The organism is Zoogloea sp., assembly GCF_041911615.1.
Taxonomy (GTDB): domain Bacteria; phylum Pseudomonadota; class Gammaproteobacteria; order Burkholderiales; family Rhodocyclaceae; genus Zoogloea.
Genome location: NZ_JAYROR010000125.1, coordinates 1 through 49,531 on the forward strand (window position 1 = coordinate 1; position 49,531 = coordinate 49,531).

50 protein-coding genes are annotated in these 49,531 nt (G+C 66.2%); 40 read left to right on the plus strand and 10 right to left on the minus strand.

Going from position 1 to position 49,531, the window contains the following annotated elements; all coding sequences use genetic code 11:
• The coding region (locus tag ACE3P2_RS16255) for a VCBS domain-containing protein (protein WP_374266350.1) at window positions 1-5,551 on the plus strand (5,551 nt) is incomplete at its 5' end.
• A gap of 153 nt (window positions 5,552-5,704) precedes the next feature.
• On the opposite strand, the gene ACE3P2_RS16260 is transcribed toward ACE3P2_RS16255, so the two are convergent.
• Together ACE3P2_RS16260 and ACE3P2_RS16265 are read right to left on the minus strand one after the other, a co-directional pair.
• Window positions 5,705-7,630: a LapD/MoxY N-terminal periplasmic domain-containing protein gene (locus ACE3P2_RS16260; RefSeq protein WP_374266352.1), complete on the minus strand. Its 1,926-nt coding sequence runs from the start codon at window positions 7,628-7,630 to the stop codon at window positions 5,705-5,707.
• 3 nt (window positions 7,631-7,633) lie between these two features.
• Window positions 7,634-8,257 carry a transglutaminase-like cysteine peptidase gene (locus tag ACE3P2_RS16265; RefSeq protein WP_374266354.1) on the minus strand — a complete coding sequence of 208 codons (624 nt, stop codon included), beginning with the start codon at window positions 8,255-8,257 and terminating at the stop codon, window positions 7,634-7,636.
• A 416-nt stretch (window positions 8,258-8,673) separates the two neighbouring features.
• Between ACE3P2_RS16265 and ACE3P2_RS16270 the strand changes: the two genes are divergently transcribed.
• Both ACE3P2_RS16270 and ACE3P2_RS16275 read left to right on the plus strand, forming a co-directional pair.
• Window positions 8,674-10,494: a TolC family outer membrane protein gene (locus ACE3P2_RS16270; RefSeq protein WP_374266356.1), complete on the plus strand. Its 1,821-nt coding sequence runs from the start codon at window positions 8,674-8,676 to the stop codon at window positions 10,492-10,494.
• Between the two features lie 227 nt (window positions 10,495-10,721).
• Window positions 10,722-11,756, plus strand: coding sequence for a GGDEF domain-containing protein (locus ACE3P2_RS16275; protein WP_374266358.1), 1,035 nt, complete (start codon window positions 10,722-10,724; stop codon window positions 11,754-11,756).
• A 99-nt stretch (window positions 11,757-11,855) separates the two neighbouring features.
• Here the strand turns inward: ACE3P2_RS16275 and ACE3P2_RS16280 are convergent, their stop codons facing one another.
• Complete coding sequence (locus ACE3P2_RS16280; RefSeq protein ID WP_374266360.1) at window positions 11,856-13,388, minus strand: TRAP transporter large permease subunit; 1,533 nt, start codon at window positions 13,386-13,388, stop codon at window positions 11,856-11,858.
• A complete protein-coding gene (locus ACE3P2_RS16285; RefSeq protein ID WP_374266362.1) occupies window positions 13,389-13,979 on the minus strand; it encodes a TRAP transporter small permease subunit in 591 nt (196 codons plus the stop codon).
• A 214-nt stretch (window positions 13,980-14,193) separates the two neighbouring features.
• Here ACE3P2_RS16285 and ACE3P2_RS16290 point away from each other — a divergent pair, with 214 nt between their 5' ends.
• From ACE3P2_RS16290 to ACE3P2_RS16325, 8 genes are all read left to right on the plus strand, one after another.
• Window positions 14,194-14,832, plus strand: coding sequence for a histidine phosphatase family protein (locus tag ACE3P2_RS16290; RefSeq protein ID WP_374266364.1), 639 nt, complete (start codon window positions 14,194-14,196; stop codon window positions 14,830-14,832).
• Between the two features lie 95 nt (window positions 14,833-14,927).
• Window positions 14,928-16,967, plus strand: a complete 2,040-nt coding sequence (locus ACE3P2_RS16295; protein ID WP_374266366.1) for a methyl-accepting chemotaxis protein — start codon at window positions 14,928-14,930, stop codon at window positions 16,965-16,967.
• Window positions 16,968-17,087: 120 nt separating this feature from the next.
• Window positions 17,088-18,338 (plus strand): serine hydroxymethyltransferase, encoded by a 1,251-nt coding sequence (gene glyA / locus ACE3P2_RS16300; protein ID WP_374266368.1) that lies wholly within the window; start codon window positions 17,088-17,090, stop codon window positions 18,336-18,338.
• A gap of 27 nt (window positions 18,339-18,365) precedes the next feature.
• Window positions 18,366-18,848, plus strand: a complete 483-nt coding sequence (nrdR, locus tag ACE3P2_RS16305) for a transcriptional regulator NrdR (protein WP_374266370.1) — start codon at window positions 18,366-18,368, stop codon at window positions 18,846-18,848.
• 10 nt (window positions 18,849-18,858) lie between these two features.
• Window positions 18,859-19,947: a bifunctional diaminohydroxyphosphoribosylaminopyrimidine deaminase/5-amino-6-(5-phosphoribosylamino)uracil reductase RibD gene (ribD, locus tag ACE3P2_RS16310; RefSeq protein WP_374266372.1), complete on the plus strand. Its 1,089-nt coding sequence runs from the start codon at window positions 18,859-18,861 to the stop codon at window positions 19,945-19,947.
• A gap of 108 nt (window positions 19,948-20,055) precedes the next feature.
• Window positions 20,056-21,018 carry a beta-propeller fold lactonase family protein gene (locus ACE3P2_RS16315; RefSeq protein ID WP_374266374.1) on the plus strand — a complete coding sequence of 321 codons (963 nt, stop codon included), beginning with the start codon at window positions 20,056-20,058 and terminating at the stop codon, window positions 21,016-21,018.
• Complete coding sequence (locus tag ACE3P2_RS16320) at window positions 21,018-21,761, plus strand: polysaccharide deacetylase family protein (RefSeq protein ID WP_374266376.1); 744 nt, start codon at window positions 21,018-21,020, stop codon at window positions 21,759-21,761. Before ACE3P2_RS16315 ends, ACE3P2_RS16320 begins: the two co-directional genes overlap by 1 nt.
• A complete protein-coding gene (locus ACE3P2_RS16325; protein ID WP_374266378.1) occupies window positions 21,758-22,738 on the plus strand; it encodes a sterol desaturase family protein in 981 nt (326 codons plus the stop codon). The genes ACE3P2_RS16320 and ACE3P2_RS16325 overlap by 4 nt, the downstream gene beginning before the upstream one ends.
• Here the strand turns inward: ACE3P2_RS16325 and ACE3P2_RS16330 are convergent.
• From ACE3P2_RS16330 to ACE3P2_RS16340, 3 genes are read right to left on the minus strand one after another with little or no spacing between them, the layout of a single operon-like run.
• Complete coding sequence (locus ACE3P2_RS16330; RefSeq protein WP_374266380.1) at window positions 22,730-23,491, minus strand: ThiF family adenylyltransferase; 762 nt, start codon at window positions 23,489-23,491, stop codon at window positions 22,730-22,732. The genes ACE3P2_RS16325 and ACE3P2_RS16330 overlap by 9 nt on opposite strands.
• A 47-nt stretch (window positions 23,492-23,538) precedes the next feature.
• Window positions 23,539-23,994, minus strand: coding sequence for a hypothetical protein (locus tag ACE3P2_RS16335; protein ID WP_374266382.1), 456 nt, complete (start codon window positions 23,992-23,994; stop codon window positions 23,539-23,541).
• A gap of 22 nt (window positions 23,995-24,016) precedes the next feature.
• Window positions 24,017-25,429, minus strand: coding sequence for a S41 family peptidase (locus ACE3P2_RS16340; RefSeq protein ID WP_374266384.1), 1,413 nt, complete (start codon window positions 25,427-25,429; stop codon window positions 24,017-24,019).
• A 217-nt stretch (window positions 25,430-25,646) separates the two neighbouring features.
• Here ACE3P2_RS16340 and ACE3P2_RS16345 point away from each other — a divergent pair, with 217 nt between their 5' ends.
• The 6 genes from ACE3P2_RS16345 to ACE3P2_RS16370 are packed head-to-tail and all read left to right on the plus strand — an operon-like array spanning window position 25,647 to window position 28,614.
• A complete protein-coding gene (locus ACE3P2_RS16345) occupies window positions 25,647-25,967 on the plus strand; it encodes an ArsR/SmtB family transcription factor (protein ID WP_374266386.1) in 321 nt (106 codons plus the stop codon).
• A gap of 31 nt (window positions 25,968-25,998) precedes the next feature.
• The gene (locus ACE3P2_RS16350) at window positions 25,999-26,406 is read left to right on the plus strand and encodes a rhodanese-like domain-containing protein (RefSeq protein WP_374266388.1); all 408 of its coding nucleotides are present in this window, start codon (window positions 25,999-26,001) and stop codon (window positions 26,404-26,406) included.
• On the plus strand, window positions 26,403-26,678 hold the full coding sequence (grxC, locus tag ACE3P2_RS16355; protein WP_374266390.1) for a glutaredoxin 3: 276 nt from the start codon (window positions 26,403-26,405) through the stop codon (window positions 26,676-26,678). The genes ACE3P2_RS16350 and grxC overlap by 4 nt, the downstream gene beginning before the upstream one ends.
• Before the next feature lie 40 nt (window positions 26,679-26,718).
• Entirely contained in the window at window positions 26,719-27,174 is a 456-nt protein-coding gene (gene secB / locus ACE3P2_RS16360) for a protein-export chaperone SecB (protein WP_374266392.1), read from the plus strand.
• A complete protein-coding gene (locus ACE3P2_RS16365) occupies window positions 27,174-27,629 on the plus strand; it encodes an SH3 domain-containing protein (RefSeq protein ID WP_374266394.1) in 456 nt (151 codons plus the stop codon). Before secB ends, ACE3P2_RS16365 begins: the two co-directional genes overlap by 1 nt.
• Before the next feature lie 4 nt (window positions 27,630-27,633).
• Entirely contained in the window at window positions 27,634-28,614 is a 981-nt protein-coding gene (locus ACE3P2_RS16370; RefSeq protein ID WP_374266396.1) for an NAD(P)H-dependent glycerol-3-phosphate dehydrogenase, read from the plus strand.
• Between the two features lie 31 nt (window positions 28,615-28,645).
• Here ACE3P2_RS16370 and ACE3P2_RS16375 read toward each other — a convergent pair whose 3' ends face one another.
• The gene (locus ACE3P2_RS16375; protein ID WP_374266398.1) at window positions 28,646-29,110 is read right to left on the minus strand and encodes a tRNA (cytidine(34)-2'-O)-methyltransferase; all 465 of its coding nucleotides are present in this window, start codon (window positions 29,108-29,110) and stop codon (window positions 28,646-28,648) included.
• A gap of 33 nt (window positions 29,111-29,143) precedes the next feature.
• Complete coding sequence (locus ACE3P2_RS16380) at window positions 29,144-29,821, minus strand: ComF family protein (RefSeq protein WP_374266400.1); 678 nt, start codon at window positions 29,819-29,821, stop codon at window positions 29,144-29,146.
• 119 nt (window positions 29,822-29,940) lie between these two features.
• On the opposite strand from ACE3P2_RS16380, the gene bioB reads away from it, so the two are divergent.
• The 23 genes from bioB to ACE3P2_RS16495 all read left to right on the plus strand — a co-directional run bounded on the left by bioB (window position 29,941) and on the right by ACE3P2_RS16495 (window position 49,285).
• On the plus strand, window positions 29,941-30,936 hold the full coding sequence (gene bioB, locus ACE3P2_RS16385; RefSeq protein ID WP_374266402.1) for a biotin synthase BioB: 996 nt from the start codon (window positions 29,941-29,943) through the stop codon (window positions 30,934-30,936).
• 21 nt (window positions 30,937-30,957) lie between these two features.
• Window positions 30,958-31,842 carry a methyltransferase domain-containing protein gene (locus ACE3P2_RS16390; RefSeq protein ID WP_374266404.1) on the plus strand — a complete coding sequence of 295 codons (885 nt, stop codon included), beginning with the start codon at window positions 30,958-30,960 and terminating at the stop codon, window positions 31,840-31,842.
• 3 nt (window positions 31,843-31,845) lie between these two features.
• The gene (locus ACE3P2_RS16395) at window positions 31,846-32,493 is read left to right on the plus strand and encodes a pyrimidine 5'-nucleotidase (protein ID WP_374266406.1); all 648 of its coding nucleotides are present in this window, start codon (window positions 31,846-31,848) and stop codon (window positions 32,491-32,493) included.
• Window positions 32,494-32,540: 47 nt separating this feature from the next.
• Complete coding sequence (locus tag ACE3P2_RS16400; protein WP_374266408.1) at window positions 32,541-33,617, plus strand: 3-deoxy-7-phosphoheptulonate synthase; 1,077 nt, start codon at window positions 32,541-32,543, stop codon at window positions 33,615-33,617.
• Window positions 33,617-34,447, plus strand: coding sequence for a phosphoserine phosphatase SerB (serB, locus tag ACE3P2_RS16405; protein ID WP_374266410.1), 831 nt, complete (start codon window positions 33,617-33,619; stop codon window positions 34,445-34,447). Before ACE3P2_RS16400 ends, serB begins: the two co-directional genes overlap by 1 nt.
• Window positions 34,448-34,792: 345 nt before the next feature.
• Window positions 34,793-35,233: a C40 family peptidase gene (locus ACE3P2_RS16410; protein ID WP_374266412.1), complete on the plus strand. Its 441-nt coding sequence runs from the start codon at window positions 34,793-34,795 to the stop codon at window positions 35,231-35,233.
• A 63-nt stretch (window positions 35,234-35,296) separates the two neighbouring features.
• Entirely contained in the window at window positions 35,297-36,001 is a 705-nt protein-coding gene (aat, locus tag ACE3P2_RS16415) for a leucyl/phenylalanyl-tRNA--protein transferase (RefSeq protein ID WP_374266414.1), read from the plus strand.
• A 6-nt stretch (window positions 36,002-36,007) separates the two neighbouring features.
• Entirely contained in the window at window positions 36,008-36,748 is a 741-nt protein-coding gene (locus ACE3P2_RS16420; protein WP_374266416.1) for an arginyltransferase, read from the plus strand.
• An 8-nt stretch (window positions 36,749-36,756) separates the two neighbouring features.
• Window positions 36,757-37,230: a hypothetical protein gene (locus ACE3P2_RS16425; protein WP_374266418.1), complete on the plus strand. Its 474-nt coding sequence runs from the start codon at window positions 36,757-36,759 to the stop codon at window positions 37,228-37,230.
• Between the two features lie 41 nt (window positions 37,231-37,271).
• Window positions 37,272-38,285: a quinone-dependent dihydroorotate dehydrogenase gene (locus ACE3P2_RS16430; RefSeq protein WP_374266420.1), complete on the plus strand. Its 1,014-nt coding sequence runs from the start codon at window positions 37,272-37,274 to the stop codon at window positions 38,283-38,285.
• 112 nt (window positions 38,286-38,397) lie between these two features.
• A complete protein-coding gene (rsxA, locus tag ACE3P2_RS16435) occupies window positions 38,398-38,982 on the plus strand; it encodes an electron transport complex subunit RsxA (RefSeq protein WP_374266422.1) in 585 nt (194 codons plus the stop codon).
• Between the two features lie 4 nt (window positions 38,983-38,986).
• Entirely contained in the window at window positions 38,987-39,538 is a 552-nt protein-coding gene (rsxB, locus tag ACE3P2_RS16440) for an electron transport complex subunit RsxB (protein ID WP_374266424.1), read from the plus strand.
• Window positions 39,539-39,550: 12 nt separating this feature from the next.
• Complete coding sequence (gene rsxC, locus ACE3P2_RS16445) at window positions 39,551-41,242, plus strand: electron transport complex subunit RsxC (protein ID WP_374266426.1); 1,692 nt, start codon at window positions 39,551-39,553, stop codon at window positions 41,240-41,242.
• Between the two features lie 30 nt (window positions 41,243-41,272).
• Window positions 41,273-42,295, plus strand: a complete 1,023-nt coding sequence (locus ACE3P2_RS16450; protein WP_374266428.1) for an RnfABCDGE type electron transport complex subunit D — start codon at window positions 41,273-41,275, stop codon at window positions 42,293-42,295.
• Window positions 42,296-42,299: 4 nt separating this feature from the next.
• A complete protein-coding gene (gene rsxG, locus ACE3P2_RS16455; RefSeq protein ID WP_374266430.1) occupies window positions 42,300-42,959 on the plus strand; it encodes an electron transport complex subunit RsxG in 660 nt (219 codons plus the stop codon).
• Window positions 42,960-42,974: 15 nt separating this feature from the next.
• Entirely contained in the window at window positions 42,975-43,655 is a 681-nt protein-coding gene (locus ACE3P2_RS16460; RefSeq protein ID WP_374266432.1) for an electron transport complex subunit E, read from the plus strand.
• An 8-nt stretch (window positions 43,656-43,663) separates the two neighbouring features.
• Window positions 43,664-44,305 carry an endonuclease III gene (gene nth / locus ACE3P2_RS16465; RefSeq protein ID WP_374266446.1) on the plus strand — a complete coding sequence of 214 codons (642 nt, stop codon included), beginning with the start codon at window positions 43,664-43,666 and terminating at the stop codon, window positions 44,303-44,305.
• A gap of 107 nt (window positions 44,306-44,412) precedes the next feature.
• On the plus strand, window positions 44,413-44,841 hold the full coding sequence (locus ACE3P2_RS16470; RefSeq protein ID WP_374266434.1) for a DUF1841 family protein: 429 nt from the start codon (window positions 44,413-44,415) through the stop codon (window positions 44,839-44,841).
• Window positions 44,842-45,097: 256 nt separating this feature from the next.
• Window positions 45,098-45,748 carry a PEP-CTERM sorting domain-containing protein gene (locus ACE3P2_RS16475; protein WP_374266436.1) on the plus strand — a complete coding sequence of 217 codons (651 nt, stop codon included), beginning with the start codon at window positions 45,098-45,100 and terminating at the stop codon, window positions 45,746-45,748.
• A 165-nt stretch (window positions 45,749-45,913) separates the two neighbouring features.
• The gene (locus ACE3P2_RS16480; RefSeq protein WP_374266438.1) at window positions 45,914-46,915 is read left to right on the plus strand and encodes a sulfate ABC transporter substrate-binding protein; all 1,002 of its coding nucleotides are present in this window, start codon (window positions 45,914-45,916) and stop codon (window positions 46,913-46,915) included.
• A gap of 20 nt (window positions 46,916-46,935) precedes the next feature.
• Window positions 46,936-47,604: an RBBP9/YdeN family alpha/beta hydrolase gene (locus tag ACE3P2_RS16485; RefSeq protein WP_374266440.1), complete on the plus strand. Its 669-nt coding sequence runs from the start codon at window positions 46,936-46,938 to the stop codon at window positions 47,602-47,604.
• A gap of 201 nt (window positions 47,605-47,805) precedes the next feature.
• The gene (locus ACE3P2_RS16490; protein WP_374266442.1) at window positions 47,806-48,657 is read left to right on the plus strand and encodes a methionine ABC transporter ATP-binding protein; all 852 of its coding nucleotides are present in this window, start codon (window positions 47,806-47,808) and stop codon (window positions 48,655-48,657) included.
• The gene (locus ACE3P2_RS16495; protein ID WP_374266444.1) at window positions 48,650-49,285 is read left to right on the plus strand and encodes a methionine ABC transporter permease; all 636 of its coding nucleotides are present in this window, start codon (window positions 48,650-48,652) and stop codon (window positions 49,283-49,285) included. The genes ACE3P2_RS16490 and ACE3P2_RS16495 overlap by 8 nt, the downstream gene beginning before the upstream one ends.
• Here ACE3P2_RS16495 and ACE3P2_RS16500 read toward each other — a convergent pair.
• Window positions 49,282-49,531, minus strand: a 250-nt coding sequence (locus tag ACE3P2_RS16500; protein WP_049194297.1) for a Tn3 family transposase, incomplete at its 5' end; no start/stop codon positions are given. The two genes, ACE3P2_RS16495 and ACE3P2_RS16500, sit on opposite strands and share 4 nt — an antisense overlap.

Sequence of the window (49,531 nt, forward strand, 5' to 3'; positions counted from 1 at the left end):
CGGGGCCTGGACTTACGCAATCGACAACGCCAACCCGGCCGTCCAGGCCCTCAAGGAAGGCGAGACGAAGACCGAGGTCTTCACCGTCAAGAGCGTCGATGGCACCTCGACCACCGTCACGATCTCCGTCGTCGGCACCAATGACGCGCCGACCGCCAAGGCCGACACCGCCGCCACCGACGAGGACAAGCCCGTCACCTTCACCGTGCTGGGCAACGACACCGATCCGGACGGCGATACGCTCACCGTCACGTCGGCCAGCGTCGATCCGGCCAAGGGCACCGTCGTGGTGAACCCCGATGGCACCCTGACCTTCACCCCGGCCGCCAACGTCAATGGCCCGGTCACGGTCACCTACACGGTGTCCGACGGCCACGGCGGCACCTCCACGGCGACCGCCACGGTGAACATCGCCCCGGTCAACGACGCCCCCGTCGCGGTGGCCGATGTGGACACCACCGACGAGGACACCGCGATCTCCCGCAGCGTGCCCGGCGTGCTGGCCAACGACACCGACGTGGACAGCCCGACGCTCACCGTCACCGGTGCCCACACCGGGACCAGTGGCGCCTTTGCGCCCATCGGCAGCGGCGGTCTCACGCTCGTCGGCGACTACGGCACCCTGCTGATCCGCCCCGACGGCAGCTACACCTACACCCCGGGCGTCGCGGCCCAGGCTCTCGGCGCCGGCGACACGGTGCATGACGTCTTCACCTACCAGACCAGCGACGGCAGCCTCAGCAGCGCCGCCACGCTCACCATCAACGTCACCGGCAACAACGATCCGGCCCTGATCAACGGCCCGCTCACCGGCACCGTCAAGGAAGACACCCCGGGACAACTCAGCGCGGGCGGCCGCCTGGTCGTCACCGACGTGGATAGCCCGGCCAGCTTCACGCCGGCCACCGTCGGCGGCACCTTCGGCAGCTTCAACATCGCCGCCGACGGCACCTGGACCTACGTGCTCAACAACAGCGCCGCCAATGTTCAGGCGCTGCCCGAGGGCGACACCCGCACCGAGACCTTCACCGTCAGCACCGCCGATGGCACCACCCGCGCCATCACCGTCACGATCATCGGCACCAACGAACTGCCGACGGTCTCGCCGGCGCTGGGTCGCGGCAGCGAAGACCCCGAGCTGCCGCTGCCGATCTTCCTCAACGGCACCGACTCCGACGGCAAGATCGTCAGCTTCACCATCAATGATCTGCCGAGCAATGGCACGCTCTACCTCGACGTCGCCAAGACGCAGCCCGTGAGCGCCGGCACCGTCATCACCGGCGCGCCCCCGGCCGTGGTGTACTTCAAGCCCGATCCCAACTGGAACGGCAGCACCGCCTTCCACTTCACCGCCACCGACAACGACGGCGGCGTCTCCAACGTCGGCACCGCGACCATCGGCGTCTCGGCCATCAACGACATGCCCGCCGCCGCCAACGACACTGGCGCCGTACTCGAAAGCGGTACCCTCGACGTCAGCAGCACCAACGGCCTGATCACCAGCGCCGCCAACCCGGCCGGTCGCGACACCGATGTGGATGGCGACGTCCTCAGCATCACCCAGATCCGCACCGGCCTCGAAAGCGGCAGCGGCACCGCAGGCAGCGTCGGCACCGCGCTTGCCGGCACCTACGGCACGCTGACCGTGCAGGCCGACGGCAGCTACATCTACGTCGCCGACAAGGCCGCCGCCCTGTCCGCCGGCGCCACCGCCACCGACGTGTTCACCTACACCGTCTCCGACGGCCACGGTGGCACCGACAAGGCCGAACTGCGCATCACCGTCACCGGCACCAACGACACCCCGGTCACCGTCGGCACCCTGCCCAACGTGAGCACCAGCGACGCGCTCACGCTCAGCATCGCCACCGCCGGCGGCTTCGCCGACGCCAACACCGGCGCGGGCGACGTGTTGCACTACAGCGCCATCAACCTGCCTGCGGGGCTCGTCATCGACCCGAACAGCGGCGTCATCAGCGGCACGCTGCACGCCGACGCCTCGGTGTCCGGCCCCTACACCGTGACCGTCACCGCCACCGACAGCTACGGCGCCAACGTCAGCCAGACCTTCCAGATCGCCGTTTCCAACCCGGCGCCCACTGCCGTCGCCGACACCCTGGCCGTCACCGAAAACCAGAGCGCCAGCGGCAACGTCCTCACCGGCGTCGGGCTCGGCGGCGACCGCGCCGACACCGATCCGGACAAGGACGCGCTGACCGTCACCGAGGTGCGCAACAGCCTCGCCACCACCACCGCAGCCGTCACGCCCGCCGGCACCTCGATCACCGGCGCCCACGGCACGCTCGTCATCCACAGCGACGGCAGCTACACCTACACCGCCACCGACGACAGCCTCGTCGCCGGCCAGCACGCCAGCGACGTCTTCAACTACACCGTCTCCGACGGCCAGGGCGGCACGGCGTCCACCACGCTCACCATCGACGTCACCGGCACCAACGACCAGCCGGTCATCAGCGGCCAGCTCACCGGCGCGGTGATCGAAGACACCGCCATCGTCACCAGCGGCAAGATCGACATCGTCGATGCCGATTTCAGCCAGTCCGGCTTCGTGCCCAAGACCATCGCCGGCACCTACGGCACCCTGGTCATCGAAAGCTCCGGCGCCTGGACCTACACCCTCAACAACGCCGCCGCCAACGTGCAGGGCCTCAAGCAAGGCCAGCAGGTCGTCGAGCACCTCGTCGTCAACACCACCGACGGCACGCCGCAAAACCTCGCGATCACCGTCACCGGAACCAACGACGCGCCGGTGGTCGGCACCGCCACCGCCAACGTCTCCGAAGAAGGCCTCCCCGGCGGCTCGCCCGACAGCGTCGGCACCAGCGACACCACCGATCTGGCCACCGCCAGCGGCACCCTCGCCCTGAGCGATGCCGACGGCAACGCCCTCACCGCCACCCTCACCGCCCCCACCACGGCCCTCACCTCGGGCGGCGTGGCGATCACCTGGAGCGGCAGCGGTACCGGCACGCTCGTCGGCAGCGCCGGCGGCGTCGAGATCCTGCGCGCCACCATCGCCAACGACGGCAGCTACAGCGTCAAGCTCTCCGGCCCGGTGGACCATGCCGACACCACCGCCGAGGACGTCCGCGTCCTGAAGCTCGGCGTCAATGTCAGCGACGGCATCACCACCACCGCCAGCACCCTCACCGTCAACATCGAGGACGACGCCCCGACCGCCAGCGCCGTGACGCAGAACATCGCCGTCGCGCCGATGGACACCAACCTGATGATCATGCTCGACGTCTCCGGCAGCATGATCACCGCCGACGGCGTGGGCGGCGCCACCCGCCTGCAGAGCGCGATTTCCGCGATCAACACCCTGCTCGACCGCTACGACGGCTTCGGCGAGGTGCGCGTGCGCCTGGTCACCTTCAGCAGCGTCGGCAACGCCATCGGCAACAGCTGGACCACCGTGGCGCAGGCCAAGGCACAGCTGGCCTCCCTGGCCGCCGGCGGCGGCACCGACTACGACGCCGCCATCGCCACCGGCGAAGCCGCCTTCGTCTCGCCGGGCAAGCTCGCCTCCGGCCAGAACATCGCCTACTTCCTGTCCGACGGCCAACCCAACACCGGCACCGAAATCGGCACCACCGACGAAAGCGGCTGGAAGAGCTACCTGCAGACCAACCAGATCACCAGCTTCGCGCTGGGCATGGGCACCGGGGCGGTCCAGTCCTACCTCGACCCGATCGCCTACAACGGTGTCACCAACACCAACCTCAACGGCCAGGTGATCAGCGACTTCAACCAACTCTCCAGCGCCCTGCAGGCGACGGTGCCGCAACCTGCCTCCGGCGACATTCTCTCCGGCGGCGTGCTCGGCGGCGCCAGCGCCTTTGGCGCCGACGGCGGCAACATCCAGTCGATCAAGGTGGACGGCGTCACCTACGCCTACAACCCGTCGGGCAGCGGCAGCGTGTCCGTCACCGGCGGCGGGGTCAGCCACGGCACCTACAACGCCGGCACCCACGTGCTGACCATCGCCACCAACGCCGGCGGCACGCTCGCCATCAACATGCAGACCGGCAGCTATACCTACACGCCCATCGCCACCGTCAGCAGCACCCTCCACGACGGCTTCGGCTACGTGCTGGTGGACAAGGACGGCGACACCGCCTCCTCGACGGTCGACTTCAACGTCAGCCGCGCGGCCGAGAACGTCATCAACCTGGCCAGCACCACCACCGGCATCGCAGCCGCCAACCTCGGCCTCACCGGCGAGTACTACGGCTACAACGACACGGTGCTGTCCTCCAACACCCGCACCCACGCCGACGACACCAAGTACGGCAACCTCGACCACGTCTCCGACATGGTCGGCATCATCGACGGGCGCAGCGGGACCACCATCGTCGGCACCTACAACGCCGCCACCGCGGCCGGCGCCGACGCCACCTTCAGCGCCGACAAGATCGACTACGGCTTCGGCTACACCTCCGGCAGCACCACCGTCGCCCCCGTCAACGGCAATCTCGGCAACAACCCCACGCTGGGCGCCAACCTCGCCATCAACTCCGGAGCGCTATACAACTTCCTGCGCGGCAACACGACTGGCGCCGACACCACCGAACTGCACACCACCACCGGCATCGGCAACACCACCGACTCCGGCATGCGCATGGTCGGCCTGGTGAACCTCGACGGCGGCACCTACGACATCCGGGTCACCGCCGACGACGGCTTCCGCCTCAACATCGCCGGCCAGACCGTCGCCATGTTCGACAACATCCAGTCGCCCACCGCCCGGGTGTACAGCGGCGTCAGCATCGGCGCCGGCCTTCAGCCGATCGAGATCCTGTACTGGGAACAGGGCGGCAACGCCCGTCTGCGCGTCGAGTTCAAGTTCAGCGGCGAATCCGACGCGGCTTACAAGACCCTCGGCACCGATGACTTCGCGCTGTTCTCCCCGACCAGCGCCCCGACCCTGAACAGCCTGCAGGACATCATCGAGGACCCGAACCAGAACGGCCACTGGCTGATCCGCACCGGCTCCGAACTGCACGGCGGCAGCGGCAACGACGTCGTCACGGGCAGCGATGGCCGCGACGCCATTTACGGCGGCGCCGGCAACGACGTCATCGACGGCGGCACCGGCAACGACCTCATCAGCGGTGGCGCCGGAAACGACACCCTCACCGGCGGGCTCGGTTCCGACACCTTCAAGTGGAGCCTCGGCGATGCCGGCACCACCGCCAAGCCGGCGGTGGACGCGATCACCGACTTCAGCAAGGCCAGCGCCGTCGGCGGCGGCGACGTCCTCGACCTGCGCGACCTGCTGCAGGGCGAGAGCCACAGCGGCACGGCCGTCGGCAACCTGGGCAACTACCTGCACTTCGAAAAATCCGGCGCGGACACCGTGGTGCACATCAGCACCAACGGCGGCTACACCGGCGGCAGTTTCGTCGCCGGCGCCACCGACCAGAAGATCGTCCTGCAGGGCGTCGACCTGACCAACAGCGGCGCGCTGACCAACGACACGCAGATCATTCAGGACCTGCTGACCAAGGGCAAACTCAGCGCCGACTAAACCGCCAACAGCCCCGTCGCCGATCCGGCACACCGGATCGGCGAGTGTGGGCACCGCGCCGACCGCAACGGCGGCGCAAACAAAAACGGCAACAGTGCATTCCGCACTGTTGCCGTTTTCGCATCCGACGCCCGTCAGGCGGGCGTCGCCACCTCAGCGGGTCGCGCGGCGGGACGCCTCCGGACCGGTCATGCCGCCCACGCCGAGCGCGGCCGCAGCGGCCCATTCATCGGCGCTGTGCACCTGCTCGGCATACACCACCACGTTCAGCCCCCGCGCCACGTCGACGATGGCCTTCACCAGCCGCTGGTGGCCCGGGTTCTCGTGCAAGCCGGCAACAAAGCTGCCGTCGAGCTTCAGGTACGCCAGGCGGATCGCGTAAAGCCGCGGCAAGGCCGCGAGCTGCCGGCCAAAGTGCTCGATGCCCAACTGGGCGCCGTGCCGCGCCAACACCTCGGCCAGCGCCTCGAGCCCGGCCAGGTTCGCATCCAGCCCGCGCTCGCTGACCTCGACGGCGATGCGCCCCGCGTCCTTGCCGGCCGTCGCCAGCAACACATCCAGGCTCTCGAGGAAACCCGGCTCGATCAAGGAACGCGGCGCCACGTTGATCGCCACCGGATCGGCGGAATCCGCCAGCCGTGCGATGCCCAGTCGCAGCGCCTCCAGGTCGCAGGCCGACGCCAGCCCCACCCGCACCGCCGCCGGCATGAACTGGCCGGCCGTCAGGACGCCGTCGCCGTCGCGGCTGGGCAGGCGCAGCATGAATTCCCGATGCGCCAGCGAACCGTCCCCGGCGAGCACCGGATAATCCACCAATGTGAATTCGTGGCGGGCCAGCGCGCCTTCGAGCAGCTCCCGCCAGGCCCCTTCGCCCGGCACCCGGATCGGCATCGCGCCCTCGCCATTGACCATCAGCGCGCCGGCCGCCTCGGCGCGCATCAACGCCGAATCCACCCGCGCCAGCACCACGCCGGGCTCCTCGTCGTGACGGTAGGCCACCACCGCGGCATGGGATTTCATCGCCGCGCCTTCGTCCAGGTGCAGATCGAGCGCAGCCACCGCGCTCTGTGCCCGTTCGAACACCCGCCGGGCCTCGTCCAGCCCCAGGCCCGGCAGCAGCACCGCGAACTCCGCGCCCCCCACCCGGGCCAGCGACACCTCGCCGCCCCCTTCGAGGCTGCCCTGCAAGGCCGTGCCGACCGCTGCCAGCCAGGCGTCGGTGCGTGCCCGGCCAAGCTTCTGATTCAAGGTCGCCAGATCGGCGATGCGCAACATCCCCAGGCTGCCGGTCGCAGGCACGTCCGCATCGGTCAGGGCACGGCGCAGCTCGCCGCTGAAGCACGCCCGATTGAGCAGGCCGGTGCCCGGATCGCGGCTGCCTTCGTCGCGCAGTGCGGCGATCCGGGCCGCCTGCTCGGCGAACATCGTGCGCACCCGTTCCGACATCAGGTTGAGTGCCCGCGCCATGCTGCGCAGCTCGATCACCTTCGGTTCGTCCAGCACCCGGAACTGCCCGGCACCGATCGCCTCGGCCTGCTCCGCCATCTCCTCCATCGGGCGGCGCACCCAGCGCAGCAGCGCCGACACCGCCATCGCCCAGAAAAGGCCGATCGCCAGCATCAGGCTGCCCAGTTGCAGCACACCGTGCCACAGGGCGCGATAGGCGTAGCCCTGGGCCGCCTCGACGGTCACCAGGCCGACCTGGCGCCAGCCGTCGCTCACCTGCGCCTGGCCGGGCCGCAACGCCATCGGCAACGCCTCCGGCACCCACGCCGGGACGCCCTCGGCCTGGTCGGGCTGGGTGCGCTCCACCACCACCCGACCGGTCGCGTCGGCAAAACGGATCGCCCGGTAATGGCCGCCGTCGAACAGCGCCGCCACCAGCAGCTCCATCGTCGCCGCATCCTTGTTCTGCTGCGACATCGATAAGGCCAGCGACACCGCGCCGTCGGTAGCCTGGGCCTGCAGTTGCTGTTCGAAGTAGCTGCGCGCGGTAAGCAGGCTCACCGCGAACGCGCCCACCAGCATCAGCCCCATCGCCACCACCACGCTCACCCACAACCGTCTTAACAGAGACATGATCTATTCCCTCAAACCTTCCGCACGCATCCGCAGCAGCAGCTCGCGCCAGCGGGACAGCCGGTCCACCGGCTGCGACGCCTGCACGGCCCCGCCCACGAAAACGCCCTGCATGTTGAAACTGAAAACCGGCGCCAGATCCGGCCGCGCCGTCGCCGGGCGGATCACCGTGATGAGATTGTCCAGTACCAGCGGCACCGCCTCGGGTGTCACGTAATAACTCAGCACCATGTGGGCCTGGGTCACCCCGCTCGCCGGCCCACCGATCTGGGCCCGCACGTAGGTCATCCGCAACCGCCCTTCCGCCACCCCCAGCTCACGCAGGGTGAAATACTTGGCGAAGACGAAATCCTCGCAATCGCCCGCGCCACGGCCGAGGGTCTCCACCGGCGTCGCCCAGTAATCGGCCTGCCCCCAGACTACCGCGTCGTCGGCAAAGCGGATGCGTCGGTTGAAATATTCATTCACCCGTTGCAGCTGTGCTTCTTCGGGGAGTTCGCGCCAGCCCGCCACCGCCCCACGCCAGTTATCCACCGCCTCTGCGGCGGCCATGCCGAATCGTTGCAGGGCGACCTGGCGCATGCGTTCCACATCGAAGCCGCCCCGGGCCAGCCCGATGCCGAGCACGATCGCTCCGGCGCCCGCCGCCAGTCGACGCGAAACGCGCATCGCCCGGGAACGGCAGTCAGGAAAGGCGCTGGAAAACGGCATGAACACAGTACCGGGCGAGGCGTTGCAAGAATGAAGGAAAATGACGGCAGGCGATGCCCCTGCCCGCCAAAGCGGGTTTCGCTACACGGGGCCAGCGGGATAAACGGCATCCGCCACAGAAAATTAAGTTTTCGGGTGAAAGGGCGTAAATTGTGAAAAATTTATTCTTACGCCCCATATTGGCCGGATAGCCCGCAAAAAAGACAAATACTGCGCAATCTTGTGTGTCGCCCCCCCGTAGAATCCACTCGCAATAGCCGGATCGAATCGCTGGCTGTCCCACAGAAGCCCTCATTCACCCGCACGGCATTTATCCAAAATACGAGACGACAATGTTCAAAGCAACAAAGCTCTCCGTCTGCCTGACGCTCGCCCTGACCACATTGGCGCCCGCCCATGCCGCCAAGCCGGGCTCGCTGCCTGACGCCATGGAGAAGGCCATCCTCCGCAACCCCGAAGTCCTGGCCCGACTGCACGACTACCAGGCCGCCGACGCCGAGCGCGACATTGCCCGCGGCGGTTATTTCCCCCGCGTCGACCTGCAGGGCTACACCGGCCGCGAGCGCCGCGACACCCCGACCACCGTCCCGACCAGCTACAACCGGCCGGGCTACCAGCTCCAGCTGCGCCAGCTCGTCTTCGACGGCTTCGCGACCCGCAACGACGTCAAGCGCCTCGGTTTCGCACGCGCCACCCGTTACTTCGAGCTGCTCAGCACCACCGACGACACCGCCTACGAGGCCGCTCGCGCCTACCTGGACGTGCTGCGCTACCGTGAGCTGTCGGGTCTGGCCCAGGAAAACTGGGCCATCCACAAGGAAACCGTCGACCAGATCGAACGTCGCGTCAAGGCCGGCGTCGGCCGCCGTGTCGACCTCGAGCAGGCGTTCGGGCGCCTCGCCCTCGCCCAGTCGAACTGGCTCACCGAGGGCTCCAACCTGCACGACGTGAGCCAGCGCTATCAGCGCGTGGTCGGCGAAGCGCCGGCGGATGTGCTCGACCCCCCCCCGGTGTTCAGCAACCAGCTGCCCGGCGAGCAGGATCTCCTGCGTCAGGCCATCACCGACAACCCGGGTTTCCGCGCTGCGGTCGCCAACATCCGCGCTTCCCGTGCCAACATCGACGTGCAGCGCGCCAACTACTCGCCCACCGTCGAAGTGCGCGCCAGCACCGGCATGGACAAGAATCTCCTGGGGGTCACCGGCGAGACCAACACCAATGCCGTCCAGGTTCTGATGAACTGGAACCTTTTCAAGGGCGGCGCCGACGACGCGCGCATCCGCCAGTCCCACGAGCAGCTCTACAACGCCACCGATCTGCGCGACAAGGCTTGCCGCGACATTCGCCAGCAGACCACCATTGCCTGGAACGACGTCAAGAAGCTGAAGGAACAGCTGATCTACCTCGAACAGCACCAGCTCTCCACCGAAAAGGCCCGCGACGCCTACCGTCAGCAGTTCGACATCGGCCAGCGCAGCCTGCTCGACGTGCTGAACACCGAGAACGAACTCTTCGAGGCCAAGCGCGCCAGCACCCGCGCCCGTTTCGACCTGATCCAGGCCGAGCTGCGCGTGCTCACCCAAGCCCATCGCATCCTGCCCGCCGTGAAGCTCACGCCGGTGGCCAAGAACGGCCCCGACGAAGCCAACGCCACCGAGCCCGGCGAAGACGAAACCGTGCAGTGCAGCACCGATCTGCCCATCGTTCCGCCCCTCGACACCGTCGGCGCCATGCAGGGCCGCCCCCAGCCGGCGGCGCTGCCGATGGCCAACGCGGTGGCGGCCGGGGCCGTCGCCCAGGCCGCCGCACCGGCACCGGCCACCCCTGCCCTCGAACCGTTGGTCAAGTCCTGGGCTGCCGCCTGGGCCGCCAAGGACCTGAAGGCCTACAAGGCCCACTACTCCGCGCAGTTCAAGCCCGACCAGGGCAGCATCGACAGCTGGATGGCGACCCGCGAGAAGCGCGTCACCAAACCCGGCACGATCAATGTCGAAGTGGACAAGCTCAGCGTGCGCAGCCTCTCACCCACGTCCGCCGAAGCCAGCTTCGTCCAGCATTACCGGTCGAAGGGCTACAACGACGCCATGAACAAGACGCTCCAGTTTCAGCAAGAAAACGGTCAGTGGAAGATCGTGCGCGAGTCCAACCGGTGAGTCGCAACCCGCCCCGGCCTACTTGAGGGCCGGTTGAGCACTTGAAACGCCCCGTCTGGCCGGGGCGTTTTTTTTGAGCAGCCCACCGCGACGGCATCCACCCCCAAGGTTTTGTGACATTATTTGACGGCTTCCCCTCATTCGCCTCGGATCGCTATGAAGTTTTCTCGGCGTCCGTCGTTAAAGCCCCGTTCGGCCGGTGACCGGACAGCCACAGGAGACCCAGATTGATCAGCGGTACAGTCGAGCAAGCTGCGGAACGCCTTCGCAAGGCGGTGCCCATCATGGTGAAGTACCAGATTCCGGTCACGCCGATCAATTATGCGCTCTGGTACACCTACGTCTCCAACGAAGACCCGACGCTGAACCAGCGCATCGATGAGATCGTCTCCGCCTACGGCATGATTCCGCTGACCAAGGCCGAGGACCTGTTCCGCGAACACGTTTCGCCCTCGGGGAGCATCGAATCTGCGCTGCACAAGATGAAGGACAGCTTCGAGCAGATGGTTCAGGGGATCGACAAGGATCTGCACGCCACCATCGCCGACACGCAGTCCTTCAGCACACTGCTCGATGAATGCAACCGCGACCTACGCGGCAGCGCGACCAGCAAGGTGAGCAGCGTCGACGACATCTTCGGCACGCTCGACAAGCTGCTCCAGGGCTCCACCGCCATGCAGCAGAACACCTCGCGTTTCGAGCAGCGCCTGTCGGCCGCCAACGAGGAAATCCGGCGGCTGCGCAGCGAGCTCGAGACCCTGCGCCAGGACGCGATGAACGACGAACTCACGGGGGTCTTCAACCGCCGCGCCTTCGATCTCGAACTCACCCAGTTTCTCGGCCAGGGCAGTCGCGGCCCGGCCGTCCACCTTGCGCTGCTCGACATCGACCACTTCAAGCAATTCAACGACCGCTTCGGTCATCAGGTGGGCGACCGCGTACTGAGCCTGGTCGGCAAACAGCTCGCCGCGGCAACCCGGGTCGGTGTGTCGGTGTATCGCTACGGCGGCGAGGAGTTTGCCCTCATCTTCTGCGGCGGCACCGCCCAGCAAGCGTTGCTGCTGGCCGAAACCCTGCGCCTCGCCATCGAGCGGCTGGTGCTGAAGGACAGCCGCAACGGCGAGCGCCTGACCAACATCAGCGCCTCGATCGGCATCGCCAGCCGCCTCCCCGACGAGTCCGCGGAGGAACTCCTCGCACGCACCGACAAGGCGCTCTACGAAGCCAAGCACAGCGGCCGCAATCGCATCTGCCAGGCCTGATCTCCGCCACGCCCACCTCGGCACTGTCGTCGCCTACAAAAAAAGAACCCGGAGCGCTCGCGCCCCGGGTTCTTTTTTTGACTGCCGACGAAAGACGATCTACTTCTTGTCGCCCTGCAACGCCTTTTCCAGCGCCTTGGCGGCCTCGTCGTCGGCCGGCGGCGGCACCAACGCATCCTGGCTGTCGCCTTCGGCGGGCTTGGCGTCGCTGGCCTTGCCGTCGTCGAACTGCACCGGTGAATCCTCCGGCACTTCACTGTCGGGAACGACGATCTCGACCTTGTCGGTATCCACAGCAGCCTGGGTATCGAGACCCATCGTGACCAGCTGCGGGAAGGCAATGATGATCGCCACCATGATGATCTGGATGATCACGAAGGGCACCGCGCCCCAGTAGATCTGGGTGGTCTTGATCGACGGCGGCGCCACCGAGCGGAGGTAGAACAGCGCAAAGCCGAACGGCGGGTGCATGAACGAAGTCTGCATGTTCACCCCCAGCAGCACGCCGAACCAGATCAGGTCGATGCCCAGCTTTTCCGCCACCGGCGCAAGCAGCGGCACCACGATGAACGACAGTTCGAAGAAGTCGAGGAAGAAGGCGAGCAGGAAGATCAGGAGATTCACCACGATCAGGAAGCCGAGCTGGCCACCTGGCAGCTGAGTGAGCAGGTGCTCGACCCACAGATGCCCTTCGACGCCATAGAAGGTAAGCGAGAAGACCCGCGCCCCCACCAGGATGAACACCACGAAGGTGGTGAGCTTGGCGGTCGTCTCCATTGCCTGCTTGAGCAGTGTCACGTTCAGGCGGCCGCGCAGCACCGCCATCGCCAGGGCACCGAAGGCCCCCATCGCGCCCCCCTCGGTCGGGGTGGCGATGCCGATGAAGATGGTGCCAAGCACCAGGAAGATCAGCATCAGCGGCGGCACCAGGGTGGTCAGCACACGGGCAAAGAGCTTCGCGCCGCGCAGCTTGCGTGCCTCGGGCGGCAACGCCGGTGCGAAGTCCGGCTTGACGATCGCGACCAGCGCCACGTAGGCCACATACAGGCCCGTGAGCACGAGACCGGGAATCAACGCGCCCTGATACATGTCGCCCACCGAGCGGCCGAGCTGGTCGGCCATGATGATCAGCACCAGCGACGGCGGAATGATCTGCGCCAGCGTGCCCGAGGCGGCGATGACGCCGGTGGCGAGGCGCTGGTCGTAGCCGTAGCGCATCATGATCGGCAGTGAGATCAGGCCCATCGAGATGACCGAGGCCGCCACCACGCCGGTGGTCGCCGCCAGGATCGCGCCGACGAAGATCACCGCGAAGGCAAGGCCGCCGCGCACCGGGCCGAACAGCTGGCCGATGGTGTCGAGCAGATCCTCCGCCATGCCCGAGCGTTCGAGGATCAGGCCCATGAAGGTGAAGAACGGGATGGCCAGCAGCGTGTCGTTAGACATCACGCCGAAGATGCGGTCGGGCAGCGCCTGGAACAGCGCCGGCGTGAGCAGCCCGAGTTCGATGCCGATCAGCCCGAACACGACGCCGTTGGCCGCCAGGGCGAAGGCGACCGGGTAGCCGAACAGCAGGAAGATGACCAGCGCCCCGAACATCAGGGGCGCCATGTTGGCAGCGATGAATTCCATTTAGGCGCCCTCCCCGCGCTGTTGCTTGATGGCCCTGGCCAGCTCTTCTTCCGCCGACGGCGCGTCGGGCTTGGCGTTGGGATCGTCGATCAGGCCATTGAGGAAGGCGATGCGCTTGATGAACTCCGATACCGCCTGAAGGATCAGCAGCGCGAAACCCACAGGCACCAGGCCCCGCACCGGCCATACGATCAGGCCGCCGGCGTTGGAGGAATATTCCTTATTGACGAAGGAGCTGACGAAGATCGGCCACGACAGGTAGAGCACCGCCACCGCCATCGGCGCGAGGAAGAACAGCGTGCCGATGATGTCGATCCAGGCATGCACGCGCGGCGAGAAATGGCTCGACACGACGTCGATGCGCACGTGCTCGTTGCGCATCAGGGTGTAGCCCGCGCACAGCAGGAAGATCGCCGAGAACAGATACCACTGGATCTCGAGCAGCCCGTTGGAACTGTAATTGAACGCGTAGCGCACGAACGCGTTACCGGCGCTGATCAGCGTGACGACCAGCACCAGCCAGATCGTCGCCTTTCCTACGCGTTGGGTGAGCGCATCGATCGCGCGCGATAACTTGAGCAGGGCTTGCACGTCCCGCACCTCCTGTGGATTGACTAAGCGATCGTCTCTCGTCGGAAACGTCCATGATGCCAGCCCGGATTATCTGACAGAACGACCCGCCTACAATCAGGGATAACGCCTATCGGCGCGGCTTTGCGGAAAATCTCCCCACCGCCGGGCGCCGGCCGCGGCAGCGCGCCCGTGCGATACTTGCGCCCTCCTTCACCGCAACCGAAACACACCCATGGCAACCCGCATCTGCCTCGTCCGCCACGGCGAAACCGCCTGGAACGCCGAACACCGCCTCCAGGGCCACACCGACATTCCCCTCAACGACACCGGCCTCGCCCAGGCGCGCGCCACTGCCGCAAGCCTTGCCGCCGAGCGCTTCGACGCCGCCTACTCGTCCGACCTCACCCGCGCCCGTCAGACCGCCGAAGCCATCGCCCGCCACTGCGGGCTCGACCTCGACTTCGACGCGAGCCTGCGCGAGCGCCATTACGGCAGCTTCCAGGCGCTCACCTACGACGAGGCCCGTGCCCGCTTCCCCGAGCACTACCACCGCTTCGAGACCCGCGATCCGGAATTCACCTTTCCCGAAGGTGGCGAAAGCCTGCGCCAGTTTGCCGCCCGCATCCGCCGCACCCTCGAAGCCATCGCCCGCCGCCACCCCGACGGCACCGTGCTGATCGTCACCCACGGCGGCGTGCTCGACATCGTGCACCGCATTGCCACCGGCAAGGGGCTCGAAGCGCCGCGCGATTTCACGATCCCCAACGCCGCGCTCAACTGGATCGGCTGGGACGGCTCGGCGTGGTCGCTCATCGCCTGGGCCCGGCAGGATCACCTGAATCAGACCCTCGACGAACTACCCAACGCCTGAGGGCGAAAATCAGCAAACGCTAAAGTTTTCCCGCCCCCGGCCGATTGCCTCCGACACTACGTCGTCAGTCGAAGTCGCAAAGCCGGAGTCGCGCCATGTTGAAACTCAAGCAATACTCGCTGGTACACCAGATCTCACTCGTCGCCACCATCGTGAGCGTGGTGATCTTCTCCACCCTGATCCTCTTCACCAGCATCCTGTCCGAGCGCTCCGCCCTCGCCAAGACCGAAGAAGAACTCTCCGAACAGGTCAAGGGCATCGTCCAGATGCTCGAACTGAGCCATGGCAACGCCGTCGGACGTTCCGACAAGGGGCTCGGGCACGTCAAGGAAAGCTTCGGAAAGCTGCGCTTCGGGCCCGACACCATGACCCTCGGCCGCTACCAGCTACCAGTGGTGCGCAGCGGCGATCGCATCGTCAACGAAAACACGGCGCTGCTTGAACAACTGCGCAGCCAGACCGACACCGACCCGGCCCTGCTGATCCGCGTCGGCGACGAATTCGTCCGCGCCGCCACGCTCCTGAAGGACAAGGACGGCAAGAGCAGCAACGGCACGACGCTTCCGCAGGACAGCCGCGAAGTCCAATCGCTGCTCGCCGGCAAGCCCTACAAGGGCGTCGTGCGCCGCACCGGTCGGTATTACGTCTCGGCCCTCGATCCGATCTTCGACGAGAGCGGCAAGGTGATCGGCGCGGTCACCGCCCGGGTGGACGTCCAGGCCGACATGGAACGCCTCTTCCAGGCCGTCGCCAACATCAAGTCGGGCGCCACCGGCTACGCCTACATCCTCGCCCCCAACATCAGCGATCACAGCAAGAGCGAGTTCATCTACCACCCCAAGATGCAGGGCAAGACCCTGGCCGACGTCAACAACCCGATCGTCCAGCGCATCTCGGAAGAGCAGACCCGCAAGAAGGAAGGCACCGATGTATACGCCTGGCCACGTGAGGACGGCAGCGGCACCGACGACAAGATGACCGTCTTCCGGACCGTTCCCGCCTGGGGCTGGGTCGTCGCGGCGGGCAGCTACATCGACGAATTCACCGTCGAGGCGCGTCATCTGCGCAACGTGCTGATCGGGCTGTGCGTTGCCGGCGCCGTCCTGCTGACCGTCGTGCTCTACCTCATCACCCGTCATCAACTCGCGCCGATCCACACCTTGCTGCACAAGCTCGAACAGATCGGCGCCGGCGACCTCAGCATCGATTTCCCGGCCGCCAACGCCGACAGCCGCAACGAGCTGGATCAGATGAACCTCGCCCTGAGTGCTACCACCCACCATGTCGGCATGTTGATCGGCGACGTCAAGCGCGCCGCCAACGCCGTGCGCGACGTCGCCGAGACCGTCCGCCAGGGTTCGGACGAAGTGGTCGACGGCACCTCCGCCCAAAGCGAAGCCGCCGCCGGCCTCGCCTCGGCCATCGAGGAACTCTCGGTCAGCATCACCCATGTCTCGGGCAGCGCCGCGACCGCCCGCGACATCACCCAGCAAGCCCAGCAGCACGCCGAGCACGGCGGCACCACCGTCCGCCAGATGATTGGCGGGATGGATCGCATCTCGAGCGAGATCGACAAGGCCGGCGACGCCGTCAATCTCCTGTCGGAGCGTTCGGCCCGCATCTCGAACATCGGCAAGATCATCAACGACATCGCCGACCAGACCAACCTGCTCGCCCTCAATGCCGCCATCGAAGCCGCCCGCGCCGGCGAGAGCGGCCGTGGCTTCGCCGTGGTGGCCGACGAAGTACGCAAGCTCGCCGAACGCACCGCCACCTCGACGCGCGAGATCTCGAGCACCGTCAGCGAAGTGCAGAGCGAGGCGGAGCGGGTCGTTACGATGATCCGCGACGTCACCGAGGAAGTGCGTGACGGCGTCCGTCTCGCCACCGATTCCGGCGCCGTGCTCGAAACCATCCGCACCGAAAGCGATCGCACTACCAGCGCCGTCAACGACATCGCCGACGCCACCCGCGAGCAGAGCGCAGCCAGCCAGGAAGTCGCCCGCGGTGTCGAACGCATTGCCCAGATGGCCGAACAGAACAACGAAGTCACCCGCCGCACCAACGATCAGGTCGCCACGCTCGAACAACTGGCGTCCGAACTGCAATCGAAAGTCGCCCACTTCCAGCTCTGAGCGGTTGCCCTCCCCGCCCGCGGCCCGCCGGCTTTTCAAGGCCCGCGGGCCGGCTTGCATTCTGCAAGCGCGAAGCGGCGTGCTAAGATTCGAATTTGACTCAAGCCCACCTGGATAGCCATGTTTTCCAAGCAAAATACCCTCGCCAAGGTCGATCCTGAACTCTGGCAGGCCATCGAGGCCGAAAACCGCCGTCAGGAAGATCACATCGAACTGATCGCCTCCGAAAACTACGTCAGTGCAGCTGTCATGGAAGCCCAAGGCTCCCAGCTCACCAACAAGTACGCGGAAGGTTATCCGGGCAAGCGCTACTACGGCGGCTGTGAGTTCGTCGATCTGGCCGAGCAGCTCGCCATCGACCGCCTCAAGACCCTGTTCGGCGCCGAGGCTGCCAACGTTCAGCCCAACTCCGGCTCCCAGGCCAACCAGGCCGTGCTGATGGCCTTCGCCAAGCCCGGCGACACCATCATGGGCATGAGCCTGGCCGAAGGCGGTCACCTCACCCACGGCATGCCGCTCAACATGTCCGGCAAGTGGTTCAACGTCGTCGCCTACGGCCTCGACAAGAACGAAGAAATCGACTACGACAAGATGGAAGCGCTGGCTCGCGAGCACAAGCCGCGCATCATCATTGCCGGCGCCTCCGCCTACGCCCTGCGCATCGACTTCGAGCGCTTCGCCAAGATCGCCAAGGAAATCGGCGCCATCTTCTGGGTGGACATGGCCCACTACGCCGGCCTGATCGCTGCCGGCTACTACCCGAACCCGGTGCCCCACGCCGACGTGGTGACCTCCACCACCCACAAGACCCTGCGCGGCCCGCGTGGCGGCATCATCCTGATGAAGGCCGAACACGAGAAGGCGCTCAACTCCGCCATCTTCCCGGGCCTGCAGGGTGGCCCGCTGATGCACGTCATCGCCGCCAAGGCCGTCGCCTTCAAGGAAGCCGCCGAACCGACCTTCAAGCGCTACCAGGAACAGGTCATCAACAACGCCCGCGTGATGGCACGCGTGCTCGGCGAAGAGCGCGGCCTGCGCATCGTCTCGGGCCGCACCGAAAGCCACGTTTTCCTGGTCGATCTGCAGTCCAAGAACATCACCGGCAAGGAAGCCGAAGCCGCGCTGGGCCGTGCCCACATCACCGTCAACAAGAACTCCATCCCGAACGATCCGCAGAAGCCGTTCGTCACCTCCGGCATCCGCATCGGCTCGCCGGCCATGACCACCCGCGGTTTCACCGAGATCGAGGCCGAGCGCATCGCGCACCTCATCGCCGACGTGCTCGACAATCCCAACGACGAAGCCACCACCGAAAACGTGCGCGCCAAGGTTGCAGAACTTTGCCGCAAGTTCCCGGTGTACGGCGCCTGAGCCGGCTCCGGCAGACGCACGCCGTTCATGCATTGCCCCTTCTGCGGCGCCGAGAACACGCAGGTCACCGACACCCGTGAAAACGAGGACGGTGACATCGTGCGGCGCCGCCGCAGGTGCCTGTCCTGCGACAAGCGCTTCACCACCTACGAGCGCATCGATCTCAAGATGCCTCAAGTCGTCAAGAAGAACGGCAGCCGCGCCGACTTCAGCCGCGACAAGCTCCTCGGCAGCCTGAGCCTTGCCCTGCGCAAGCGGCCTGTGACCGCCGAAAGCGTCGATGCCGCCGTCGACCGCATCGAAGCCAAGCTGCTCGCCTCCGGCGAACGCGAGATTCCTTCCGAACGCATTGGCGAACTCGTCATGCGCGAGCTCAAGAAGCTGGACAAGGTCGCCTATATCCGCTTCGCCTCGGTCTACCGCGCCTTCGAGGACGTGGACGAATTCTCCGAAGTCATCCGCGAAGTCACCACCCGCCCCCGCGGCCGGCCCCGCAACACACCCCAGTAAGCCCCCACTGATGACCGCCAGCGCCGACGACTTCCGGTGGATGGCCCGCGCCCTCGTCCTCGCCGAGCGCGGCCTGTTCACCACCACGCCCAATCCTCGCGTCGGCTGCGTCATCGTGCGCGACGGTCAGCTCGTTGGGGAAGGCTGGCACCACCGCGCCGGCGAACCCCACGCCGAGGTCCACGCCCTCGCGATGGCTGGCGCCGCCGCTCGTGGCGCCACCGCCTACGTCACCCTCGAACCCTGCTCCCACCATGGCCGCACGCCCCCGTGCGCCGACGCGCTGATTCAGGCCGGCATCGCCCGCGTCGTGGCCGCCATGCAGGATCCGAATCCCCTCGTCGCCGGCAACGGCCTCGCCCGCCTGCGCGAAGCCGGCATCGCGACTCTCGCCGGCGTGCAGGAAACCCAGGCGCAGGAACTCAACATCGGCTTCGTCTCGCGCATGACCCGCGGCCGCCCGTGGCTGCGCCTCAAGGCCGCCGCCACCCTCGACGGCAAGACCGCCCTCGACAACGGCGTGTCCCAGTGGATCACCGGTGGCGACGCCCGCCGCGACGCCCACCGCTGGCGCGCGCGCTCCTGCGCGGTGCTCACCGGCATCGGCACCGTCCGCGACGACGATCCACAGCTCACGGTTCGGGCCATCCCCACCGAGCGCCAGCCGCTGCGCGTGGTGGTCGATGCCCGCCTCGAAACCCCGCTGAACGCAAAGATTCTGGATGGCGGCAAGGTGCTCGTCGCCGGCGCCATCGACCAGCCCGAGCGCATCGCCGCCCTGCAGCGCCGCGGCGCCGATGTGGTCATCCTGCCCAACGACGGCGGCAAGGTGGATCTCTCGGCCCTGATGCTCGAACTGGGTCGACGCGGCATCAACGAAGTCCTCGCCGAGAGCGGCTTCAAGCTCAACGGCTCGCTGCTACGGGAAGGCTGTGTGGACGAGCTGATCCTCTATCTCGCTCCGTCCCTCGTTGGCGACGCCGCGCGCGGTCTGTTCAACCTGCCGGCCCTCGAGAGTCTCGACGCCAAGCGTCAGCTGGCCTTCCATGACGTTCGTCAGATCGGCACCGACCTGCGCATCGTCGCCCGCCCTGTTTGAGGGCTTTGCGCCCGATATTTGCAAACCTTTGACATAGATCAGCGGGAAGGGTCAACGTCGGCCCATTCTGACCGTTAATCTGGGCACCTTCGTCATCGCGCCCATTTTATGAAGCTCCCGCTCCTGACCGGCCTCGTCGCCTCCGCGTTCCTGTCGATCACCGCCGTCCGGGCCGAGACGGCCATCGTCCTCAATTCCGTCGACGAAAACGTCAGCTTCATCGACACCCGTACCTACAAGGAAACCGGACGCGCGCCTGCCTGCAAGGAACCGCACCACCTCATGGCAACGCCCGACGACAGTTCCGTCATCGTGGCCTGCGCCATCTCGAACGAGCTCGTCTTCTTCGACCCCAAATCGGGCAAGGAACAGAAGCGCATCAAGAATATTTCCGACCCCTACCAGCTCGGGTTCTCGCCGGACAACAAGTGGTTCGTCGCCAATTCCCTGCGTCTGGACCGCGTCGACATCTACAAGGCCGCCGACTACTCGCTGGTCGCCCGCGTTCCCGCCGCCCGGACACCGTCCCACATGGCCTTCGACAAGGCCAGCCAGTTCGTCTTCATCACGCTGCAGGACTCCAACGAAGTCCTCGCGATCGATCTCAAGACTCAGCAACCGCTCTGGAAGGTTCCGGTCGGCCCCACACCGGCCGGCATCCACATGACCCCGGACGACAAATACCTGCTGGTCGGAATCATGGGCGCCGACTACGTCGAGGTGATCGACTGGCGCGCCCGCAAGACGGTCAAGAAAATCGTCACCGCCAAGGCCGCCCACAATTTCCTGCCCCGCGGCGACGGACGCCACGTCTTCGTCTCCAACCGGACAATGAACGGCAGCATCTCGCTGGTGGACATGCAGACGCTCACCGAAGTCGAGAAGTACGACGTGCCCGGCGGCCCGGACGACATGAAAATCCGTGCCGACGGCAAGGAGCTGTGGGCCACCGCACGCTTCGCCCGCAAGGTGCAGGTCGTCAATCTCGAACAGAAAAAACTCTCGCACTCCATCCCGGTCGGCCGCTCGCCCCACGGCGTTTCCTTCATCAGTCACGCCCCGAGGTTGTGATGTCGATCCGCGTTTCGGGCACCCTGCTGGCCGTCGCCCTCGTCGCCGCCACCGGCCCCGTCCTAGGCGCGGAAGGCGCTTGCACCGGCACGCTGTACCTGACCCTCGACACCGGTAACATGCGCCACGCCGAGGCCATCGCCGACATCCTCGCCAAGCACCAGGTCAAGGCCACCTTTTTCGTCGCCCAGGAAAAAACCTACCGCGGCGATCTAGCCCTCGACCCCACCTGGGCGGGCTTCTGGAAGGCCCGCGTCGCCGAAGGTCACGCATTCGGCAGTCACACCTGGCGGCATGGCGCCTTCCGCCAGGACGAGGCCGACGGGAAAGTGGTCTATCGCCTGATGGACGGCAACCAGATCCGCCTGGACGCCAGCCAGATCTGCGCCGAACTCAAGCAACCCGACACCCGCTTCGCCGAACTCACCGGTCGCAAACTCGATCCGCTGTGGCGCGCCCCTGGCGGCCGCACCACCCCGAACACCCTCAAGGCGGCTGAAGCCTGCGGCTATCGCCACGTCGGTTGGGCGCCGGCCGGTTTTCTGGGCGACGAACTGCCGTCGGACGCCTATCCCAACGAAACCCTGCTCAAGCGCGCCCTCGCCCGCATCCGCGACGGCGACATTCTGATGGCCCATCTCGGAATCTGGTCGCGCAAGGAACCGTTCGCGCCCATGCTTGATCCCCTGATCGGCGGTCTCAAGGCCAAGGGCTTCTGCTTCGCCACCATTCCAAGCCGATGATGCAGTTTCTGACCGACCTCTTCGTTTCCACCCAGGGCTGGCTGTTCGACACCTTCGTCCAGCCGGTACTGTTCGCGCTCGGTCTCGCCAGTTTTGTCGAGATGGGCTTCGACGGCGTCGAGTTCGTGCTCCTAGGGTGCATCGAGCTGGCCATCGCCTACACCTTGATGCGCCCGCTCGAAGCCTGGTGGCCAGCCGAGAGATGGGCCGAGCGCCGCGCCGTGCGCGTGGATGTCATCTACTCGGTGCTCAACCGCATGGGCATCGTGCCGCTGGCGGTGTTTGCCCTTCTCGCTCCGGGTTTCATGGAATTCGAAAGCTGGCTGCGCTTTCACGACATCATTCCGCGCCAGCTCGAAGACTGGCTCCCCGGACTCGATTCGCACCCCCTCGCGAGCTTCGTGATCTACCTGGTGATCCTCGACTTCGCCGAGTACTGGCGCCATCGACTGTCCCACACGTTCCGGTGGTGGTGGGCACTGCACGGCATCCACCACTCCCAGCGACAGATGTCGTTCTGGACCGATTCGCGCAATCACCTCCTCGACGACGTGATCGCCGGAGTCTGGTTTGCCTGCCTGTCGCTCGTGATCGGCGTGCCCCCGGGCCACTTCATCGGGCTGCTGATCGCCCTGCGGCTGGTGGAAAACCTTTCCCACACCAATACCCGGCTGGATTTCGGTCCTGTATTCGATTACTTGATCGTCGGTCCGCGCTACCATCGCTGGCATCACGCCATCGACCTGCCGGCCAACCGACGCTTTCGTTACGGCTGCAACTTTGCGATCCTGCTGCCGATCTGGGACATCCTGTTCGGCACGCTTTACCTCGAGAAAGGGCTGCCGCCCACCGGCATCCACGAAGCCAGCCCCGAAGAAATCGCTGCCCGCGACAATTTCTGGGCACAGCAACGGCTCGGACTCGTCATGTTCTGGCGGGCCCTGACGCGCCGTACCGAGAAATCCCCGTCAGCCTGAAGCCCGCGCCCCGGCACACACCTCACACGCCGGATCGCGCCCGAGGCGAATCGTGCGCCACTCCATCCCCAGCGCGTCGAGCAGCAACAGCCGCCCGACAAGTGGCTCGCCGCAACCAGCCAGCAGCTTGAGTGCCTCGGCAGCCTGCATTGCCCCGACGATGCCGGTGATCGGCGCGAACACCCCCATCACCGCGCAGCGCACTTCCTCGACATCCTCCCCTTCGGGAAACAGACAGTGGTAGCACGGGCTGGTCGGCTGACGCAGATCGAAGACCGACACCTGACCATCAAAACGCACCGCGGCCCCCGACACCAGCGGCTTGCGGTAGGCCACGCACGCACGGTTGATGGCGTGCCGGGTAGCGAAATTGTCGGAACAGTCGAGTACCACGTCGGCCGCCGCCACCTCGGCGTCGAGGGCAGAGCCCTCCAGGCGCCGAGCAAGCGGAATGACACGCGCCTCGGGGTTGAGGCGCGTCAGCGCGTCGCGTCCGGAGTCGACCTTGGGGCGACCGACACTCGCCTGCGTGTGCAGGATCTGCCGCTGCAGGTTGGTCAGATCGACCGTATCGCCATCGGCAAGCACCAGTGTGCCGACACCCGCCGCGGCCAGGTACATCGCAGCCGGCGACCCCAGACCACCGGCACCCACCACCAGCACGCGGGCCGCGACGATCGCGTCCTGCCCCTCGATACCGATTTGCGGTAGAAGAATATGGCGCGAGTAGCGCAACAGCTGATCGTCGTTCATCGGGAGCTGAGATTAAGGAAGCCTCACCCAGAGATGGGTGAAGAAGCCTATTTGAAGTCGCGCAGATCCGGCGGCGTGTCGTCGTGATCGCCGTGCGGGTGCAAGGCGTAGGCCTGGATGTACACCTCGTGGGACTGCTTGATCAACCGTTCGGGCGACCGCAGGTTATGCACCTGCGTATCCTCGACGTAATAGATCAGCGCCCGGTGAAGCCGCACCAACAGCGAACGATCGAGATGAAACCCCGCGCCCACCAGAGCCTCGTCGAGCAACTGAAGCGTGTAGTCGAGGACATTGTAATGCACCACCAGGGAACGCTCGTCCCGACCGTCCTCGACCCGCACGCCACGTAGCGCTGCCAGGGAGCGCCGCGCCTGCAGGATCTGGCCGGGAGGAAACGCCTTGAAGCGGATCTCCCGCGACTTGGCGATATCCCCGGCACCGCGGGGAGTGGCGCCGTCGTGCTTGCGTCCCGCCAGCTTGTAGGCTGTCTCCCGTCGCATGTCGCCCCCGGCTCGTGTTGAATTACTTCCCGCTATTCTGGAGGATTTGCAGGCCCTTGAGCAAATTGACCGCCTGAGCGAGCTGGTAGTCGTCCTTGCCCGCGATCTCGAAAGGCGGTTTCATGTCGTCGACCTCGTCCTTCGGCTTGTCCTTGCTCTTGGGCGCGGCATCCTTCTTCGGCGCGGTGGGCGCCGGTTCGACGACCTTCGGCACCTCAGGCTCCTTGCCGTTGCCCAGGTGGCGATCCAGGTCGGCCTCGCGCAGCCGCTCGCGGGACGAGCCGCCCGGCGTCTCTTCGACGATGATGTCGGGCACGATGCCCTTGGCCTGGATCGAGCGGCCGCTGGGGGTGAAGTAACGGGCCGTGGTGAGCTTGATCGCGGCGTTGCTGTTGAGCGGCAGGATGGTCTGCACCGACCCCTTACCGAAGCTCTGCGTGCCCATCACCACCGCGCGCTTGTGATCCTGCAGGGCACCGGCGACGATCTCCGAGGCGGAGGCCGAACCGCCATTGACCAGCACCACCATCGGCACCGTCTTGATCGAGGCCGGCACGTTGCGGATGAAGTCGTCGCGCGAACCACGCAGGTAATCCTCGGGTGCGGCCATGTACTTGCGTTTCGCGTCCTCGGCGCGCCCATCGGTGGACACCACCAGCGCCCCCGGCGGCAGGAAGGCCGCCGACACGCCCACCGCGCCATGCAGCAGGCCGCCCGGATCGTTGCGCAGGTCGAGCACCAGGCCTTTGAGCTCGCCCTGCTTAACGAGACGATCCAGGTGCTGGACAAGGGACGCCGCGGTCTGCTCCTGGAACTGCACGACGCGCACGTAGCCGTAACCCGGCTCGACGAGCTTCGACTTGACGCTCTGCACCTTGATGACTTCGCGCGTGAGCGTAACCACGATCGGCTTGGCCTCGCCCTTGCGCATGATCGTGAGCACGATGCTGGTCTTTGGCTTGCCGCGCATGCGCTTGACCGCGTCGTTGAGGGACATGCCTTTCACCAGCGTATCGTCGAGCTTGATGATGAGATCACCCGCCTTGACGCCCGCCCGGAACGCCGGGGTGTCCTCGATGGGCGAGATCACCTTGACGTAGCCGTCCTCCGAGCCGACCTCGATGCCAAGCCCGCCGAACTCGCCCTGGGTGCCCACCTGCAGCTCCTTGAACGCCTCGGCGTCCAGGTAGGCCGAGTGCGGATCGAGGTTCGACAACATGCCGCTGATGGCATAGGTGATCAGCTTCTTGTCCTCGACCGGCTCCACATAGCCCTGCTTGATGGCATTGAAGACGTCAGCGAGATTGCGCAACTCCTCGACCGGCAGCGGCGCCAGTGGCGATTTGTCGGCATTGGCCGAGAAGTTGAGACTGATCAGAACCCCGGCACACAGCCCCGTGAACACCAGGCCGGCCTGTTGCAGTTTGCTGCGCATAAAGTCTCCGTCGAGGCGCCGGCCCGAAGACCGCAATACGCCAGTGCCTGCCAGCAATCGGACAGGCCATCAAAAACGGGAAGAGTATAAACCGGAATGCTTCCCACCCATTCCGTATGAAACCGGGCCACCCGGGCTGAGGCGCGCCGCCCGCACCGTCGCCGCGAAAGATGTTATTTTATAATATTAGACGTACTCGACACTCGCCATCGCCTCCGTGAAAACCCCGACGCCCGACCTCATCGCCAACCAGGAACACATCGAGACCGCAGCCCGGGCCTTGAAGGCGATCTCTCACCCCCTGCGCCTGAAGATCCTGTGCGTGATCGGCGGCGACGAGGCCTGCGTCCAGGATATCGTCGATGCCGTCGGGACGTCCCAGAGCAACATTTCCCAGCATCTCGCCATCTTGCGCGACAAGGACGTGCTGCTCACCCGCAAGGACGCCAACCGGGTTTTCTACCGGGTCGGCGACCCCCGTACGCTGCAGCTCATCGCGATGATGCGCGAGGTCTTCTGCGGCGACAGCAAAGAATAATCCGTTCCACCCACCCCCGGAGTTTCGTTTCGTGGAATTCATCCAGCAAAACTGGTACTGGGCCGCGCTGGCCGCGGTCAGCGGCACCATGCTCGTCGTCACTTCGCTGCGCGGCGGCAAGGGGCTCTCCCCGGCACAGGCCACCGCGCTCATCAACCGCGAGGACGCGCAGGTCATCGACGTGCGCGAAGCCAGCGAGTTTTCTACCGGCCACCTCCTCAATGCACGCCACATCCCCCTGAGCGATCTCGAAAAGCGCCTCGGCGAACTCGAAAAGTTCAAGGACAAGCCTGTTATCCTCAACTGCCAGAGCGGCAACCGCTCGGCCGCCGGGTGCACCCTCTTGCGCAAGGCCGGTTTCAGCAACGTTCATAACCTCGAAGGCGGCATCGCGGCTTGGGAACAGGCGGGCATGCCCATCAGCCGGAAGAAGAAATGACCACTCAACCCAAAATCCTGATGTACGCCACGGCCGTGTGCCCCTACTGCGTCCGTGCCGAGGGCCTGCTACGCCGCAAGGGCGTCACCGAGATCGAGAAAGTGCGCATCGACACCGACCCGGTCCGCCGCGACGAGATGATGGAACGTACCGGCCGCCGTACCGTGCCGCAGATCTACATCGGTGATTTCCATGTCGGTGGCTGCGACGACCTGTTCGCCCTCGATCACGCCGGCAAGCTCGACCCGCTGCTGCGCGGCGAAGCCATCTGACCCCATCCGAACACCCGTTTCTCAACCGGAAAAAACCACCATGTCCGAAAACGCCCAACCCGTATTCTCCATCGAAAAGCTCTACGTCAAGGATCTGTCCGTCGAGGTGCCCAACGCCCCGCAGATCTACCTCGAACGCGAGGCCCCCCAGATCAACGTCCAGCTGCGCACCGAAGGCAACGGCATCGACGAAGGCGTCTTCGAAGTGAACCTCACCGTCACCGTGACCGCCACGCTGCCCGAAGACAAGACCGTCTTCCTCATCGAAGTGGCCCAGTGCGGCATCTTCCAGATTCGCAACGTTCCCCAGGAAGATCTCGAGCCGATCATGATGATCGGCTGTGCCAACATCCTCTTCCCGTACGCGCGCGAAGCGATCTCCGATGCCGTCACCCGTGCCGGCTTCCAGCCCGTGCTGCTCGCCCCGGTCAACTTCGAGGCGATGTTCCAGCAAAACCGCCAGCAAGCCGCCGGCACCGACGTTCCCGTTCAGTAATGAAGACGCGCCGCCGTATCGCTGCGGCGCTGCTCGGCCTGCCGTTCGCCCTGGCAGCGGCAGGCGCCTGCGCCTCGGATTTCCGCTCCCTCGCCGAACCGGCCATCCTCTACGATGCCCCGTCGAAGCAGGGCAAGCCGCTTTTCGTGATCCAGCGCTACACGCCCGTCGAAATGGTCGTGAACATTGATCGCTGGGTCAAGGTGCGCGAACCGGCCGGCAGTCTGCTGTGGCTGGAACGCCGCCAGCTTTCCGACAAACGCACGGTGATCGTCACCGCTGCCCGCGCCGACATCCGCCAGAAACCCGACGCCAACGCGGCGCTGGCCTTCGAAGCTGCCAAGGACGTGGTCCTCGAACTCGGCGACAAGCCGCCCGCCGATGGCTGGGTCGGCGTCCGCCATCGTGACGGCACCGCGGGTTTCGTCCGCATCAATCAGGTCTGGGGGCTGTAAGCACATGCGCATCGCCGTCTTCGGTGCCGGAGCGTGGGGCACCGCCCTCGCCCTCGCCTTCAGTCGCGGCCACGACGTCGTCCTGTGGAGCCGCGAGGCCGACGAGATCGCTGCCCTGAGCGCCCATCGAGAAAATCGTCGCTACCTCCCCGGCATCCCGCTCCCGGCGGGCCTGCAGCTGACCGACTCGCTCGTGCTCGCCGCCCAGGCCGATCTGCATCTCGTCGTCACTCCGCTCGCCGGACTGCGCGCCACGGCGCGTGCGCTGCGTGCCGCGGCGCCCGACACGCCGCTGCTGTGGGCCTGCAAAGGCCTCGAGGCGGGAAGCGCAAAACTGCCACACCAGATCGTCGCCGAAGAACTGGGCGAAGCCGCGCCGGCCGGCGTCCTCACCGGCCCGAGCTTCGCTGCCGAAGTTGCCCAGGGCCTGCCTGCCGCCGTGACGATCGCAGCCCGCGACATCGAATTCGCCCGCCACTGGGTACAGGCCCTGCACAACAACCGGCTGCGCCTCTATGCCAACGATGATCTCGTCGGCGCGGAAGTGGGCGGCGCGGTCAAGAACGTCATGGCCATCGCTGCCGGCGTCGCCGACGGCATGGGTTTCGGCCTCAACGCCCGCGCCGCACTGATCACCCGCGGACTGGCCGAGATCACCCGCCTCGGCCTCGCGCTGGGCGCCCGTCGCGATACCTTCATGGGGCTCGCGGGTCTGGGCGATCTGGTACTCACCTGCACCGGCGATCTCTCGCGCAATCGACGGGTCGGCCTGATGCTCGCCGAAGGCAAGACCCTTCCGGACATTCTCGCCGCGCTGGGCCATGTCGCCGAAGGCGTCAGCACCACCCGCGAAGTGGCCGCCCTCGCCGCCCGCCTGGGGGTCGACATGCCGATCACCAGCGCCGTCGATGGCGTGCTCGGTGGCACGCTGTCGGCCCGCGAGGCCGTCGAGCAACTGCTCGCGCGCGATCCGAAGCAGGAGTAGGCGGCTCCGGCGTCAGCGGCGCAAACCCGCCTCAGGCGCCGCCATCGAAACCGGTCTGGCGCCAGGCTTCGAACACCACGACCGCAGCGGCATTCGACAGGTTGAGGCTGCGGTTGCCCGGGCGCATCGGGATCTTCAGGCGCCGCGCGTCATCGAATTCCGCGTGCAATGCCGCCGGCAAACCGCAGGACTCCGATCCGAAGACGAACACATCGCCCGCCTCGAACGCCACATCGGAATATCGCCGCCCACCGTGCGAGGTCAGCGCGAAGATGCGGTGTCCGGCGAAGTGCGCACGGCAGCTCGGCCAGTCCTCATGCAAGGTGACCACCGCCATGTCGCGGTAATCCAGGCCGGCACGCACCAACTGCTTCTCCTCGAGGGTGAAGCCGAGCGGTTTGACGAGGTGCAGGCGCGCGCCGGAGTTCGCACACATGCGCATAATGTTGCCGGTGTTGGGAGGAATCTCCGGCTGATGAAGGACGACATGGAACATGGGCGCGGATTGTGCCCCCACCACTGGCCGCGATCAAGCCGGCGCCGGCGTCCGGGCGAGGATCCGATTCTCCACCCGGATCGCGCCGGCGGCTTTCAGGGCACGCGCCAGCTCGAAGAGCGTCGCCCCTGTCGTCATCACGTCGTCGACCACCACCACGCGCTTGCCCGCCAGGTCGCCAGTGACCCGAAACGCACCTCGCACGTTGGCGGCCCGCGCTTTCCACGGCAGGCTCGCCTGGGCTACGGTATCCACGTCGCGCTCGACGGCATCGAGCAGTACCGGCAGCCCCCACGCCCGGGCGAGGGGCCGCGCCAGCTCGCCCGCCTGATTGAAACCTCGCGTCCGCAGACGCAGTGGATGAAGCGGCATCGGCACCACCACGTCGCCGGCGGGAACCGGCAACGCCAGCATCAAGTCGACGAAAAGTCGCGACACAGCGAGTCGATGCCCGTACTTGAGCGCCTGCACGAGCTTGTCGACCGGAAACGCGTAATCGAGCGCCGCCCGACTGGCGTCGAAAGTCGGCGCTTCGCGCAGACAGGCGCCACACACCGCCCCGTGAGGCTGCGCAATCGCGCAAACCGGGCAGCGCGGGATGTCCGCGCCCGGCAAGGCATCCCAGCACGCTGGACACAGCACCGCGCTGCCGCTGCCCGCGCCGCAGGCAAAACAGTGTTGCGGCAGAATCGCCGCGAGGGCGGACTCCATGACCGCCGCCATTCGGCCGCCTTGCCGGCCAACTGCCTGATTTGACAAATCCAGACCCCTTCGGGGAAACTAAAAGGCTTCGTAATTTTGAATTACAGCCAAAATAAGGGTGCATGACAATGACCGCCACCGCCGCCTGCGCAGAGAGCGCCGCCCCCAACGCCGCAGCCAACCCGTCGCCCCGCAAGCGCTGGACCGTCGCTGAAGTCGAAGCCCTGTTCGCGCTGCCCTTCAACGATCTGCTGTTCCGCGCCCAGCAGGTGCATCGCGAACATTTCGACCCCAATGCCGTCCAGCGTTCCACGCTGCTGTCGATCAAGACCGGCGGTTGCTCCGAAGATTGCGGCTACTGCTCCCAGTCGTCCCGCTACGACACCGGCCTCGAAAAGGAAACCCTGCTGCCGATCGGCGAAGTCCTCGAGAACGCTCGCGCCGCCAAGGCCAAGGGCGCGACCCGCTTCTGCATGGGCGCCGCCTGGCGCGGCCCGAAGGAAAAAGACCTCGCTCCGGTGCTCGACATGGTGCGCGAAGTGAAGGCCCTCGGCCTCGAAACCTGCGTCACCCTCGGCATGCTCAAGGACGGCCAGGCCGAGAGGCTCAAGGAAGCCGGTCTCGACTACTACAACCACAACATCGACACCTCGCCCGAATTCTACGGCCAGATCATCACCACCCACACGCTGCAGGACCGCCTCGACACCCTCGAGAAGGTGCGCGACGCCGGCATCAACGTGTGCTGCGGCGGCATTGTCGGTCTCGGCGAAACCAAAAAGAGCCGTGCTGCGCTGATCGCCGAGCTGGCGAACATGAATCCCCCGCCGGATTCCGTGCCCATCAACAATCTGGTCCAGATCGAAGGCACCCCGCTGGGCAATGCGGAAGCCATCGACCCCTTCGACTTCGTCCGCGTCGTTGCCGCTGCGCGCATCACCATGCCCGAAAGCTACGTGCGCCTGTCCGCCGGCCGCCAGGAACTCGGCGACGGCTTCCAGGCCCTGTGCTTCATGGCCGGTGCCAACTCGATGTTCTACGGTGATCGCCTCCTCACCACCGACAACCCCGACGCCGACGCCGACGACAAGCTTTTCGCCCGTCTGGGCCTCAAGTCGGTCTGAGCCTCGCGCCGCACCCAGCCCATGACCGCGCCCGACTTCCAGCTCGACCCGCGTCTCGTACGTCGTCGCGCCGGACGGGCTGCGGAGCGCTACGCCGGCGTCGACACCCTCGCACGGGAAGTCTCCCGGCGCATGGGCGAGCGACTCGACTACATTCGCATCGCTCCACGGCGCATCCTCGATCTCGGCTGCGGCCCGGGCGCCGATCTCGCCACCTTCGCCCAACGCTATCCCGGCATCTCCCGCGTCGCGATCGATTCCGCACCGGCGATGCTCGCCCAGGCCCGTGGTGACACCGGTCTGCTCAAGCGCCTGATGCGCTTCGGCAAGCCCGCCGAGCCGGATTTCATCTGCGCCGACGCCAGCGCCCTGCCCCTTGCCCGCGGCAGCGTGTCCCTCGCGTGGTCGAACCTCATGCTGCAGTTCCTGCACGACCCTTTGCCCGCGCTGAAGGAAATCCACCGCGTGCTCGAAGTTGGCGGCATGCTGATGTTCTCGACGCTCGGCCCGGACACCTTGAAGGAACTCCGTGCCGCCCTGCCGCCCTCGGATGCCGAACATCTCCACCGCTTCATCGACATGCACGACCTCGGTGACGCCCTCGTCGGAGCCGGCTTTGCCGACCCGGTGATGGACATGGACATGCTCACCGTCACCTACACCCATCTCGACGACCTGTTCCAGGACCTGCGCGCCAGCGGCTCCGCCAATGCCGCGCTCAGCCGTCCCCGCGGCCTGGTCGGCAAGGGCCACTGGCAGCAGCTACGCTCGAACTACGAGCGACTGCGGCGCGACGGCCGCCTCCCGGCCACCGTCGAAGTCGTCTATGGCCACGCCTGGAAAACCGCGCCCAAGGTCGCCGAGGACGGGCGCGCCATCGTCCGCTTCCAGCCCAAACCCACCTGAACGATGCCCCCCATCTGGCTGTTCGATCTCGACAACACGCTGCACAACGCCAGCCCGCACATCTTCCCGCACATCAACCGCAGCATGACGGCTTACCTCATGCGGCACCTGGATCTCGACGAACCCACGGCCAACCGCCTGCGTCTCGACTACTGGCGGCGTTACGGCGCCACCCTCACCGGCCTGATCCGCCACCACGGCACCGATCCGCGGCACTTCCTGCACGAAACCCACCAGTTTCCCGACCTCAACCGGATGGTGGTGTTCGACAACGCCCTGCGTCACATGCTGCGTCGCCTGCCCGGACGCAAGCTCGTGTTCTCCAACGGCCCCCGGCGCTACGCCGAAGCGGTGCTCGACGTGATGGGCATTCGCCACCATTTCGACGACGTCTATGCCGTCGAGCAGATGCGTTTTCACCCCAAACCCCGCATCCGCGGCTTCCATCACCTGCTGCGGGACCACCGCCTCGACCCTTCGCGCTGCATCCTCGTCGAAGACAGCGCCGAGAACCTGCGCACGGCCAAGCGCCTGGGCATGACCACGGTGTGGATCAGTCGCAGCCTGCGCAAGCCGCATTTCGTCGATCATCGCCTGCCCACGGTGCTCGACCTCGCGCGCCATGCGATGCGCCGCAGCGCTTCGGAGTAAAATGCCGGATTCCGCTTCAAGCGTCACCGCCTTCGAGTCCCAACGCCATGACCACTGCCCAGACTGAGAACCTCAACATCGCGGCCTTCGACCACATGCCCTCGCCCGAGGAGATCGTCTCCCGCGTGCCACTGACCGACAGCGCCGCCAACGTCGTCCTCGAAGGCCGCCGCACCCTGCAGGCCATCCTCGACCGCAAGGATCCGCGCGTCTTCGTCGTCGTCGGGCCCTGCTCGATCCACGACCCGGTCGCCGGCATCGATTACGCCCGCCGCCTCAAGCAGCTCGCCGACGAAGTGGCCGATACGCTGGTACTGGTGATGCGCGTCTATTTCGAAAAGCCGCGCACCTCCACCGGCTGGAAGGGTTACATCAACGACCCGTACATGGACGATTCCTTCCGCATCGACGAAGGCATGGAAAAAGCCCGGCATTTCCTGCTCCAGGTCAATGAAGTCGGTTTGCCCGCCGCCACCGAAGCCCTCGACCCGATCGCACCGCAGTACTACGGTGACCTGATCGCCTGGACCGCAATCGGTGCCCGCACCTCCGAATCCCAGACCCACCGCGAAATGGCCTCCGGCCTGTCCACCCCGGTCGGCTTCAAGAACGGCACCGACGGCTCCCTCGACGCCGCCGTGAACGGCATCCTCTCCGCGTCGCACCCCCACAGCTTCCTCGGCATCAACGGCCAGGGCCAGTCGTCGATCATCCGCACCCGCGGCAACCCCTACGGCCATGTCGTGCTGCGTGGCGGCGGCGGTCGTCCGAATTACGACACCGTGTCCGTCTCCCTGGCCGAGAAGGCACTCCAGAAAGCCAAGCTGCCGGACAACATCGTCATCGACTGCTCCCACGCCAACTCCTGGAAGAATCCCGAATACCAGCCGCTGGTCATGCGCGATGTCGCCCATCAGATTCGTGAAGGCAACCGCTCCATCGTCGGCCTGATGATCGAAAGCAACATCGAGGCCGGCAGCCAGCCGATTCCCGCCGACCTCGCCCAACTGCGCTACGGCTGCTCGGTGACCGACGCCTGCGTCGACTGGGCCACCACTGAAGCGATGATCCGCAACACCCGCGACATCCTGCGCGACATCCTGCCGAAGCGGAGCCAGGCTTGATGAATCTGGTCGTCCAGGGGCGCAAGCTCGAAACCCGCGCGCTGAAGGAACTCACCACACTCACCGGCTCGGAGGGGGTCGGTCGTCTCGGCCCCAACGCCGTCCGGCTGGTGGGCGCGCGGCCCCACCCCGATCTGGCGGATTACTGCGACGCCCACGCGCTCGATTTCGCCTTCGTCCCCGAAGGGCGCCGGCTGGCCGACTATCGCCTGTTCGTCACCGACATGGACTCGACCCTCATCAGCATCGAGTGCATCGACGAAATCGCCGACATGCAGGGCCTGAAGGCTGAAGTCGCGGCGATCACCGAGGCGGCGATGCGCGGCGAACTGGATTTTCGAGAATCCCTCACCCGCCGAGTCGCGTTGCTCGAAGGCCTGCCCGAAGAAGCCCTCGGTCGGGTTTTCCACGAAAGGTTGCGGCTCAACCCGGGCGCGGAAGCACTGATCTCCGGCCTCAAGCAGGCAGGCATCGTCACGGTGCTGGTTTCGGGCGGTTTCACCTACTTCACCGAGCGCCTGCAGAAGCAGCTTGGTTTCGACTACGCGGTAGCCAACCAGCTCGAAGTCCGCGCGGGCAAGCTCACCGGTCGGGTCAAGGGCGAGATCATCGACGGTGCGGCCAAACGCCACACCCTCGAACTCGTGCGCAAGCACCACGGCTTCGCCCCTGAAACCGTGATCGCCGCGGGCGATGGCGCCAACGATCTGCCAATGCTCGCTGCCGCCGGCGTCGGCATTGCCTATCACGCAAAGCCCGTGGTCCGCGAGAAGACCACCTACGCGCTCAACTACAGCGGCCTCGACGGCATCCTGAACCTGTTTGCGTGACGGCGGAACTGGTGCGACTGGCGTGGGTGCTCCGCAACAGAAAGCCGAAGGGCCCTTCCACGAAGAATCGTCGACCGGTTCGGCGATTCTTCCGCGCGGCCTCCTGCACATTGCTGCCCACGACCAGTGCGGATCGCATATTACCGATGCCATCAGGGTTAATCTGTGGCGCATTCCACATGTCGCAATGCAACATCGATAATTGTCGAAATTCTTTACACTTATTCCATCATTCGGTAGACTGATCGGATGCCTATCAAAAAGACGATCCTCGGCTTTTTTGTAGCGGCCGCGTTCTCGCACGCAGTCGTCGCGGCGGAGCCGGCAGCCAGCTCGCCTGACGACATGCCGCCCGCTTCGGTCTTCGAGCGCTACACCGACTCCATCCGTTCGCTGGTCGATCGAAGCCTGAACTTCCTAGGCGTTCCGTACCGCTTCGGCGGCACCAGCCCGAACACCGGCTTCGACTGCAGCGGCTTCGTCGGCAAGGTGTTTGCCGATGCCCTCGGCTTCGGCCTACCGCGCACGGCGGCCGAAATGGCGCAGACCGGCGAACAGGTCAAGATCAACGATCTCAAGCCGGGCGATCTGGTGTTCTTCAACACCATGCGGCGCGCCTTCTCGCACGTCGGCATCTATCTGGGCAACTACCAGTTCGTCCATGCCCCCTCGGCCGGTGGCGTCGTCCGCGTCGAGGACATGCGGATCAGCTACTGGGCCGCCCGCTACGACGGTGCCCGCCGCGTCCTGCCCAACACCCCCCCGCGCCAGACCCAGACCAACTGATCGCCGCCCGCGCGCGATCCATCTCGGCAGCCCCTCGACTGCGATCATGGCTCCCGTGACGACATGATCCCCTGGCTCGGCGACCGACCCGATTTTCCCTCCGCATCCCGCGCCCTGCGAGATCCCAACGGCCTGCTCGCCGCCGGGGGCGCGCTGACGCCCGACTGGCTGCTGGCAGCCTATCGGCGCGGCATCTTTCCGTGGTTCAACGAGGGCGAGCCGATACTCTGGTGGAGTCCGGACCCCCGCATGGTGGTCTTCCCCGGCCAGATCCGCATCACCCGCTCGCTACGCAAGACGCTGCGCAACGGTCGCTACGAAGTCCGGCTCGACAGCGACTTCGCGGCCGTCATCCACGCCTGCGCTGGCGTGCGCAAGTCTGGCCCCGGCACGTGGATCACCTCCGACATCGAGGCGGCGTATATCCGCATGCACGCGCTAGGCTACGCCCATTCGGTGGAAACCTGGATGGATGGCAAACTCGTCGGCGGCCTCTACGGCATGGCACTCGGACGCGCCTTTTACGGCGAATCCATGTTCAGCCTGCGCACCGACGCCTCAAAGATCGCCTTCGCCCACCTCGCGCGGTTTCTTGAGCAACACGATTTTCGCGTGCTAGATTGTCAGATGACGACCGCCCATCTGGCCTCCCTGGGCGGACGCGAAATCTCCCGGGCACTATTCGTGAACATGCTGGACACCGTCACCCGCGACGGCATGCCGCCTGGGCGCTGGCCAATCAACGGAGCCCAAGCCCCCTGGACGTAGCGCGCGATGCTCAAGGATTACCCCTACTCCCTGCTGCAGTTCTACGCCACGGCGCCGTATGCCTGCTCCTACCTGCCCGAGCGCCAGGCGCGCTCGCAAGTCGCCACTCCCAGTCACCTGATCGACACGCCGCTCTACAGCGAGCTCGTGCGCAGCGGCTTCCGGCGCAGTGGCATCTTCACCTACCGGCCTTATTGCGACGCTTGCCGCTCATGCGTGCCGGTTCGCATCCCGGTGAGCAGCTTCACCCCAAACCGCAGTCAGCGCCGCGCCTGGAGCGCACACGCCCACCTGCTCCCACGGGAAACCTCCCTCGAGTTCATCGAGGAGCACTACAACCTTTACCAGCGCTACCAGGGCAGTCGCCATGCGGGCGGCGGCATGGATCAGGACAACCGCGAGCAGTACGCCCACTTCCTGCTGCAAAGCCACGTGGACAGCCGCCTGATCGAATTCCGCGAAGGCGGCATCCTGCGCATGGTGAGCGTCATCGACTGCCTGACCGACGGGCTGTCCAGCGTCTACACCTTCTACGACCCCGAGGTCACCGGAGGCAGCCTGGGCACCTTCGGCATCCTTTGGCAGATCGAAGTCTGCCGCGAACTCAACCTGCCTTACCTGTACCTCGGCTACTGGATCCGCGACAGCCGCAAGATGGCCTACAAGGCCCGCTTCCGCCCGATCGAAGGGCGCATCGGCGGCCAGTGGCGCCCGCTTTCCGACGCCGACCTGGCGCGCCTCGACTGACCCCACCCATGCCACGCTTTCCCATCGCGCTCGTCGCGGCGCCGATTCTCGCCTGCGCCTGCGCTGCCCACGCCATGCCCGGCCTCGACGACTTCTCCACCTCGCCCCACCGCGACTGGCTGGTCGTCTCAGGCGCCTCCCACCACTTCCAGCCCGACCGGCGCGACTGGCGCGAAGTCAATCCGGGCATCGGTGCCGAGCGTGAATTCACCGGCACCGCCTGGGTCGCGTCGGCGGGCTATTTCCGCAACAGCTACGACCGCAACACCTTCTACCTCGGCGGTCGCTGGATGCCGCTCGAAGCCGGCCCGTTCCGCCTGGGCGCCTTTGGTCTGCTCGCCACCGGCTATCCGTCACCGATTCTCGTCCTACCGGCGGTGTCGGCCCAGATCGGACGCGTCGGTGCCAATCTGGTCGCCCTGCCGAACCTGCCGGGCTACAGCGGCTATCTCGGACTGCAGGTCCGCATCGCGGTGGATTGATCGAAGAAACAAGACTTTGCCGCACTGCGGTAGAATGGCTGATGCTCTACGAAATCGCCCGCCCGGTGCTGTTTTCCCTCGATCCGGAAACCGCCCACGAAACCACCCTCGCCGGCCTCAACCTGGCTGGCCGCCTGCTTCCCGCCGCTCGTCCACTTCAGGCCAATCCGGTCGAAGTCATGGGGCTGCAGTTTCCCAACCGCATCGGTCTCGCCGCCGGCCTCGACAAGAACGGTGAAGCCATCGACGGCCTCGCCCGTCTGGGTTTCGGCTTCATCGAGATCGGCACGATCACGCCCCGCGCCCAGCCCGGCAACCCCAAGCCGCGCATGTTCCGGCTGCCCGAAGTCAAGGGCGTCATCAACCGCATGGGTTTCAACAACCACGGTATCGACGCCCTGATCGGCAACGTGCAACAGATGAAGTACCGCGGCATCCTCGGGATCAACATCGGCAAGAACGCCGACACCCCCATCGAGCGCGCCGCCGACGACTACCTGGCCTGCCTCGACAAGGCCTACCCCCTGGCGAGCTACGTCACCGTCAACATTTCATCGCCCAACACCAAGAACCTGCGCCAGCTGCAGGGCGAATCCGAACTCGACGCCCTCCTCGGCCAGCTCAAGGCCCGCCAGGCCCAGCTCGCAGACAAGCACGGCCGCTACGTGCCGATCACCCTCAAGATCGCCCCCGATCTCGACGACGCCCAGATCACCAACATCGCCGACGCCCTGCGTCGTCACCGCATCGACGCGGTGATCGCCACCAACACCACGCTGGCCCGCGACAAGGTGCAGGGCATCCGCTACGGCGATCAGGCGGGCGGACTCTCCGGCGCACCGCTGTTCGAGGCCTCCACCGCGGTCGTCGCGGCGCTGGCCAGGGCGCTCCAGAACGAACTGCCGATCATCGCCGCCGGTGGCGTGCTGAACGGTCGTCAGGCCCGCGCCAAGCTCGAGGCTGGGGCCAGACTGGTGCAGCTCTACAGCGGCCTCGTCTATCGCGGTCCAGCCCTGGTCCGCGAAGCGGTCTCCGAGACCCGCGACTACCCATGACCCGACGCGCGGCCTCCCGTCCCCCGCGTTCGGCAGGCTTGAGTGCCCTGCCGTCCCGGCGGGATAATCCGCGCCTTGAACGACCGTCCGGCCCCATCGCCCTCCGACCATCATGACCAGCTACCTCTTCGTGATCCTCGGCGCTGTTCTCGTGAACAATGTCGTCCTGGTTCGCATCCTCGGTCTATGCCCGTTCATGGGCGTCTCGAAGAAGCTCGACGCCGCCGTGGGGATGGGGGCGGCCACCACCTTCGTGCTCACGCTGGGCTGCGGCACCAGCTACCTCATCGATCATTACGTGCTGATCCCCGCTGGCGTCGAATACCTCAGGACGCTGGCCTTCATCGTCATCATCGCGGCCATCGTGCAGGTCACCGAACTCGTCATCGAAAAGACCAGTCCCGTGATGTACCAGGTGCTGGGCATCTACCTCCCGCTCATCACCACCAACTGCGCGGTGCTGGGCGTGCCGCTGCTCAACGTGTCGATGCGCCACGATCTGCTCGAATCGCTGGTGTTCGGCTTTGGCAGCTCGGTCGGCTTCTCCCTCGCGCTGGTGCTGTTCGCGGGCATCCGCGAACGCCTGGACGGCGCCGACGTTCCGGCGCCTTTCAAAGGCACCGCCATCGCGATGGTCACGGGCGGCCTGATGAGTCTCGCCTTCATGGGCTTTGCCGGTCTCGACAAGTACCGCTGACATCATGCTATCCGCCCTCCTGATCATGGCCGGCGTCGCCATCGTCCTCGGCGCCCTGCTCGGATTTGCCTCGATCAAGTTCAAGGTCGAGGGTGACCCGCTGGTCGACAAGATCGACGCCATCCTGCCGCAGACCCAGTGCGGGCAGTGCGGTTTTCCCGGCTGCCGCCCCTATGCCACGGCCATCGCCAGCGGCGAGGCGGAAATCAACCAGTGCCCGCCCGGCGGTGAGGAAGGCATCCGCAAGCTGGCCGACCTGCTCGGTCGCGAAGTGAAGCCGCTGTCCGAGGAGCACGGTGTCGAGAAGCCCAAATCCGTCGCCGTCATCGACGAGCAGACCTGCATCGGCTGCACCCTGTGCATCCAGGCCTGCCCGGTGGACGCCATCGTCGGCGCCGCCAAGCAACTGCACACGGTCGTCGCAGCCGACTGCACCGGCTGCGAACTCTGCCTGGCGCCCTGCCCCGTCGACTGCATCGCAATGGCGCCCATCGCCGAAACCGTCGACACCTGGAAGTGGCGTTATCCGGTCGTCGAAATCAAGGCCGCCGCCTGACCGAGGCCCGAGATGCTGCGCAAACTGTTCAAATTCCATGGCGGCGTGAAGCCGCAGACCCACAAGAACGCCTCGACGGCGGCGGCGATCGCGCCGGTCCCGCTACCGGACCGCCTCGTGATTCCGCTCCACCAGGCTGTCGGCGGTCATCCACGGCCACTGGTCGCGCCGGGGGACACGGTACTCAAGGGGCAGCGCATCGGCGGCGCCGACGGCAGCCTGTCGTCCGCCGTCCACGCCTCCACGTCGGGCGTCGTGCGCGACGTGACGCAGGCCGTCATGCCCCACACCTCCGGCCTGTCCACCCTGTCGGTCATCATCGAACCCGATGGCGCCGACACCTGGGGCGAGCTCGACAAAGTGAACTACCTCGCCACCCCACCGGACGAGCTGCGCGATTTCCTGCGCGACGCCGGCGTGGTCGGTCTCGGTGGCGCGGTCTTCCCCAGCTACGCCAAGCTCAAGCCCGGCAAGGAAGGCAAGCTGCGCACCCTCGTCATCAACGGCGCCGAGTGCGAACCCTTCATCACCTGTGACGACCTGCTGATGCGCGAGCGCGCCCCCGAAATGCTCAAGGGGATCGTCGCCATGCGCCATCTGCTGCAGGCCGACGAAGTCCTCATCGGCATCGAGGACAACAAGCCCGAAGCCGTCGCAGCGGTGCAGGCCGCCATTGCCGCTGCGGGCGTCCAGGGCATCGAGGCCGTCGCCATCCCCACGCGCTATCCGGCGGGTGGGGCCAAACAATTGATCCGCGTGCTGACCGGCATCGAGGTTCCCCACGGGCGCCGCTCCACCGATTTCGGCGTCCAGTGCTTCAACGTCGGTACCGCGTTCAGCATCTACGAGGCACTCGAACTCGGCCGTCCGCTCATTTCGCGGGTGGTCACCGTGGCCGGTAACGTCGAGCGCCCGCGCAACTACGACGTGCTGATCGGCACGCCGATGGATCACGTCGTTCGCCTCGCCGGACCCCGCGCCGACACCGACCGCTACATCATGGGCGGCCCGATGATGGGCGTGCGCCTGCCCGGCTTCGACGTGCCGGTCGTCAAGGCCACCAACTGCATTCTGGTGGGCAGCCCGGCCATGTTCCCGCCGCCGCCGCCCGAAATGCCGTGCATCCGCTGCGGCGAGTGCGCCAAAGCTTGCCCGGCCGATCTGGCGCCGTTCGAAATGTACTGGTTCTCGCGCGCGAAGAACTTCGGCAAGGCGCAGGAATACCATATCTTCGACTGCATCGAATGCGGCTGCTGCAGTTTCGTCTGCCCATCGCACATTCCGCTGGTGGATTACTTCCGCTTCTCGAAAAGCGAGATCTGGGCGCGCGAGCGCGACAAGAGCGCTTCCGACACCGCACGCGAACGCTTCGAATTCAAGAACTTCCGCCAGGACCGCGAGAAGCAGGAAAAGGCCGAAAAGCTCGCCGCCAAGGCAGCCGCCACCCGCGAGAAGGTCGCCACCGAAGGCGCCGCTCCAGCCGGCGCAGCGGGTGGCGCCGAGGCGCCCGCCAAGCCCAAGCCCTCGGTCGATCCCGCCAAGCTCGCCCTGATCGAAGCCGCGATGGAAAAGGCCCGCCTGCAGCGCGCCCAGGCAACGCCACGCAACACCGACAACCTCGCCGCCGACGTCCAGGCCGACATCGCCGAGATCGACGCCCGCCGGCAAGTCGCCAAGGCACCCGACAACGCGCCGGACGCCTGATCCGGACGTCGCGAATCCCACGAAACATCGATGAACAATTCACCCTTCGTCCGCAAGCCGGCCAGCGTCCAGCGCGTCATGCTGCAGGTGCTGCTGGCCCTCGTGCCCGGCATCGTCGCCTACGTCTGGTTCTTCGGTGCCGGCATCCTGGTGCAGATCGCCCTCGCCTCCGTCGCCGCCCTGGCCGGCGAAGCGGCCATGCTGGCGATCCGCGGCAAGCCCAAGGCACTGTTCCTCACCGACCTGTCGGCCGTCGTCACCGCCTGGCTGATCGCCCTGACCTTCCCGCCCATCGTGCCGTGGTGGCTCACCGTCACCGGCACGCTGCTCGCCATCGTGGTGGTCAAGCAGCTCTACGGCGGCCTCGGCCAGAACCCTTTCAATCCCGCGATGGCCGCCTTTTGCCTGATGATCGTCGCCTACCCGGCGCTGATGTCCCAGTGGCCCGCTGCCGGCCAGCTGGATTTCGGCACCCAGCTGAAGCTGATCTTCGGCGGTCTGCGCGAGGTGGACGCGATCACCGGCGCCACGCCGCTCGATGCGCTGCGCACCGCCCTGCGCAGCGCCGCCAACCCCGAATCCAGCCTGCACGGCGTCGCCGCCAGCCATCTGATGGACGGACCGGCCTTCGGCCTGCTGGGCGGCAAAGGCAGCGAATGGATCGTGCTGGGCTATCTGGTCGGCGGCCTGTGGCTGATCCAGCGCCGCATCATCACCTGGCACATCCCGGTCGCGTTCTGCGCCGCGCTGTTCGTCTGCGCCGGCCTCCTGTGGGGCATGCGTCCCGACGGTTTCGCCTCGCCGCTCTTTCATCTGGCTTCGGGTGGCGCGATGCTCGGCGCGTTCTTCATCCTCACCGATCCGGTATCGGGCGCCACCACGCCCAAGGGCAAGCTGCTGTTCGCCGCCGGCGCGGCGGTGCTCACCTACGTGATCCGCGTGTTTGGCGCCTATCCCGACGGCGTCGCCTTCGCCACCCTGCTGATGAACATCCTCGTGCCGATCATCGACATGAACACCCAGGCGCCGGTTTTCGGCCACAAGAAGGATTGAGGCCATGAGCGAACCCACCCTCGCCGGGCTCTCTTCGCGCACCGCGGCCATCATGACCGTCTTCACGCTGGCCTTCACCGCGGTAATGGCAGCCACCTACGAGCTCACCCACGAAGCCATCGAGCAATCGGCCAACGATGAAAAGATGAAGCTGATCACCGAGGTGCTTCCGCCAGACACTTACGACAATCCCCTGCTGGACGATTTCGCGGCGCTCGGCCCCACGCGGGAACTCGGCCTCGAGCGTGGCGGCAAGATCTACCGGGCTCGCAAGGCCGGCGCACCGTCGGCGCTGCTCGTCGAAGCAACCGCGCCCGATGGCTACAGCGGCAACATCGACCTGATCGTCGCCATCCGCGCCGATGGCGACGTGCTGGGCGTGCGCGTCGTCAGCCACCGGGAAACGCCGGGCCTGGGCGATTACATCGACGCCCGCAAGGACAAGAACAAGGCCTCGCCGTGGATCGGCCAGTTCGCTGGCCTCAACCCGGCGCAGCTTCCCCTCGATCGCTGGAAGGTACGCAAGGACGGCGGTGAAATCAGCGCCCACACTGGTGCCACCATCAGCGCCCGGGCCGTCACCAATGCGGTAGCCCGCGCCGCCCGTTTCGTCGGCGCTCACCACGACCGCCTCTTCGCCGCCGAGCGCGGCGATATCCTCTGAACCAGGAGCCCGCCCATGGATCTCCGTAGCTACCGCGAAATCGCCTGGAACGGCTGGTGGAAGCAAAACCCCGGCATCGTCCAGATTCTCGGCCTGTGCCCGACCCTCGCCATCACCACCAGCGTCGTCAACGCCGTCAGCCTGGGCCTCGCCACCGTGCTCGTCATGGCCATGTCGAACCTGGCGGTGGCGCTGCTGCGCAATTTCATCCCCTACGAAATCCGCATTCCGGTCTTCATCCTCGTCATCGCCGCCCTCACCACGGTGGTCGATCTCGCGATGAACGCCTACCTGCACCAGCTCTACCTGGTGCTCGGCATCTTCATTCCGCTGATCGTCACCAACTGCATCGTGCTGGCCCGCGTCGAAGCCTTCGCCGCCAAAAACAGCCCGCTGGCCTCCACCCTCGACGGCGCCGCGATGGGCCTCGGCGCCACGCTGGTGCTCACCGTCCTCGGCGCAATGCGCGAACTCGTCGGCATCGGCACCCTGTTCTCGGGCATCGAAATGGTCATTCCGGGCACCCACGAGATCCACGTGCTCGGTGCCGACTACCCCGGCTTCCTGACCTTCATCCTGCCGCCCGGTGCGTTCTTTGCCCTCGGTTGCCTCATCGCCGGCCGCAACTGGCTGGAAGCCCGCCAGCAGGCGCGCGCCCGACTCACCCGCAGCGCGCCGAGCCCGCAGGAAGCCTGATGGCCGACATGCGCATCGCGGCGGTTGCCGAAGCCTTTCGCCGCCTGCGCGAAGCCAATCCGCACCCGACCACCGAGCTCGAATACGCCAGCCCCTTTCAGCTGCTGGTGGCCGTGGTGCTGTCGGCCCAGGCCACCGACAAGGGGGTGAACATCGCGACCCGCAAGCTCTTCGCCCTCGCCCCCACCCCGGAGGCGATGGCCGACCTGGGCGAAGCCGCGATCGCCGAACAGATCAAGACGATCGGCCTGTTCCGCAACAAGGCGAAGAACACCGCGCTCCTGTCGCGCCAGCTCCTCGAACGCCATGCGGGCGAGGTTCCCAATGATCGCGCCGCCCTCGAGGCGCTGCCCGGCGTGGGCCGCAAGACCGCCAACGTGGTGCTCAACACCATCTTCGGCGAGCCGACGATGGCCGTGGACACCCACATCTTCCGCCTCGCCAATCGCACCGGTCTGGCTCCGGGCAAGGACGTGCTGGAGGTCGAGAAGCGACTGCTCCGTCGCATTCCCAAGGAATACCTGCGCGACGCCCACCACTGGCTGATCCTTCACGGGCGTTACGTCTGCGTCGCCCGCAAGCCCAAATGCGGCGAATGCATCATCCGCGACCTGTGTCTGTTCAAGGACAAGACGGGCACCGGACCGTAGCCGCAATCCCATTCCCACGAGATCAATCCGTCCCCGACGGACGGCAGACCCTTCATCCACCCGCGCGGGCGAATGACCTCGCCCCCACCGAGACCACCGAGCCCATCATGTTCGACCCCTCCCGCGACCAGGCCCGCCAGTTCTTCGTCGAAGCGTGGCGCAAGCACAAGAACCGCGAAGTTCTGACCCAGCTCGAGATCATCGCCGCCGATCTCGTCGCCCATCACCCCGAATACCACGGCCTGCTCGATGACGCTGACGGCATCCACAAGGATTTCAGCGTCGACGACGGTCAGATCAACCCCTTCCTGCATCTCTCGCTCCACCTGGCCATCGAGGAGCAGCTCTCGATCAACCAGCCACCGGGCATCCGCGAAGCCTTCGAACAATGCCAGGCACGGCACGGCGATCGCCACGCCGCCCTCCACGATGTACTCGAATGCCTGGGCGAGACGATCTGGCGTGCCCAGAGGGACAACGCGCCGCTCGATGGATTAACCTATGTCGAATGCGTGAGAAAGCGCGCAGGAAGCTGAATCGGCGGTGATCCCGGCGCGTCAACGAGTCGAAAAGCCCTAAAAACCTGTCGCCACCCGTGAATTAGTTGGATGACAAAAAAACACTTTAGAGGTATTGACAAAAAAATATTTTTGATGTTTAAAGAGTCGACTTTATTTACACTTTTTTGTCAGAATCCGTATCGACTCGCTCAACATACTGTTTCTGAATAGAAAAATATTTGGTACGTATATTGCTAACCGGAGTTGCTTTCACCCCAGAAGGAGCTTCAAAATGCAAATATCACGTGCAAGCCTGTCGGCACTCTTCCTCACCCTGGCCGCCTCCGGCGCCCATGCGACGGTCATCGATACGACCGCCAGCTACGTCGGCGACATCCACAACTTCGGCTATCCCGACACCGCCACCTACGGCCAGACCTTCACCGTCACCGGCACCGATACCGTCCTCAACAGCTTCTCGCTGTACCTCAACGGTGACTACACCCAGGACGTACGCGGCTACATCGGCGCTTGGGACGGCAGCAAGGTCACCAACCTGCTCTACACCAGCAACACCGTCTCGGTGAGCGGCAGCGGCACCCATGAGTTGAGCTTCGCGCCGGGTGGCCTGATGCTCACCGCCGGCGGAACCTACGTCGCCTTCCTGAGCATCTCCGAGCTGCCGATGCAGCCCTTCGCTTACTTCGGGATGCCGGCTGGTGCCGACTCGATTCCCGGCCAGTTCGTGTTCATCAACAACAGCACCAACTTCAGCCAGCTCACCAACACCGCCTGGACGACCAACTGGAGCGGCAACGCCGACGTCTGGTTCAAGGCCGACCTGGGCAGCCCGGTGAGCCAGGTGCCCGAACCCACCAGCCTCGCCCTTGCCAGCGTCGGCCTCGCCGCGCTGCTCGGTCGCCGCAAGGCCGCCCAGGCCTGACCCACGCCCCTCGGGGCACCCGGCCCACGGGCCGGTTATCACCGGGCGTGAGCCTCCGCCCGCATTGCACGCCCGGTGATTAGCTTGTGCATTTTTCTTGGTTCGGTTGAACGCGAGTCGTCCCTAGACTTGCCTCATCCAACGACACTGACCAAGGAAATCCCCATGCAAGCCCGCAAGCTCCTCAGCATTCTCCTCGCCGTCGGCCTCATCGGCAGCGGCAGCGCCCACGCCGACCAGACCCTCCTCAACGTTTCCTACGACCCGACCCGCGAGCTCTATCAGGACTTCAACACCGCCTTCGCCAAGTACTGGAAGAACAAGACCAACGAGACGGTCACCATCAAGCAGTCCCACGGCGGCTCGGGCAAGCAGGCCCGTTCGGTCATCGACGGTCTCGAGGCCGACGTCGTGACCCTCGCCCTCGCCTACGACGTGGACGCCCTGGCCGACAAGGCCAAGCTGATCCCCGCCGACTGGCAGAAGCGCCTGCCGCACAACGCCTCGCCCTACACCTCGACCATCGTCTTCCTGGTGCGTAAGGGCAACCCCAAGCAGATCCGCGACTGGAGCGACCTCGTCAAGCCCGGCGTGGCGGTCATCACCCCCAACCCGAAGACATCCGGCGGCGCCCGCTGGAACTACCTCGCCGCTTGGGGCTACGCCCTCAAGCAACCCGGCGGCAACGACGCCACCGCCAAGGATTTCGTCAAGAAGCTGTTCGCCAACGTCAAGGTGCTCGACTCCGGCGCCCGCGGTGCGACCACCACCTTCGTCGAGCGCGGCATCGGCGACGTGCTGATCGCGTGGGAAAACGAAGCCTACCTGGCGATCAAGGAGCTCGGCCCGGACAAGTTCGACCTCGTCACCCCGTCCGTTTCCATCCTCGCCGAACCCCCAGTCAGCGTCGTGGACAAGGTGGTCGACAAACGCGGCACCCGCAAGCTGGCCACCGCCTACCTCGAATACCTCTACTCGCCGGAAGGCCAGACCATCGCCGGCGACAACTATTACCGCCCGCGCGATCCGAAGATCGCCGCCAAGTACGCCAAGCAGTTCGCGCCGGTCAAACTGTTCACCATCGACGACGTCTTCGGTGGCTGGACCGCCGCCCAGAAGACCCACTTCGCCGACGGCGGCGTGTTCGACCAGATCAACGTCCGCTGACCGTTCGCAGGCAGGCACCCATGCAGCACACCACCCTCATCGTCCCCGGCCTTCACGGTAGCGGCCCCGATCATTGGCAGACCTGGCTCGAGCAGCAACTGCCCGATGCCCGGCGGGTGCCCGACATCGACTGGGAGCGGCCGATCCTCGCCCGCTGGGCCAATGCCGTGCGCGACGCCATCGATGCCTCGCCGGGGCCGGTTTGGGTGGTGGCGCACAGCTTCGGCTGCCTCGCCTCGGTGGTCGCCGCGGCCGACCGCCCCAACCGCGTCGCCGGGTTGATGCTCGTCGCCCCGGCCGACCCGGACCGCTTCACCCCGGGTGGGCTGCGCGACCCCGGCGCCTACCCCGACCAGGCCAGCCTCTCCCAGTGGATTCCGCGCCAAGTGCTCGACGCCCCCAGCCTCGTCGTCGCCAGCACCAACGACCCCTGGGTGCGCCTCTCGTCGGCCGCCTACTGGGCCGAGTGCTGGGGCAGTCACTTGGAGGAAATCGGCGCCGCAGGGCACATCAACGTCGAATCCGGCCACGGCCCCTGGCCGCGCGGCCTGGCCCTGCTGCAAGCCCTGCAGACCGCCTGCGACGATCTGCCCCTGGGCTGCATCGACGAATGGCGGCTCAACCGCCGTGGCCGCCACGGCGCCCTCGCCCGCCTGCGCCACCGCACGCGGCAGGAAACGGGCATCTAGACGCGGCGCGCCGATCCCGCGCCCCCCGCCGGGAGCGGCTGCAAAAAGGCCTCGCCGCGCCCTCCAGCGCCAAGACGTGCAACGCATTTTCGCTGCAAAGCTTTCCACGCTCGGGCTGCAAAACTCAGAAGAATTTGTTGGTTCGGTTGCGTTGGGGGCGGCGCTACAGTCGCCGCTTCACCAGTCATTACGCACCGCACCATGTCCCAGCCCATCACGCCCACGCCCGCCATCGCGCTGCGCGGCGTCACCCGCCGATTCACCGACCCCGGCGGCCAGGTCGTCGGTGTCCGCCCGACCACGCTGGTCGTCCCCGAGGGCGAAATCCACGGAATCATCGGCTTCTCGGGCGCCGGCAAGTCCACCCTGCTGCGCCTCGCCAATCTCCTCGAACGCCCCGACAGCGGCGAGGTGATCGTCCACGGCCAGGATCTCACCCGACTGTCCGCCGCCGAGCTGCGTCGGGCGCGCCACCGCATCGGGATGATCTTCCAGCACTTCAACCTGCTGCATAACCAGACCGTGGCCGAAAACGTGGCCCTGCCGATGCGGATTGCCGGCACCGATCCGGCGCGCATCCGCGATCGGGTCGCCACCTGCCTCGACTTCGTCGGCCTCGCCGAGAAGGCTGACGTTTACCCCGGCCGGCTCTCCGGCGGCCAGAAGCAGCGCGTCGCCATCGCCCGCGCCCTGGCGCCCGAACCCCACGTGCTGCTGGCCGACGAGCCCACTTCGGCCCTCGACCCGCGCACCACACTCGATCTGCTCGACGTGCTGTCCGACGCCAACCGGCGCTTCGGCGTGACGATCCTGCTGGTAAGCCACGAAATGGAGGTGATTCGCCGCCTGTGCCACCGCGTGTCGGTGATGGAGGGCGGCCGCATCGTCGAGCAGCTCGACATCGCTGGCGGCGTCATCCCCGCCGGCTCGCGCCTGGCCGGCTGGCTGGCCGACTTCGGCGCCGTCGGCCCCGCCGCGAGCCCTTCGCCAGGCGTGCGCGAAGCCGATCAGGCCGCGCCGCACCACTTCGCCCTGGAGGCCGCCCATGCCTGAAAACCTCATCGACACCCTGATCGAGCTGCAGCCCGAGATCCTCAAGGCCACCGGCGAAACCCTGTTGATGCTCGCCATCAGCCTGTCGGTCGCCATCGTGCTCGGCGGCGCACTGGGCATCCTGGTGTTCCTCAGCAGCCGCGGCCAATCCCTGGAACGCTTCCGCGTCTTCAATCTGGTCACCAACGGCGTCATCAACGTGGTGCGCAGCTTCCCGTTCATCATCCTGCTGGTCGCCATCTCGCCCTTCACCCGGGTGATCGCCGGTACCTCGATCGGGCCGCTGGCGGCCAGCGTGCCGCTCTCCATCGCCGCCACCTTCTACTTCGCCCGGCTCATCGAGCAGACCCTGCGCGACGTGCCCCGGGGCGTGATCGAGGCCGCCGAAGCGATGGGCGCCTCGCCGCTGCAGATCGTGCGCCACGTGCTGCTGGTCGAGGCCCGCTCCGGGCTGGTGCTGGCCGTCACGGTGCTGGCGGTGAGCTTCCTGTCCTACTCGGCCGTGGCCGGCGTGGTGGGCGGCGGCGGCATCGGCGACCTGGCCATCCGCTACGGCTACTACCGGTTCCAAACCGACGTGATGGTCATCACGGGGTCGCCTCAGAAAACGGAAAAAATCGTACGTTAAGCCGGTTGCAGCGGCCGTAGCGGCCTGAACTTGCCCGCGCCGATCTTGGCGCTGCTGCGCCAGAGGTAATCGCCGGTCAGGTTGATGTGCTCCCAGCCCAGCGGCGACAGGTACTGCAACAGGCCGTCATCGACGGCTTGACCGTGGCCACGCAAGGCGTTCGCGGCCCGCTCCAGGTAAACCGTGTTCCACAGCACGATGGCCGCCGTCACCAGGTTGAGACCGCTGGCGCGGTAGCGCTGCTGC

Bases quoted from the DNA above. Each gene is read 5' to 3' on its own strand.
- secB (WP_374266392.1), top strand. From the start codon at position 26,719: ATGTCCGAAAACGCCCAACCCGTATTCTCCATCGAAAAGCTCTACGTC.
- ACE3P2_RS16365 (WP_374266394.1), top strand. From the start codon at position 27,174: ATGAAGACGCGCCGCCGTATCGCTGCGGCGCTGCTCGGCCTGCCGTTC.
- rsxC (WP_374266426.1), top strand. From the start codon at position 39,551: ATGCTGCGCAAACTGTTCAAATTCCATGGCGGCGTGAAGCCGCAGACC.
- ACE3P2_RS16410 (WP_374266412.1), top strand. From the start codon at position 34,793: ATGCCGCCCGCTTCGGTCTTCGAGCGCTACACCGACTCCATCCGTTCG.
- ACE3P2_RS16280 (WP_374266360.1), bottom strand. From the start codon at position 13,388: ATGGAATTCATCGCTGCCAACATGGCGCCCCTGATGTTCGGGGCGCTG.
- ACE3P2_RS16340 (WP_374266384.1), bottom strand. From the start codon at position 25,429: ATGCGCAGCAAACTGCAACAGGCCGGCCTGGTGTTCACGGGGCTGTGT.
- rsxB (WP_374266424.1), top strand. From the start codon at position 38,987: ATGCTATCCGCCCTCCTGATCATGGCCGGCGTCGCCATCGTCCTCGGC.
- ACE3P2_RS16320 (WP_374266376.1), top strand. From the start codon at position 21,018: ATGTCGATCCGCGTTTCGGGCACCCTGCTGGCCGTCGCCCTCGTCGCC.
- aat (WP_374266414.1), top strand. From the start codon at position 35,297: ATGATCCCCTGGCTCGGCGACCGACCCGATTTTCCCTCCGCATCCCGC.
- ACE3P2_RS16270 (WP_374266356.1), top strand. From the start codon at position 8,674: ATGTTCAAAGCAACAAAGCTCTCCGTCTGCCTGACGCTCGCCCTGACC.
- ACE3P2_RS16260 (WP_374266352.1), bottom strand. From the start codon at position 7,630: ATGTCTCTGTTAAGACGGTTGTGGGTGAGCGTGGTGGTGGCGATGGGG.
- ACE3P2_RS16390 (WP_374266404.1), top strand. From the start codon at position 30,958: ATGACCGCGCCCGACTTCCAGCTCGACCCGCGTCTCGTACGTCGTCGC.
- ACE3P2_RS16420 (WP_374266416.1), top strand. From the start codon at position 36,008: ATGCTCAAGGATTACCCCTACTCCCTGCTGCAGTTCTACGCCACGGCG.
- ACE3P2_RS16490 (WP_374266442.1), top strand. From the start codon at position 47,806: ATGTCCCAGCCCATCACGCCCACGCCCGCCATCGCGCTGCGCGGCGTC.
- bioB (WP_374266402.1), top strand. From the start codon at position 29,941: ATGACCGCCACCGCCGCCTGCGCAGAGAGCGCCGCCCCCAACGCCGCA.
- ACE3P2_RS16335 (WP_374266382.1), bottom strand. From the start codon at position 23,994: ATGCGACGGGAGACAGCCTACAAGCTGGCGGGACGCAAGCACGACGGC.
- grxC (WP_374266390.1), top strand. From the start codon at position 26,403: ATGACCACTCAACCCAAAATCCTGATGTACGCCACGGCCGTGTGCCCC.
- serB (WP_374266410.1), top strand. From the start codon at position 33,617: ATGAATCTGGTCGTCCAGGGGCGCAAGCTCGAAACCCGCGCGCTGAAG.
- ACE3P2_RS16380 (WP_374266400.1), bottom strand. From the start codon at position 29,821: ATGGAGTCCGCCCTCGCGGCGATTCTGCCGCAACACTGTTTTGCCTGC.
- ACE3P2_RS16470 (WP_374266434.1), top strand. From the start codon at position 44,413: ATGTTCGACCCCTCCCGCGACCAGGCCCGCCAGTTCTTCGTCGAAGCG.
- nrdR (WP_374266370.1), top strand. From the start codon at position 18,366: ATGCATTGCCCCTTCTGCGGCGCCGAGAACACGCAGGTCACCGACACC.
- ACE3P2_RS16475 (WP_374266436.1), top strand. From the start codon at position 45,098: ATGCAAATATCACGTGCAAGCCTGTCGGCACTCTTCCTCACCCTGGCC.
- ACE3P2_RS16400 (WP_374266408.1), top strand. From the start codon at position 32,541: ATGACCACTGCCCAGACTGAGAACCTCAACATCGCGGCCTTCGACCAC.
- ACE3P2_RS16370 (WP_374266396.1), top strand. From the start codon at position 27,634: ATGCGCATCGCCGTCTTCGGTGCCGGAGCGTGGGGCACCGCCCTCGCC.
- ACE3P2_RS16290 (WP_374266364.1), top strand. From the start codon at position 14,194: ATGGCAACCCGCATCTGCCTCGTCCGCCACGGCGAAACCGCCTGGAAC.
- ACE3P2_RS16375 (WP_374266398.1), bottom strand. From the start codon at position 29,110: ATGTTCCATGTCGTCCTTCATCAGCCGGAGATTCCTCCCAACACCGGC.
- ACE3P2_RS16495 (WP_374266444.1), top strand. From the start codon at position 48,650: ATGCCTGAAAACCTCATCGACACCCTGATCGAGCTGCAGCCCGAGATC.
- glyA (WP_374266368.1), top strand. From the start codon at position 17,088: ATGTTTTCCAAGCAAAATACCCTCGCCAAGGTCGATCCTGAACTCTGG.
- ACE3P2_RS16450 (WP_374266428.1), top strand. From the start codon at position 41,273: ATGAACAATTCACCCTTCGTCCGCAAGCCGGCCAGCGTCCAGCGCGTC.
- rsxA (WP_374266422.1), top strand. From the start codon at position 38,398: ATGACCAGCTACCTCTTCGTGATCCTCGGCGCTGTTCTCGTGAACAAT.
- ACE3P2_RS16330 (WP_374266380.1), bottom strand. From the start codon at position 23,491: ATGAACGACGATCAGCTGTTGCGCTACTCGCGCCATATTCTTCTACCG.
- ACE3P2_RS16315 (WP_374266374.1), top strand. From the start codon at position 20,056: ATGAAGCTCCCGCTCCTGACCGGCCTCGTCGCCTCCGCGTTCCTGTCG.
- ACE3P2_RS16430 (WP_374266420.1), top strand. From the start codon at position 37,272: ATGCTCTACGAAATCGCCCGCCCGGTGCTGTTTTCCCTCGATCCGGAA.
- rsxG (WP_374266430.1), top strand. From the start codon at position 42,300: ATGAGCGAACCCACCCTCGCCGGGCTCTCTTCGCGCACCGCGGCCATC.
- ACE3P2_RS16395 (WP_374266406.1), top strand. From the start codon at position 31,846: ATGCCCCCCATCTGGCTGTTCGATCTCGACAACACGCTGCACAACGCC.
- ACE3P2_RS16460 (WP_374266432.1), top strand. From the start codon at position 42,975: ATGGATCTCCGTAGCTACCGCGAAATCGCCTGGAACGGCTGGTGGAAG.
- ACE3P2_RS16485 (WP_374266440.1), top strand. From the start codon at position 46,936: ATGCAGCACACCACCCTCATCGTCCCCGGCCTTCACGGTAGCGGCCCC.
- ribD (WP_374266372.1), top strand. From the start codon at position 18,859: ATGACCGCCAGCGCCGACGACTTCCGGTGGATGGCCCGCGCCCTCGTC.
- nth (WP_374266446.1), top strand. From the start codon at position 43,664: ATGCGCATCGCGGCGGTTGCCGAAGCCTTTCGCCGCCTGCGCGAAGCC.
- ACE3P2_RS16480 (WP_374266438.1), top strand. From the start codon at position 45,914: ATGCAAGCCCGCAAGCTCCTCAGCATTCTCCTCGCCGTCGGCCTCATC.
- ACE3P2_RS16325 (WP_374266378.1), top strand. From the start codon at position 21,758: ATGATGCAGTTTCTGACCGACCTCTTCGTTTCCACCCAGGGCTGGCTG.
- ACE3P2_RS16425 (WP_374266418.1), top strand. From the start codon at position 36,757: ATGCCACGCTTTCCCATCGCGCTCGTCGCGGCGCCGATTCTCGCCTGC.
- ACE3P2_RS16295 (WP_374266366.1), top strand. From the start codon at position 14,928: ATGTTGAAACTCAAGCAATACTCGCTGGTACACCAGATCTCACTCGTC.